Source organism: Pseudomonas sp. S3_E10 (assembly GCF_054667615.1).
Genome location: NZ_CP162743.1, coordinates 6,005,906 through 6,049,464, shown reverse-complemented (window position 1 = coordinate 6,049,464; position 43,559 = coordinate 6,005,906). Strand labels below are relative to the sequence as shown.

Below are 43,559 nucleotides of genomic sequence, written 5' to 3'. Positions count from 1 at the left end.
ATGATCACCCCGGTAATGGCCGACAGCAGCGTCATCGGCACGATCAGGATCACCGCCAGCGGCAGGCTCCAGCTTTCGTATTGGGCGGCCAGTACCAGGAACGCCAGCAATACGCAGAGCGGGAACACGAACAGCGCGGTGTTGCCCGAGAGGATTTGCTGATAGGTCAGGTCGGTCCACTCGTAGGTCATGCCGTTGGGCAGTTCATCCTTCAACAGTTTTTCGATCGCGGCCTGGGCCTGGCCCGAGCTGTAGCCCGGTGCGGCGTTGCCGTTGATTTCGGCGGTGATAAAACCGTTGTAGTGCATCACGCGGTCCGGCCCCGAGGTGTCGCTGACCTTGATAAAGGTCGCCAGCGGGATCATCTCGCCCTTGTTGTTGCGCACTTTCAATTGGCCGATCTGGTCTTCGTCCAGGCGGAACTGCTGCTCAGCCTGCACGTTGACCTGGTAGGTGCGGCCAAAGCGGTTGAAGTCGTTGGCATACAGCGAGCCCAGGTAGATCTGCAGGGTGTCGAAGATGTCGCTGATCGCCACGCCGTGGGTCTTGGCCTTTTCGCGGTCGATGGCGGCATCGACCTGGGGCACGTTGACCGTGTAGCTGGTGAACAGGCCGAACAACTCCGGCACGTTATGGCTCTTGGCGATGATGTTCTGGGTTTCTTTGTACAGCTCGTCGTAACCCAGGTTGCCACGGTCTTCGATCTGCAGGCGGAACCCGCCGATGGTGCCCAGGCCCTGTACCGGCGGCGGTGGGAAGATCGCCATGTAGGCTTCCTGGATATTGCTGTACTGGCCGTTCAAGGCGCCGGCAATCGCACCGGCCGACATGCTCGGGTCTTTACGCTCGTCGAACGGCTTGAGGGTCACGAACACGATGCCGCTGTTCGGGCTGTTGGTAAAACCGTTGATCGACAGGCCGGGGAACGCCACCGCGCTGTCCACGCCCGGTTGTTTCAAGGCGATCTCGGACATGCGCTTGATCACGTCTTCGGTGCGGTCCAGGCTCGCGGCGTCCGGCAGTTGAGCGAAGGCCACCAGGTATTGCTTGTCCTGGGCCGGTACGAAACCGGTCGGGGTGTGGGCAAAGCCGAACCAGGTCAGCACCATCAGGCCCGCGTACAGGAACAGGGCGATGCCGCTGCCGCGAATCACTCGGCGTACGGTGCCGACATAACCGTGGCTGGCTTTCTCGAAGAAGCGGTTGAACGGACGGAACAACCAGCCGCCGAAAATCTTGTCGAGCACCTTGGAGAAGCGGTCCTTTGGCGCGTCGTGGCTGCGCAGCAACACGGCGGCCAGGGCAGGGGACAAGGTCAGCGAGTTGAAGGCCGAGATCACCGTGGAAATTGCGATGGTCAAGGCGAACTGTTTGTAGAACTGCCCGGTCAGGCCGCTGATGAAGGCCGCTGGGATGAACACCGCACACAGCACCAACGCGGTGGCGATGATCGGGCCGGTCACCTCGCTCATGGCTTTTTCAGTGGCCGGGAACGGTTCCAGGCCCAGCTCGATGTTACGTTCGACGTTCTCCACCACCACGATGGCGTCGTCCACCACGATACCGATGGCCAATACCAGGCCGAACAATGACAGGGCGTTGAGCGAAAAGCCGAACAGGTGCATGACCGCAAACGTACCGATCAACGATACCGGCACCGCCACCAACGGAATGATCGAGGCGCGCCAGGTTTGCAGGAACAGAATCACCACCAGCACCACCAGGATCAGTGCTTCAAACAGGGTGTGCACCACCGCTTCGATGGAACCCCGGACGAAGATGGTCGGGTCGTAGACGATGCTGAAGTCCATGCCTTGCGGGAAGCTCTTTTTCAGCTCTTCCATCTTGCCGCGCACTTCGTTGGAGATCTCGATAGCGTTGGAACCCGGCCGCTGGAAGATCGGGATCGCCACGGCCGGCTGATTGTTGAGCAACGAACGCAGGGCGTATTGGCTGGAGCCCAGCTCCACCCGTGCGATGTCCTTGAGGCGGGTGATTTCACCGTTATCGCCGGCGCGAATAACGATGTTCTCGAACTCTTCCTCAGTGACCAGGCGGCCTTGGGTATTCACCGACAACTGGAACGCGGTGGCATTCGGTGCGGGCGGCGCGCCCAGGGCACCGGCAGCCACCTGGCGGTTTTGTTCGCGAATGGCCGTTACCACATCGGTGGCGGTCAGGTTGCGCGAAGCGGTCTTGTTCGGGTCCAGCCATACACGCAGCGAGTAGTCGCCCATGCCGAACAGCTGCACATCACCCACGCCCCCCAGGCGCGCCAACTCATCCTTGATATTGAGCAAGGCGTAGTTGGACAGGTAGAGCATGTCGTAACGCTGATCCGGGGAGGTCAAGTGCACCACCATGGTCAGGTCGGGGGAGGCCTTGTCCACGGTAATACCGATGCGGGTCACTTCCTCGGGCAGTTTTGGCTGCGTACGGGTGACGCGGTTTTGTACCTGCACCTGTGCGTTGTCCAGGTCGGTACCCAGGGCGAAGGTGATGGTCAGGGTCAGCTTGCCATCGGCGGTCGACTGCGAGGACATGTACAGCATGTTCTCGACGCCGGTGATGGCCTGCTCAAGCGGGGCCGCCACGGTTTCACCGATGACCTTGGGGTTGGCGCCCGGGAAGTTGGCGCGTACCACGACGGTCGGCGGCACCACTTCCGGGTATTCGCTGATCGGCAATTGGAACAGCGAGATCGCGCCGGCGATCAGGATCAACAGCGAAAGTACCGCTGCGAAGATCGGCCGCGAAATGAAGAACTTGGAAAAATTCATCTTGAGTCGTATCCCTTAACCGCGTGGAGTCGCGACGCTGGCCAGCTTGGGCGCGGGTTTTTCCGGCGCCACTTGTTCCAGGTTGCTGGCTTCAAGCGCTTGTCGTTGTTGGGCCAAGGCGGCGAGGGTTTCCTTGCTGGCCATCGGGATGGTTTCCGGGGCGACCGGCGAGCCTGGGCGCACACGCTGCAGGCCCTTGACGATAATGGTGTCGTCCTTGTTCAGGCCGCTGCGCACGATGCGCAAACCTTCGATCTTCGGCCCCAGCTCTACCGAGCGATACGCCGGCTTGTCGCCGTCCATCACCAGCACGAACTTCTTGCCCAGGTCGGTGCCCACGGCTTCGTCGTTGATCAGCACGGCGGAGTAGGTGCCGCTGCCCACCAACTTGAGGCGCGCATACAGGCCGGGGGTGTATTCGCCCTTGCTGTTATCGAACACCGCGCGCCCACGGATGGTGCCGGTGGCCGGGTTGACCTGGTTGTCGACGAAGTTCATCTGGCCCAGGTGCGGGTTGCCGGTTTCGTTGGACAGGCCCAGGTACACCGGGGTGGTGGCCCCACGACGGCCCTGGCGGGCCAACTCGGTGTACTTGAGGAACACGCGCTCATCGGCGTCGAAGTAGGCGTAGACCTTGTCGGTGGAGACCACGCTGGTCAGCGCGGTGGTATCGGCGGTCACCAGGTTGCCGGCGGTGATTTCGGCACGGCTGACGCGGCCGCTGATCGGCGCGGTCACGCGGGTGAAGCTCAGGTTCAGCTTGGCCAGGTCCAACTGCGCCTGGATCCCGGCGACGGCGGCGCGGGCCTCCTGGGCGGCGGTGGTGCGCGAGTCGGCCAGTTCGGCGGAGATCGCATTGCTCTGGCGCAGGCGTTCGCCACGCTGGGCTTCGTTGTCGCTGCGGGTGGCAGCGGCTTTGGTCTGGGCAAGCTGGGCTTCAAGGCGGCGCACTTCAGCCTGGAACGGACGCGGGTCAATCTGGAACAGCAGGTCGCCTTTCTTGACCAAAGCGCCTTCAGTGAAAGCGACTTGGTCAATCTGGCCGGAAACCCGTGGGCGGATCTGTACGGTTTCCGGTGCTTCCAGGCGCCCGGTGAACTCGTCCCACTCATTGACCGGTTGCTCCAGCACCTTGGCCACGCTGACTTTGGCCGCCGGCATGGCGGCCGCTTGTTCCGGGGTCTTGCCGCACGCGCTCATCACCACCACGGCCAAAATCGCCAGGGGGAAGCGCAAATGTTTGAGTGACTGTTCCATGAGGTGCATCCGCCAATGTATTTGAGATGGGCGGATCATGCGCGGGGACGCGGTATGTCACGAATCGAATGAAGCAAAGGTAACTATCATTCGGAATGATATAAGCACGGGATGAGCCCTCTAGCCTGGGGCTTTCGTTAGGGTGCTATCGATGGCCGTGATAGCAATACCGACGAAGCAGTGGGGCCTGGCGGCCGAGCTTACTCCTGTGACGCCCTGATAGCCGACACATATCTGGCTCACGGGTAGAGATCCAAATGTAGGAGGGGGCTTGCTCCCGATGGCAGTGGGTCAGGAACGGATGCATTCACTGACACGCCCTCATCGGGAGCAAGCTGCCTGCGCCACGGGCGGTTTACTTATGCAAAATCGCCTGGTGAATATCCTGCAACGCCATGATGCGCTGGGCGGCATTGAGTTTGATGGCTTCCTTGGGCATGCCGAACACCACGCAACTGGCTTCGTCCTGCGCCACCGTGGCGGCGCCGGCGTCGAGCATTTCCTTGAGGCCACGGGCGCCGTCGTCGCCCATGCCGGTCATGATGATGCCGGTGGCGTTCTTGCCGGCAAACTTGGCCACCGAGCGAAACAGCACATCGACGGAGGGGCGGTGCCGGTTGACCAGCGGCCCGTCGATGACCTGGGCGTGATAGAAGGCGCCGCTGCGGGTGACCATCAGGTGCTTGCCGCCAGGGGCGATCAGCGCAAGGCCGGGGAGTATGCGGTCGTTGTTGCGGGCTTCGCGCACCTCGATCTGGCACACGCTGTTGAGGCGCTCGGCGAATGACGCGGTGAATTTCTCCGGCATGTGCTGCACGATCACCATGCCCGGGCACACCCTCGGCAGCGCCGTGAGTACCGCTTCCAGCGCTTGGGTGCCGCCGGTGGAGGTGCCGATGGCGACGATACGTTCGGTGGTCTGGGCCATGGCCTGGCCGCTGGCGGCGGACAGGATCGCGTCGGCACTGAGTTTGCCCGCCGGTGCGGGGGCGGGTGTCGGCCGTGCGCTGCGCTTGCCCAGGTTCTTGACGTTGGAATGGGCGGCCGCGCGGATCGCGGCGACCAATTCCGGCGCCGACTCGATCAGGAAATTTTTCAAGCCAGTGGTGGGTTTGGTGATGACTTCCACCGCGCCGGCCGACAGTGCCTGCAGGGAGGTCTCCGCGCCTTTTTGGGTCAGTGAGGAGCAGATCACCACCGGCGTCGGCCGCTCGCTCATGATTTTGCGCAGAAAAGTGATGCCGTCCATGCGCGGCATTTCCACGTCCAGCACGATCACATCCGGCCATTCCCGGGCGAGTTTGTCCATGGCGAAGATCGGGTCGGAGGCCGCGCCCATGACGTGGATGTCCGGCGTGTCGTTGAAGATCGCCAGCAGCACCTGGCGTACCACGGCCGAGTCATCGACCAGCAATACACTGATTTTTTTGGAAGGCATGGTTTTAACGTTTTCCCATTGGTTGATGCCGGACCCAGACGTTGCCGTTCCACAGGTCGAACACAATAGTGCGATAGCCGGTACTGCCCATGTCCTGGGCCGTGAGGTGCAAATCATGGCGCTCGGCGAGGGCCAGCGCCGCGAGGACGTTCAGGCTGGCCACATTGCGCGCCGGCACGTACACCTGCGTGGGGAACATCTCGCCGCCGCCGAACACCTTTATCTGATAATCCTGTGGCCGCGTGCCGTGGGCGCGCGCGTGTTGAAGCAGCAGCTCCAGCGCTTCGTCACCGTATTTGCCATCCAGTGGCTGATCAACCCGCATGCGCGCCGGCAACATGAAATGGCACATGCCGCCGATCAACCGTTGCGGGTGCCAGAAGGTGAACGCCACGCAGGATCCCAACAGCGTGCGCAGGCGTGTCGGCCGCGTCACAAAGCTGACCTGGCCTGGCGCCAGGACCACCTCGGCGGCATCGACCGGCTTTTTCATGGCTTGCGGTAAATCGACGGCGCCACCAGCTTCAAGGTGTCGTTCACACCGTTGAGGCTTTCGGAGTGACTGATGATGAAATGGCCGCCGGGTTTAAGCTGCGGCAACAAGCGCGCAACCACTTGGCGCTTGGTCTGCTGGTCGAAGTAGATCATCACGTTGCGCAGGAAAATCACATCGAACTCACCAAGGCCGGGCAACGGTTCGTTCAGGTTGACCTGCACGAAGCTCACGCGGTTGCGCAGGCTCTTGTCGATCAGGAAGGTGCCTTCCTGGCGGCCGATACCTTTGAGGCAGTACTTGGTCAGCAGCGGCTGGGGCAGGGTGCCGGCGCGCTCCATCGAATAATGCCCGGTGCGCGCCTTGGCCAGTACCTGGGTGCTGATGTCCGAGCCGATCACTTCCCAGGGCGTGGTGCCCAGCGCCTCGGCCAGGGTCATCGCCAGGCTGTAGGGTTCTTCGCCCGATGAGCTGGCCGCGCTCCATACGCGAAACACTTTGCCTGGCGCGGCCCTGGGCAATACCTGCTGGCGCAGAAAGTCAAAGTGCTTGGGTTCGCGAAAAAAGTAGGTCTCATTGGTGGTCAGCAGGTCCAGCGCGACTTGCAGCTCGCCCTGGCGCTGGTCACTCATGATCAGTTGGAAATAATCCCCATAGCTCTGCAGCTCATAGTGCTTTAGGCGCTTGGACAGGCGCCCGGCCACCAGGGCTTTCTTGGCCGACGACAGGTTGATGCCTGCCGCACGGTACAGCCAGGATTGGAACTGACCGAATTCACGGTCGTTGAGCGAGGCGGTGTCTGCCATGATCGAGCCTCAACGCGCGTCGAGGTCGAGCGCCGGCGCCTGGGCGCTTTCGGCCAGGCTGGACATCTCATCGATAGACAGCACTTTGTTCACCTCCAGCACAATCACGAACTTGCCATCGACCTTGGCCATGCCACCGATAAAGTCGGCGCGAATCCGCGCGCCGAAGCTGGGCGGCGGCTCGATCTGCGCCGCCGGGATCTCCTGCACGGCAGAGACCGTGTCCACCAGCAGCCCAATGTCCTGGTGCGGGCCATCGTCAGTGCTGGCTTCGATGATGATGACGCAGGAGCGCCGGGTAATCGACGAGTTAGCCCGGCCAAAACGCGCCGACAGGTCAACCACCGGCACCACGGCGCCGCGCAGGTTGATCACGCCGCGCACGAACGCGGGCATCATCGGCACCACGGTCAGGCTGCCGTATTCGATGATTTCCTTGATGCCCAGAATGCCGATGGCGAACATCTCGCCGCCAAGCATGAAGGTCAGGTATTGCGCATCCTCATCGGCCGCAACCACGGCCTGCCGGGTAGTCATTACTGCACCCATGTCATTCTCCCTGTGAGCCCGCATTGAGGGTTGCCATCAGAAACGGGTGAATTCCGATTCGTCCGGGGCGCTGGCCATGTTGTAGGCGAAGGCTTTGCGCGGGGCCTGCGGGGCCGGGCGCGGTGGCTGACGGCTGGGCTTGCTGCCCGGGCTGTCGGGGTTGCTGTTTTGCACCACGGCCTTCGGGGCGGAGTCGAGCACGAAAAAGCTCATCGCTTGTTGCAGTTGCTCGGCCTGGCTGCTCATTTCTTCGGCGGTGGCGGCCAGTTCCTCGCTGCTGGAGGCGTTCTGCTGGGTCACTTGGTTGAGCTGGGTCATGGCCGTGTTGATCTGCGCGACACCGGCGGCCTGTTCCTCGGAGGCGGCACTGATTTCCTGCACCAGGTCGGAGGTCTTGTTGATCGAGGGCACCATTTCGTCGAGCAACTTGCCGGCTTTTTCGGCCATGTCCACGCTGCTGGACGACAACTCGCCGATTTCCTGGGCGGCCACCTGGCTGCGCTCCGCCAGTTTGCGCACTTCGGCGGCCACCACGGCAAAGCCTTTGCCGTGCTCGCCGGCCCGCGCGGCCTCGATGGCGGCGTTGAGCGCCAGCAGGTTGGTCTGGTAGGCAATGTCATCGATGATGCTGATGCGCTGGGCGATTTTCTTCATCGCCACCACGGTTTGCTGCACCGACTCGCCGCCGTCGGTGGCTTCTTTGGCGGCCTTGCTGGCCATGCCATCGGTGACCTTGGCGTTTTCGGTGTTCTGGTTGATGCTCGCGCTCATCTGCTCCACCGACGCGCTGGTTTCCTCGACGCTGGCGGCCTGTTCGCTGGTGGCCTGGCTCATCGACTGCGCGGTGGCGCTGACTTGCTCCGAGGCGCTGGCCAGGTTGTCGGCGGCGTTGCGCACTTCGCCGATGATATGCGCGAGCTTGCCGACCATATCGCGCATGGCGTTGAGCACCATGCCGGTTTCATCCTTCGAGCCGGGCGCGATGGGCGCAGTGAGATTGCCTTCGGCCAATTGTTCGGCGGCGGTCGCGGCCAGTCGCAGCGGGCGCGAAATAATCCGCGCGATGAACAGGGCCAGGCCCAGGCCGATCAGCAGCGCCGCGCCCAGTACCACGATGATCAACAGGCGTGATTCTTCATACAGCACCGAGCCCCGGTCACCGGCTACCGTGGCGCCGGCATCGTTGAGTTCGACCATTTTCTGCAGGCGGTTGGTCAACTCATCGAAGTGCGTCTTGGATTCGCCGCGCAGCAGGGCGCGCGCCTGGGCTTCCTGGTTCTGCCGGGACAGCTCCAGCAATTGCTGGCTGGCCGCGAGGTAAGCGTTCCAGGCGCTTTTCACTCCGGCCAGCAACTGACGGTCTTCGTCGTTCGACAGCAGTTGTTCGTAGGTGTCCAGCCGGGTTTCGAACTGCTGGCGCGCTTCCACTGCTTCGCGCTCGGCCTGGGCTTTCTCCTCGGCCACTTCGGTACTGATATTGCGGTTTTCCTTCAGCCGGTAGTTGGCGGCAAAAAAGCGCATGCCGGCCGCCGCGCGCATCGACGGCATCCAGTTGCCCCGGATCTCCTGCGCCGCATGGTTGACGGCGCCCAGTTGGAGGATGGCGAACGCGCCCATCCCCGCCGTGAGCGCCAGGACCACCAGGAATGAGCTGATCAACTTGGTGGAAATTTTAAGATCGTAGAACCATTTCATCGGGGAACCTCCATGGAAATTGCAAATGCTTCAGCGCACGACGACCGAGGCCTGGGGGGGCACCTGAGGCGTGCGCGTTTCTTGTTGTACGATTTGATTGAGCAGTGCCGGCACATCCAGGATCAGGGCCACCGCGCCGCTGCCCAGGATGGTCGAGCCGCTGATGCCGCGCAGCGCGCCGAACAGCTTGCCCAAGGGTTTGATCACGGTCTGGAACTCGCCGAGCAGGTCATCCACCACCAGCCCGGCCTTGTGCTCGGCATAGCGCACCACCACCACGTTCTGGCGGCGCGCCGCCGGGCCTTCGTGGCTGAAATGCTCGCGCAGGTCGACCAGCGGCAACACCTCGCCACGCAGGTCCAGGTAGCCCTGGTCGCGGCTGGATTGGCGCTGGCGGTCGTCCAGTTCGATGCATTCCTGAACCATGTCCAGCGGAATCACGTAAGTGGATTGGTCGATGCCCACCAGGAAGCCATTGATGATCGCCAGGGTCAGCGGCAGGCGAATGCGCACCACGGTGCCCTGGCCAGGGCGGCTGTCGAGGTCGACGGTGCCGCGCAACAGGGTGATATTGCGCTTGACCACATCCATGCCGACGCCGCGTCCGGAGAGGTTAGTCACCGCCTCGGCCGTGGAAAAGCCGGCTTCGAAAATCAGGTTGTAGATCTCCTGGTCGCTGAGCTGCGCGCCGCTGGCGACCAGCCCGCGCTCCTGGGCTTTTTCCAGGATCCGTTCGCGGTTGAGCCCGGCACCGTCGTCGGCGATCTCGATCACGATGCTGCCCGAATCGTGATATGCGTTCAGGCTCAGGTGGCCCTTGGCTGACTTGCCTGCCGCACGCCGGGCGTCGGCATTTTCGATGCCGTGGTCCATGGCATTGCGCAACAGATGCATCAGCGGGTCGCCGATTTTCTCCACCACGGTTTTGTCCAGCTCGGTTTCCGCACCGTTGATGATCAGGTCGATGTCCTTGCCCAATTCCTGGCTGACATCGCGTACCACGCGGCGGAAGCGATTGAAGGTGTCGCCGATCGGGATCATGCGCAGGTGCAGGGCGCCATCGAGGATCTCTTCCACCAGCCCCGACACGGTGGAGGTGGCTTCCTGCAACGGGTCGTTGTTGCAGGAGCGGGCCAGCAGGCTGGCACCGGCGCTGGCGATAACCAGCTCGCCCACCAGATTGATCAATTCGTCGAGCTTGTCGGCATTGACCCGCACGTAGGCGCCATCGCGGGGCTTGGCGTCGCTGCCCGTGGCCACGCGCTGTTGCGCAGCTTGCGTGGGGCTGGCGGGCGCGGCCTGGGTGACCAGCTCGGTGCCGGTGGCGGGGCCACTGTCGCTCGGCTCATCAACGGCGCAAATCTGTACTTCACAGTCATCGCGCACGAAATCGAAGACTTCGTTGAGGGTTGTGTGGCTGGCATTCGAACGCAGGTCGATCTCGAATCCCAGGTAGCAGCTTTCCGGGTCCCAGGCGTCCACGGGTGGAATGCTGTCGGTCAGGGTAGTGACCTGTAGCACCTGGCCCAAGGTGTCGAGGTAACGCAGGAAGGACAACGGGTCCATGCCGTTGCGAAACACGTCCACGCCGAAGCGCAGGGAAATATGCCAGAGCAGCTCGGCCTGAGGCGCGTCATCCGTCACGGCGATTTCGCCGCCGGCGGGGGCGGCCTGCAGCGGCTGATAGGCGCTCAGCGCCTCGCGCAACACCTCACCGCGTTCCAGCGTGGCAGGCTGCAGCGCGCCGTCGTGATGGTCGACCGCCTCGATCAGTTCGAGCATGTGGTCGCCGCACTTGAGCAGCAGCGCGATCAGCGCCGCATCCACGGTTACACTGCCCTCGCGCAGGCGGTCGAGTACATCTTCGACGATATGCGTGAACCCGACGATGGGCGCCAGGCCAAACAACCCAGCGGAGCCCTTGATGGTATGTGCGGCGCGAAACACCGCGCCGATGGCATCCTCATCACCTGGCTCGTTTTCCAATTGCAGCAGGGATTGCTCCATGACCTGCAACAGCTCGCGTGCCTCGACGATAAAGGTCTGCTGTGCCTGATCGAGATTAATACTCACCTGGACATTCCTTTGTCGCTCATTGATCGGCTATGGCGCGCTAAAACAGCGTGCCGCCACATAAATGCAATGTTTGGGTAATCGCCTGGCTCTGCCCTACAAGGCTGACCGGCGTGCCGCCGGCGGCGGCTTCACGGCGGATCACCGCCAGTAATTGCAGGCCGGCGCCGTCGATTTCCGTGACCTCTGACAGGTCGACCTCCAGGCGCGGCGCAGTGCTGATCCGGGGCAGCAGCGCAGCGGCCAGTTCGGCCACGGTGTAGATCGTCAGCTCGCCCTCGATGCCCACGCGGGCGGCGCCGTCGAGTGTTTCATGGGTGATAGGCATGGGGCCTCCGGGCCGTCGGCGATCAGGGCAGGATCAACTTGGACACCGCCGCCAGCATCTGCGCCGGCTGGAACGGCTTGACCACCCAGGCTTTGGCGCCCGCGGCCTGGCCCTCGGCTTTTTTCGATTCCTGCGATTCGGTGGTCAGCATGATGATCGGCGTGAACTTGTAGCTGGCCAGCTTCTTGACCTCCTTGACGAAGGTGATGCCGTCCATGTTGGGCATGTTCACGTCGCTGATGATCAAGTGCACCTTCTGCCCGTTGAGCTTGCCCAGCGCGTCCTTGCCATCGCACGCCTCGATCACCTCATAGCCGGCGCTCTTCAAGGCAATGCCGACCACTTGGCGCACGCTGCTGGAGTCGTCCACCACTAATACATTCTTTGCCATGCTGTGCTCCTAGAAAAAGGTGATGTCTTGTGAAGTCTGTTGCGCAGCGGCGTCGCCATGGTGTGTGCGCCGCTGCTCGTCGGTGGCGTAAGTGGCCTCCATGCGCGCCAGCCATTGCCGCGCATCCACGTTGACCGGCTGGTCCGGCGACTGGCTGGCCTGCAGCAGGTGTTCATGCAGGGCATGCATGTTGTCGCGCACGTGACTGAGGATCTGGCTGACCCGGTCCTGGAATTGCAGGTTGACCAGCACGTCGGTCATCTCGTCGCGAATCCCGTAGCTTTCCTGCTTGAGCAGATCGGCGGAGTCGGCCAGGCGACCGGTGATGTTCTGAAAGCGTTCGAGCACCTGCTGGATACTCTGCTCGGACGCCGCGACCGAGTGGCTGTCCTGGTCGGCGCTGCTGGAGGCCGCTTGCACCAGTTGGGTGATGGCGTTATTGATGATGTCGACCTTGGCCGACATCTGCTGGCCGGTCTCGCTGGACTTGCTCGACAGGCTGCGTACCGCATCGGCCACTACCGCAAAACCACGACCGGCTTCACCGGCGCGTGCCGCTTCGATCGCCGCGTTGAGGGCCAGCAGGTTGGTTTGTGCCGCAATGGCCGCCACGTCGGCGGCCATGCTGCGCAACTCACCGGTATAGGCAGTGAGGCTGCGCACTTGGGACAGGGTCTGGTCACGGCTCGATTGCGCGGCCTTGAGGGAGTCGATCACTTGGCTCAATTCGCTGTCGCTGCGCGCCAACACCTTGAGGGCTCCGTCGGCGGCCTGCCCGTCGAGCTCGCCGGCGGCTTGCTGCGAGGCCTGCACGGTGTCTTGCAACCGCGTGGAAATACCGGTGAAACGATTCGCCAGGCTGACAATGGCGTCTTCAGTCTGCTGGCGCGAGCTTTCCACGTGTTTGGCCCAGATCGGCATGGCGCCCAGCAAGACTTCGTCGAGTTGTGCCCGTGCATCCGCGCTCTGTTGCCCGGCCTGCGCCGCGCAAGGGGCGGCCAGCGCAAGGGCGCGCTGCACGGCTTGGCGCTGCGCCCGGGCGCTCCAGGCGCACGCGCCCAGGCCAACCAACGCCAGCCCCACGCAGGCCGCCAGGTTGGCCGGGGAGGCGGACTGCACGAGTATCCAGGCGGCGGCGGGGATGACCGGGATGAAAGCGAACCAAAGAAAACGCGGATGACCAGGAAGGGCAGTACGGCTGGATTGACTCTGGGTCATGAGTTCGGTCCCTGAACAGTGTTGCGGATATAAATAACATAGGAGTTATCCGCCCCAACCGCCGTAACTTTAGACCTCCCTGTATGCCTTCCGTCTGGTTTATGACCGCTACGTTACGTTCACTCCGTTGTTTCAACCCGTGCCGGCGTGCGAATAAACGTGCGAAACACGTGGTCCCACAGCGGTGAAGAGACCCCGAAGTTTTTTTCGATGCCTTGGCGGTGATGCAGGTCGTGGTTGGCAACCAGCCCCGGAATATAGCGATACGCCCAATGCTCGGGGCGGTGCATCACGTAATGCACCGAGATGTAATAGAAGTAGCCGGTCACCGCGCCGATGAACGCCGAGGTCAGGCCGGTGTACCAGGCAAACAACAGCAGCGCGGCAAAGGTGGAGCTGGTTTTCCAGCTCGACACCCCGATATAGGCCAGTACATCAATGTGATGGGTCCAGTGCTCGCGGCGATACAGCGAATGGAACAGAAAACGGTGCGCGCAATACTCCACCAGCGTCCAGGCCAACAGGCCGGCGAGCAATTGCCACGGGGCAAGCGGCGCCAGCCAGAGCGCAACGCCGATGAACAAGGGGATGGTGAAAAAATCCAGGTAATACGCGACTGACGACATCAGCCATTTGTTCGAAGCCGCCATGTGCGGGTCGTCCTTGAGGTGCGATCGATGGGGGAACTAGACCGGAGCGTCCCCGGCGGCGTGGAGATTGCCCGTTGATTCACGCCGTTGCAACAACTCGATCTGCTGCGCCGGTATTAGCTTGCGCAGGGTTTTGTACAGCGCGCGGGTTTCCAGCAGGTTCCATACCCGCAACATGGTTTCCAGCGCGTCCAGTGGTTTGCTGATGAAGTCGCGTGCGCCCAGGGCCAGGGCGCGCAGGCGGGTGTCGCGGGTGGCGTCGGCGGTGAGCACCAGGATCGGCAGGTATTCGCCCTGGGGGATGCGTCGGTTGAGTTGTTCGAGCACGGCAAAGCCGTCGAATTCGGGCATGTGCAGGTCGAGGATCACCAGGTCCGGCTCGAAGCTGTTGAACAGTTCCAGGGTGCGCAGCGGCTGGGTACTGCTCAGTACATGGGTCAACCCTTCACGGGCGAGCAGTTGCTCCACCAGTTCAAGGTTCGGGCGTTGGTCGTCGATGATCAGAATGCGCAGGTCGGTGTTCACGCGGGCTCCGGAAAATACTGGTCGAGGTGGGCGAGAAACGCCGGGATGTTGATGGGCTTGCTCAGCACCGCCGTTGCGCCGGCGTCCTGCAAGGCCCGGCGGGTAGGGTCGCTGGCATCGGCGGTGATCATCAGTACCGGGATGTCGTGGGTGAGCGCCGAGCCGCGCAAGCGCTGCAGCACTTTCAAACCGTCGATGTCCGGCAGCGAAACATCCAGCAGAATCAGCTGCGGCCGATGCTGTGCGGCCAGGTCCAGGCCCAGTTGGCCTTGCATGCTCGACAGCAGCTTTATCCCCGGCCGGCGTTGCAGCAGGGTTTCGATCAGCGCCAGGCTGGAGAGGTTGTCTTCGATGCACAACACGTTGCCCTGCACCCGGCAAGCAGCGGGGGCAGGGCGCTTCCATTCGCTGTCGATCACCGTGGGCACCCTGAGCGGTGAGCCCGGCAGGCGCGCGAACGGCAGCTCCAGGGTAAAGCGTGAGCCGATACCGACCTGGCTTTGCACGGTCAGCCGGCCGTCCATTTGCTCCAGCAGGCTTTTGCTCAGCGCCAGGCCCAGGCCGCTGCCTTCCACATTCGGGTCGGCACCCAGGCGCTCGAACGGGGTGAACAACTGCCCCAGGTGACCCGCCGCAATGCCTGTGCCGGTATCGCACACCGCTACACCGATACGCGGCCCGTCGACCGTGACCTCGATGCTCACCTGGCCTTCGCGGCGGTTGTATTTGATCGCATTGGACAGCAGGTTCAGCAGCACCTGGGTGAGGCGTTGGCGGTCGGCAACGATGCCGATATCGGCCGCCAGCGGGGGCAGGGGCTGCAATTGGATAGCGGCGTCGGTCGCCATGGGGGACACCAGCGTCAACGCCTCTTGCAACACCTGCGCCAACGGGATCGGGGCAATGTTCAACGCCAGGCCTCCCGCTTCGATCTTGGCAATGTCCAGCACCTCGTTGATCAGCGTCAGCAGGTGCTGGCCGGCGCGCAGGATATGCCCGACCTGGGCCTTTTGTGTCTTGGCCGCGTCCATGTCCAGCAACTGCGCAAAACCCAGGATCGAATTGAGTGGCGTGCGCAGCTCATGGCTCATGCGCGACAGAAACTCGCTTTTGGCGCGGCTGGCGCGTTCGGCTTCCTCGCGGGCGGTGCGCAAGGCGATTTCGGCGGCGCGGCGGTCGGTGATGTCGCGGGTGATCTTGGAGAAGCCACGCAACGCGCCGGTGCCGTCGTACTGCGCGGTGATCACCACACTGGCCCAGAAGCGCGTGCCGTCCTTGCGGCAGCGCCAGCCCTCTTCGGTGTAATCGCCGTTGCCGGTGGCCTCGCGCAAGGCCATGTCCGGGTGCTGCGGGCACTCCTGGGGCAGGTAGAACACCGAGAAGTGCCGCCCGATGATTTCCTGCTCGGTGTAACCCTTGATGCGCTCGGCGCCGTTGTTCCAACTGGTGACATGGCCCGCGGTGTCGAGGGCAAAGATCCCGTAGTCCTTGACCCCGTCGATGATCAGCCGCAAGCGTTCCTCGTTGTCGCGCAAGGCGCGTTCGCGTTCGGCCAGCAGCAAGCCGGCTTCCACCAGGCGCGTGCCCAGTTGGCCGATTTCGTCGTGTTCCGGCGGTTGCGGCAACAGCGGGTGGCCCAGCGCCAGGCGTTGCGCATTGCGTTGTACGTTCTGTACCCGCGCGACAATCCCCTTGGACAGGAACAGCACCGCGACAATGGCGCCGAACAAGCCGCACACCGCCGCCAGCCAGGTCGACAGCAATAAGCGCTGACGGGTCTCGTACGCCGCCGCGCTGCGCTCGGCCAGCAAAGACGCTTCCAGGGTGAGCATGGTGCCGATGTGTTGGCGCAAGGCATCGAGGATGTGTTTGTTGCTGATCAAAATGGCGCTGATCGAGTGCGGTGTGGCGTGGCTGTCGTCGAGCATGTCTTGCAGCCCGTCGATCTTGCCGTCAATCAGCGGCTTTATCGCGTTGAGTTGCTCGCGCACCCGCTGATCGCGAACGTTGCGGTCGAGCCGCAGCAGCGCGGCGTCAATCTGCGGCCTGGCGTTGCGGTAACTGGGCAGGAAGTCCTCGCGCCGGGTCAGCAGGTAGCCGCGCACGCTGGCCGCCGCTTCGGCGAGCAGGGTGTGCACGGCCTGGATATCGCCTTGCACGCGCAGCACCCGGCGCACGTCTTCTTCGGCGCGCGCGGTCTGGCGTTCGGTGGTGTAGATCAGCACCAGGGACAGTAACAGCACCACCAACGGCAACGAAATAACCACCAGCGCCTTACCCCGCAGGGGCAGGTCGGCCCAACGGCGCTTCATGGTTGTGCCACCAGGCCCAGGGCGATACCACGCACGGCCGCCTGGGTGCGGTCGGCCGCGCCGAGCTTGCCGATCACCCGTTCCACATGGGCCTTGGCCGTGCCGGTGGTGATGCCCAGGTGTTCACCGATGGCGCGGTTGCTCATGCCGTTGGCCACCAGCCCCAGGACCTGGCGCTCCCGTGGGGTGAGGTGTTCGCTGGGCGCCACGCCGCTGGCCTGGCGTTCGGCCATGCGCCGTAACAGGCGTGCGCTGACAGCCGCGTTGAGCGCTTCGCCGCCGGCGGCCACTTGCTGCAAGGCTTGGATCACCTCGGCACGGCTGGCGTCCTTGAGCAGGTAGCCCAGCGCGCCGGCATTCATCGCCGCTTCCAGGTGGTCGGGGCTGTCGTCCATGGTGAATATCACCACTTTCACCGTCGGCAGGCGTTGTTGCAGCACGCGCGCGGCGCCCAGGCCGTTGAGCACCGGCATGCGGATATCGAGAATGACGATATCCGGCAGCAGTTGTTCGCACAGCTCCACGGCATGTTGGCCGTCACACGCCTGGCCGACCACTTCGAACTGCGGGTGGCCGGCCAGCAGCGCGACAAAACCGGTGCGCGTGACTTCATGGTCGTCCGCCAGGACCAGGCGTAACACCTTGCTCATGGTGCAACTCCGTTGAGGCCGGCCGGCACGCTGGCCTGCAGGCGGGTGCCGCCATCGATCACGCTGGCGCAGGTGAAGCGCCCGCCCAGCAGGCTGGCGCGCTCGTGCATGGTGGCCAGGCCCAGATGCCGGGCCTCATCCCGGGGGTGGTCGTGTGCGAAGCCTTTGCCGTTGTCGTCCACCTGTAAAACGGCCATCTCGTCGCGCAGCTCCAGGGCCAGTTGCACCTGGCTGGCACGCGCATGCTTGAGGACGTTATTGATGGCTTCCTGGCCGATCCTGAACACAGCAATTTCCACCTGGCTGGGCAGCCGCTGCGCACAGTGCGAGCGCCACACCACGTTGATGCCGGCGTCACGCAGGCGGTCGGCTTCTTTGTCGAGGGCTTTGAACAGGCCGAAATCGTCCAGCACCGTGGGGCGCAGGCCCGCAATCAGTTGGCGGCCTTCGCCGACGGAGTGCTGGGCCAGGCTGAGAATCGCCTGCAAGTCCGCGGCCAAGGCGTGTGGCAGGGGCGGGCAGCGGCCGGCGAACCCTTGCAGCCGTTGATGCAAACCGGCGAGGGTTTGCGCCAGGCCGTCGTGCAGGTCGTAGGCTACGCGTTTGCGTTCGTCTTCCTGGGCGCGAAGCAAGCGGTTGACCAGGTCGGACAGCGTACGGTCGCGCGCCTTGAGGGTGGTCAACAGCCGATGGTTTTCCAGGTGAGTGGCCAGCAGCGTGGCAAGCAATTGCACGGATTCGCTGTCTTCATGCTCCGGCGCGCGCAGGCTGACGCTATTGCCCAGCACCAACACGCCAAAGGCCTGGCCGTCACTGCCGCGCAAGGGTACTTGCAGCACGCTGTGCGGCTGGTCGTGCCAGCGTGGCGCACGCAGGTCGCGGTCGGCAAGGGCGGCCAGGCTGGCCACCCGCGCGGGGCTGCCATGGCGGGCGGTGGCACTGGCGCTGCCCTCGGCATCCCATTCCTGCAGCACCCCGTGGTCCATCGCGAGGAACGCACAGGCCCTGACAAGCACCTGTTCGCGCATGGCCTCGGGGGCCAGTTGAGCCAGTTCCTGCCCGGTCTCCACCAACAGGCGCAGGCGCGCTGCGCGGCTTTGCGACTGGCGAAAATGCGCGCGCATGGCCAAGGCGCTGCCGGGATCATGAGGTGTGTCGTGCATGCTGAATGTTCCGGTCGCGAGGACGCTTATTAGACCTTGCCATGCCCTTGGGCGCTATCTGCCAAATGGCATAGGCAAATGACTCCGGTTGGCCGATGGCGGCGGCTGGGCAGGTTGGCAAAGTGGGCTCACCGATCACCACTGGAGTTTCGTCATGCAATTCAAACCCGCCGCCATCGCCCTGATGTTTGCCTTGAGCGCACCGTTTGCCCAGGCCGCCGAGACCGCCCCGTATGTTTACCGTGAGGTGGCGCAGGCCCCGACCAACCTCAAAGACCGCGAGATCGCCGGCTTGTTCGACCGCTGGAACAGCGCCTTGCAGACCGGCAACGTTGACTCGGTGGTTGCCCTGTATGCGCCGGGCGCGGTGTTGCAGCCTACGGTGTCGAACCAGGTACGCACCACGCCAGACCAGATCAAGGATTACTTCGACCACTTCCTGGCGCTCAAGCCGGTAGGCCAGATCAATTACCGCGAGATCCGCCAGTTGGGCAGCAATGTGGCCATGGACAGCGGGGTCTATACCTTCACCCTGACCGAAGCGAACGGCAAGAAGCGTGAGGTACAGGCGCGCTATACGTTCGTTTACGAACAGGTGGGCGGGCAGTGGAAGATCCTCAACCATCATTCGTCGGCGATGCCCGAAATGCAGGTCAAGCACGCCAAGCAATAAAGGCGTGTTTATTGTGGCGAGGGGCAAGCTCCCTCGCCATAGGTGCAGGGTTCGTTCTCAACTGAACTCGGCGGCCACCTGGCCTGGGATCGCCGCGATCAGCTCACGGGTGTACGCGGTGGCCGGACGGTTGAAGATCTGCTCCACCGACCCCTGTTCCACCACTCGGCCATTGCGCAGCACCAGTACCTCGTGGGCAAAGTTGGCGACCACCGACAGGTCATGGGAGACCAGCACATAGGCAATACCCATGTCCCGTTGCAGCGTTTCGAGCAGCTCCAGAATATGCGCCTGCACTGACACATCCAGCGCGCTGACCGGTTCGTCGAGCAGCAACAGGTCGGGTTTCAAGGCCAGGGCGCGGGCGATAGCGACGCGTTGGCACTGGCCCCCGGACAGCTCGCGCGGCAGGCGGTCGAGGAAGCTCACCGGCAGGTGCACGCGGCTGATCAACTCACGCGCGGCGTGTTCCAACGCCGCCCCCTTGAGCAGGCCGAACGACACCAGCGGCTCAACGATGCTGTCGAACACCGTAAAGCGCGGGTCGAGGGCGGCGAACGGGTTTTGTTGCACCAGTTGCAGGCGTTGGCGCAACGGGCGGAACTGGCGCCAGCTCAGGTCGGTGACGTCCTGTTGCTCGAAGCAGACGCGGCCCTGGCTGGGTTTCTCCAGGCCCAGGGCGATACGCAGCGCGGTGCTCTTGCCCGATCCGGACTCGCCGACGATGGCCAGGGTCTGGCCGGGGTACACCTGTAAGTTGAGGTCCTCCAGGGCCAGCAAGGTAGCGGCCTCGCCCTTGACCTTGGGCAACGCGAAGGTCTTGCCGACGTGGTGCAGGCTCAGGATCGGCTGGCGCCCCAGGTCAAGATTGATCAGCGGCGCACGGCGCTTGGCGAAGGCGGGCGCGGCGGCAATCAGGGCGCGGGTGTAGTCGTGAGCGGGCTGGGCGAGGATCTGGCGGGGCGGGCCTTGTTCGACCACTGCGCCGTGTTGCATCACCAGGATGCGGTCCGCGCGGTCGGTGGCCACGCCCAGGTCGTGGGTGATGATCAGCAGTGAAATCCCGCGTTCACTGACCAAGCGTTGCAGGTGGTCGAGGATTTTGCGCTGCACGGTGACGTCGAGGGCGCTGGTGGGCTCGTCGGCGATGATCAGGCGCGGGTTGCCGGCCAGGGCAATGGCGATCAGTACGCGCTGGCGCATGCCGCCGGAGAGTTCATGGGGATACTGGCGCGCGCGCAGTACCGGCTTATCGATGCCCACCTGTTGCAGCAACGCGACAACGTCCGCGTCGATGCCGGGGTAGCGCTTGCCCTTGGCCGATATCAACGCTTCGCCGATCTGCTGGCCAACGCGCAGGGTGGGGTTGAGGCTGACCATCGGGTCCTGGGGCACCAGACCGATGGTACGGCCGCGCAGGTTGCGTTTCTGGCGCTCGCCGGCGTGGCTCAGGTCGCTGCCATCGACCCACAGCTCACCGGCGCTGATCCGCGCATTATCCGGCAGCAACCCGAGGATGGCGTTGGCCAGGGTGGTTTTGCCCGAGCCGGACTCGCCGACAATCGCCACGGTTTCGCCCTGGGCGATGCTAAATGACAGCCCGCGCACCGCCGGGTTGAGCTGGCCGCCGGCGCGGTAATCGACCGCGAGCTGGCGTACATCGACCAGAAACGCGCTCATCGCTGGGCCTCCTCGAACGTACGGGCGATATGGTTGAGGCTGAACACCACCGCGACCAGGAACAGGCCTGGCAGCAACGACACCCAGGGCGCGGTGATCAGAAAGTGCCGGCCATTGGCGATCAACGTGCCCCATTCCGCCGCCGGTGGCGCGGCGCCGAAACCGAGGAAACTGAGGCCGGCGGTGGCGAGGATCGCCGCGCCGAAGTCCAGCGTCGCCAGCACCGCCACCGGCCCCCAGGCGTTCGGCAGGATGTGCCGCAGCAACGTGCGGCTCCAGCTGGCGCCGCCCAGGCGCGCGGCTTCGACGTAGGGCAGGGTTTTCACGCGCAAGACTTCAGCGCGGGTGGTGCGCGCAAACCCCGGGATAATGCCGATCCCCACGGCAACGGCCACCGGCACCGTGCCGAAGCCGATGGCCGTGACAATCGCCAGGGCCAGCAACAGGCCGGGCAGGGCCAGCAACACATCGACAAACCGCATGATCACCGCGTCGACACGCCCGCCGGTAAACCCGGACAGAATGCCCAGGCCCAGCCCACCCACCAGCGCGATGCCCACCGCCAGCGACGCGGCCAGCACCGACAGGCTGGCGCCATGCACCACTCGGGTAAACAGGTCGCGGCCCAGCTCATCGGTGCCGAACCAGTGCGTCAGGTTCGGCGCGCTGAGCTTGTCCGCCGGCGCGGTGGCGTAGGGGTCGAAGCTGCTCAGCAGTTGCGGCGCCACGGCGGCAACCAACGAAAACAGCACCACCAGCACGGCCAGGCTGAACCCCGGCCGACGCAGCAAGGGCCGCAAGGTGGCGGCAACCCGTTGCAGGGGGCTGCGGCGGCGCCAGAGCGGCGCCGAAAGCGCCAGGTTTCGATTAAGTGTGGTCATGGTTCAGGACACCTTTGGCGTGTGTGAAATACGCGGGTCGAGCCAGGGGTAAAGCAGGTCCACCAACAGGTTCACCAGCACAAACGCGGCCGCCGACACCGCGACAATCGCCAGCACCACCGGGATGTCCTGGCGCAGCACCGCTTCCTGGGCCAGGCGGCCGATGCCGGAGCGGGCGAAAATGGTCTCCACCAGCACCGCGCCGGACACGGTATTGCCGACCTGCAAACCGATCAGCGTGAGGATCGGCAGCGCGGCGTTCTTGAACCCATGGCGGGCCTGCACCTGGCCCCGGCTCAGGCCCTTGGCGTAGGCGGTGACGATGTAGGCTTCTTTCCACACCCCCTGGAAGCTGCGTTGCAGCACCTGGGCGTACACCGCCGCGCTCGGAATCGCCAGGGTGACCGCCGGCAGTACCAGGCTTTCAATGCCCCGGCTGCCGGTGGCGGGAAACCACCCCAGGCCAAACGCAAACACTTGAATCAACAGCAGGCCCATCCAGAACACCGGCACCGAAAAGCCCAGGGACGGCAGGCGCGCCAGCGCTTTCTTCAGCGGTTGCCAGCGGATATACGCGGTGAGGTAAGCCAGGCCGATGCCGCCCAGCAGTGACAGCACAATGGCCAGGCCGGCCAGGGATAACGTCTGCGGCAAACGTTCGACCAACAGCTCGGCCACCGGGCGGTTAAGCGATAACGATTGGCCGAAATTCCCGCGCAGTGCCCCCAGCAGCAAGTCGACGTACTGTTCGAACACGCCTTTGTCCAGCCCGTAATAAGCCCGCGCCTTGGCCAGGTCTTCCACCGACAGACCATCGGCCTCCATGCCCGACGCGCTGAGCATGATCGACAGCGTGTCACCCGGCAGCAGATACAGAATGAAGTAAGTGATGCTATACGCGCCCCAGAGCACCAGTAGCGCCTGGCCGACACGGCCGATCAGGTAGCGGCTCATGGCGTGCTCACGTCGATATCACCCAGTAACGCAAAGCCCTCGGCGGTCCAGCGAAAGTTCTTCACCCTGGGCGATGTCGCCGCCTGCCACACGCGCTCGTACACCGGGAACGCCGAGCCTTGTTCCACCAACAGGTCCTGCAGGTCGCCGTAAGCGGTGGCGCGTTGTTGCTGTTGGGTGGCGGTGATGCCTGCATCGAACAGGCTCTTGGCTTTGTCCAGCGCGGCCGGTTCGTAAAGGTTGGTGGCCAGGGTCGAGCTGTTGGCGGTGCGCGGGTCGAGGATGGTTTGCAGGATGATCGGATCGGCGCGAGTCATGTAGGTGCTGGTCAGGTCATAGTTGCCGGCGCTGTTGTTGGCGACCCATTCGGCACGGGTGACCACGTTGAGCTTGAGCTCGATGCCGACTTTGCGCAGTTGGTCCTGGATCAACACATCGCCGGCGGTCTCGGCCGGTGTGATGTTGTAGCTCAGGCTCAGGCGCTTGCCGTTCTTGCTGCGATAACCGTCCGCGCCCTTGGCCCAGCCCGCCTGGTCCAACAGGTGCGCGGCAGCGGCCGGGTCATACGCCAACTTGCTGCCTTGGCTCTTGAAGTAAGGCGTGGTCACGTCATAGATGCCGTCCACCACCGGGAAGTCGGCGTTGTACACGGTGCTGGCATAGCTCTTGCGATCGATGGCTTTTTGCAGGGCCTGGCGTACCTGTTGGTCGGCCAGTACCCGCTCGCCACGGGTGTTGGGGTACAGGTTCAGCGCCGGGCCCGGCAACGAGCGGCTCTGGAGGGTGGCGCCCTTGGCCTGGAACAGCTTCAGGTCCACCTCGGAGAACGGGTTGCGCGGCCACAGGATGTCGGCTTTGCCTTGCAGGAACAGGCCGTTGCGCACGCTCTCTTCGGGGATATAGCTGACGTCGACGGCATCCAGGTGCGCTTCGCCCTGGTTTTGCATGTTGGCCGAGGCCCAGGCGTAGCCCTTGCGTTTGGTCAGGTGCGCGCCGACTTCCGGCGTGTAGCTGGCCAGCACGAACGGCCCGGTGCCGATGATCTTGCCGAGCGAGCGCTCCTTGGCGCTGAGCGCGTAGGAGGCTGGCGCCAGGATCGCCAGGTTGGTGGTGGACGTCGCTTGCAGGAAACCGGCGTTGGGCTTGGCCAGCACCAGCTTGACGGTCAGGTCGTCCACCACTTCGGCGTGGTCGAACCCGGCCAGGTAAGTGGCGCCGAAAGTGGCCGGCAACTCGCGGGCCAAGGCCTTGTTACTGTCGAACGCGGTTTTCACCGCCTGGGCATTGAAGCGCTCGCCATTGCTGAAGGTCACATGGTCGCGCAGGTGGAAGGTGAAGGTGAGCGCGTCGTCGCTGACTTCCCAGCGTGTGGCCAGCCACGGGATGATCTTGCCGGTCTGTGGGTCCTGGTCGGTGAGGGATTCGGCCACATTGCGCAGCAGCACACGGTGTTCGAGCCAATACACCTGGAACGGGTCGACACTGACCAAGGTGGTGTTGTCGCCAAAAAAGGCGATGTTCAGGGTTTTGCCCGCCGGGGTGTCGCTGCCCGGTGAACAGGCGACCAGGCTCAAGGCCAGGGCGCCGGCGGCCAGCAGACGGCTTGGCAGATGCGATTTATTCAATGGAGTGCCCTCGTGTTCGGTTTGGCTTAAAAGTCGTAGGCCAGCTTGGTGTACCAGTAGCCACCGCCCGGGTAGAACGGCGGGTTGCCGTACGCCGCCAGGCCGAGGTTGCTGTACACCGCGTGTTGGTCGGGGCGTACGTCGAAGATGTGGGTGCCGTCGACGCTGACAGTCAGGTGATCGGGGGCGGCAAGGTCTGGCATGAGGGGAGGGGTCCATGTCTGCTGGGGGTGTGTACGTCCTCCGCCGGGCATGGGGTCGGTCTGTGAAGCGAAGATAAGCCTATAAAAAACCGGAGTGAAAGTCTTTTTAGGAATAAGCTAATTATCAGATATTGTTATCTTGCGTAATCATAAAATGATTTGTTTTTATGTTGAGGTCCTTGCATGCCGCTTCCGATGTGGCCTTCACGTGTTGACAGGACGGCGTTCGGGGCGTGGTGCAGTGGGCAGAGCATTGGTCTTCCCGCATCCGCGCGAGGGCATGTGCGGCGGCCTGCTGTTTCCAAGGGGCACCGGCTCGTGCGGAGGGGCATAAAGAAGGGGACGTCATATTGAAGTGGATGCAACTTAAATTGCACTTCCCAGCGGTGGGTATTTATCAGCGCGGGCAAATATCTACAGCGATGAAGTTGTGTCAGGAGAAGAAGGCTTAATAGGTACAGTTAGGCATGGGTAGGCAGGGTTAGTTGTCCACGGCAACCTAGAGCGTGCGGGTCAAATGACTAACTTCTTTGCCCAGTAAGAAAGGGGCAGCCAAGGCCGCCCCCTTTTCGCTCACTTACGATTTGCGGCCGCCACCATGGCTGTGTTGGCCGCCTTTGCGCCCGGCCTCGGAGGCTTTTTCCCGATCGTTGGCAAAGTTGCCACCCGATGCTTGACCGCCTTTTTTACCGGCCTCGGACGCTTTTTCGCGATCGTTGGCGAAGTTGCCTGGGTTCTTATTACTAGTCGTCATGGTCTTTCTCCAATTGAATAGCAGGTAGCGGGTTGTCGCTTCGCTAGTTGCCCGTGAATGTCACAGGTACTTATTCCGATAACGCCGCTTGCGAAAACGTTTTGTGAATGTATAAAAACGGCGATGAACGGTCGGTCGTGTGAAAGAACTTATACAAGGTGCATAAAATACCGCCGCTTCGTCTAACTTTTATCAAGGCCTGGGAGAGTGCATGGATAGCGTTCGTGCCGCTTCGCTGAGTGGATACGTTTATCTGTGAACAGCGAAAAAGAATGAACCCCGGCCGTCCTGGTTAAACCAAACCTGTATCAACGGGAGGTGCATCATGCCATTCACTTATTTCTGGATTTTCCTGGCCGTCATCCTGCTGTTGCTCGACCTTTGGGTCATCAACAGCGTCTGGCGAAGCGACAATTCAACCGGCAACAAGGCGGGCTGGACGGCTATGGTCGTGCTGCTGCCGTTTTTAGGGCTGGCGATCTGGAGTATCGCGGGGCCGCGCGGTGTGACCAAAGGCCCATCTTCGCCCGAACATAGCAAAGGCTGAGCCGAAGGTGCCCTATGAAGCCCCCTGCGCATAACGACTTGCACAGCCGGAGCTATCCGGTGAATGAAGACATGACCCTGCAGCGCAAGGTCTGGCGCTTCGAGCGGTGGGGTTGGTATGGGTTGGTGGTGTTGATGGCGCTGACCTTGGCCGGGCTGTTCTCCAAGGGGCCGCTCAGCACCGCCGACGTGCGCAGCGCCGATGGGCAACTGCGCGTCGAGCATCAACGGTTTCTGCGCAACGGGTCGTCCGATGTGCTGGTCATCCATCTGCGGGGCAAGGCGCGCGAGCCCCTGGAGGTAGCCCTCAGTGGCGAGTTGTTGCGTGGCTTCAATGTTGAAATGCTGCAGCCGCAACCCCTCAAGGCCAGCACCGCCGGCGAAGGCGTGAAACTGTGGCTGCTCACCGATGATGACGGGCATGCGGTGTTGTACCTGACGTTGCGCAGCGACGGCGTGGGTAGCTTCGACACCCAGGTGGCGCTCGCCAACGGCGCGTCCGTGCGTTTTTCACAATTCATCTATCCGTAGGGGGCGCCATGGACTCGGTATTGCGCGCAGCCGCGATTTACCTGGTGTTGATGATTCTGTTCAAGATCGCCGGCAGGCGCTCCCTGGCGGAACTCACCACCTTCGACCTGGTGCTATTGATGGTGATCAGCGAGGCGACTCAGCAGGCGTTGCTGGGCGAAGATTTTTCGTTGACCAACGCCGTGCTGGTGATTGTCACGTTGATCGCCATCGATATCGGTTTGTCCTTGGTCAAACAGCGTTCGCGCTGGTTTTCCAGGGTGTTGGATGGCGGGCCGACGATTGTGGTCGAAGACGGCAAGGTGCTCGCTGAACGTCTCAAGCACGCGCGCCTGGATGAGAGCGATATTCTCGAAGCGGCCCGCTCCGCCCAAGGCATTCTGGCGATTGATCAGATCAAATTCGCGATCCTTGAGCGCAACGGCAAAATTTCGATTATCCCCTTTGAATAAGCCCCACCTACCGCTGTGAGCGGCAGAGTTTTTCGATCAGGCTGATCAACGAGTCATGGGCCACGGGTTTGCTGACATGGGTGTTGAAGCCCGATTCGGCGTGCTTTTTCTGGTCCGTGCTGGCACCGTAACCGGTCAGGGCAATGGCGGGAACCTTGTGCAGATGGTCGATCGTGCGCAGTTTGCGCATCAGCTCATGACCGTTCATTTTCGGCATGCCGATGTCGGAAATAATCACGTCGTATTGAGCCTCGCGGGCGTTTTCAAGGGCGTTCTGCGGATCACTGAACGCACTGACCTCGGCGCCTTCCATTTCCAGCAATAAATTCAGTACTTCAAGCACCTCCGCCGAATCGTCCACCAACAGCACCTTGACGCCATTCAAACGCTCGTCCTCGGCCTGAGTGTCGCTGGCGTCCGGCAGGTGGTGTTGTTGCGGGCTCAGTGGCAACAGAATGGAGAAGGTGCAACCAAAGCCCAGGCCTTTGGAGTGAACACTCACCGTGCCATCGTGCGCTTCGACCAATTGGCGTACCAGCGACAAGCCGATCCCCAGGCCCTCGCGCTGATGGGTCTGGTGCTGGTTTTCGGCTTGCCCGAACAGGTCGAAGATTTTTTCCAGGCTGTCGTCGGCGAGCCCGGCGCCGCTGTCGATCACGTCCAACTGGGCGTGCCCGTCCTTGCGGCTGACCACCAACTGCACCTGGCCATTCTCCGGCGTGAACTTAAGCGCATTGTTGATCAGGTTCCAGATCACTTGCTCGATGCGCGTCGGGTCTGCGTCGACGATCAGCGCTCCACCTTCGGATGGCGTTTGCAGGGTCACCTGGCGACGATGCCCGTCTGCGAGCACCACGCTATGGATATCCTGGAGTGTGCGAATCAGGTCGACCGGTTGTTTTTTCAGCTTGAGCTTACCGGTACGCACCCGAGCGACGTCCAACAGGTCGTCGATGATCCGCGCCTGGTTGGACACGGCCTCGCAGATGGTATCCACCGCCCTGATCGCAGGGCCCGCCGACTTGGTGGCGGGCAGGCGCCGCAGCAATTCGGCGTTCAGCTGGATCAGGTTCAATGGGTGCTTGAGTTCGTGCGACATCACCGCGAAGAACTCATCCTTGAGATGGCTGTTGGTCTGGGTTTCCATCAACCGCTGACTCTGTTCGTCCTGGGTGCGTTTATGCCCGGTGAGGTCACGGGCAATCTTCACGTAGCCCTGCAAGCTTGCGCTCTTGAGCAGGGTGACTTCGCCGCTGCAATAGAACCGGCTGCCGTCCTTGCGCACATGCCAGCGTTCATCTTCGCCACGCCCATGTTCGCGGGCCGCGCGCAGTTCGCTCTCCGGCACGCCGGCGGAGCGGTCCTCGGGCGAAAAAATCAGGTCGTAATAAGCGCCCAGCACTTCGTTCTTGGTGTAGCCGAAGATCAGTTCGGCGCCGGTGTTCCAGTCGGTAATGGCGCCGTGGTCATTGAGGATGATGATGGCGAAATCATGGGTGCTTTCGGCCACCAGGCGCATGCGTTCTTCGCCCAGGCGCAGTTCCTCTTCGGCCTGGCGCCGCTTGGTGATATCGATAAAGGTCAGCACGGTGCCGTCGATGTGGTCTTCGCTGGAGCGGTAGGGCAGCAACCGCGCGATGTACCAGCGCGCATCCTTACTGCTGATCTCGCGTTCGATCATGCTCAGCGACTCAAACACGTTCGTCGCGTCATCGCTCATTTGCGGGTAGTCGAGGCGGCGCGTGATGTCCATCAGCGAGCGCCCGGTGTCCACCGGCAGCATGCTGAAAATATCGGTGGCACGCGGGGTGAACCAGCGGATGCGCATGTTGCGGTCGACGAACACGGTGGCGATGTCGGTGGAGGCGATCAGGTTGGTCAGGTAGTCGTTGACCTTGTCCGTCTCTTCAACCTTGGTCTTGAGCTCGTAATTGACCGTCAACAGTTCCTCATTGATCGATTGCAGCTCTTCCTTGCTGGTTTCCAGTTCCTCGGTGGCCGAGCGCAACTCTTCGTTGATCGCCTGCATTTCCTCGTTGGAGGCCTTGAGTTCCTCGCTGGAGACTTCCGCCTGCTCAATGGTGTCCTGCAGGTGCAGCTTGGTGCGTTGCAGCTCGCGCTCCAGGTTGCTCATGATCTGGTTTTCCGCATGGCTGACGGTGTCGGCCTCGGACTGTTGCGGGTCGATTTCGGCTTCCTGGAACATCACCAGCACATAGTCGTTTTCGGTGGCCTCGTCGCGGTAGGGGCGGGCGCTGATGTCCACCAGGTAAGTGCCCTGTTCGCGTTGGATGCGAACCTTGCGCGAAGTCACGCAGGTGTTCGATTGCTGGACCTGGAACAGGGTGGTGCGGATATCCAGGCGCAGGTCGGGGTGGACCAGCGCCAGCAGGTTGTGGGTGATTTCCCCGGCGACATAACGCAGGAAGCGTCCCGCGCCTTCGCTCATGTGCAGGATATCGGCGTGGATATCGACAATCACGCTGGGCGGTGCGGCCTTGGCCAGGGCGCGCAGGTGGATATCGGCGAACGAAACCTTGTTGGGCGCCGGCGCCGCGGCGGCAACGGCGGTGGTGTTCGGGCGCAGGTAACCGCCACGCGGCATGGTGGGCGCGCGACGCACCGCGGAGGAGCCGGCGCGCACCCGGAAGATACGGTTGCGCTTGTCCACCGGCACAAACAGGTCGAGGCAACCGTCGGCCGACTCCGATGAACCCAGGAACAGGTAGCCACCGGGGCGCAGCGCAAAGTGGAACAGTTGCAGGATGTCGCGCTGCACGTCGCGGTCCAGGTAGATCAGCAGGTTGCGGCACACGATCAGGTCTATCTGCGAGAACGGTGGGTCAGCCAGCAGACTGTGCTTGGCGAACAGCACCTTTTCGCGAATCTCCTTGCGCACGCGGTAGTGCTGGTTTTTCTCCTTGGCGAAGTACTGGCGCAAGCGTGACGGCGGCACGTCGGTGATGATCGCTTCGGGATACACACCGTTGCGGCCGTGGGTAATCGCACGCTCATCGATATCGGTGGCAAACACTTGCATCTTGGCGTTGCTGGCATCCAGCGCCAGTTGCTCGGTCACCAGCATCGCGAGGCTGTAGGCCTCCTCACCGGTGGAGCAGCCGGCCGACCAGATACGCACTTCCTCGCGGTGCGGCGCGCTGTCTTCCAGGGACTTGACCAGGTTGGGGATCACATCCCGCTCAAGGGCTTCGAAGGCCTCGCGGTCGCGGAAGAAGTTGGTCACGCCGATCAGCATATCGCCCAGCAATGCCTTGGTTTCTTCCGGGTGTGATTGCAAAAAGTTGTAATAGGTCGCCAGGTCCGGTTGCGCCGTCACTTGCAGGCGACGCTCGATACGGCGCAGCACGGTGGCGCGCTTGTAGTGCTTGAAGTCATGGCCGGTACTGGCGCGCAGTTGGATCAGGATGTCCAGCAACAACTGCTCCGCCACGGCCGCATCGCGCTCGTTGGCCGGCGGGATGGTGCGGATCTCGGGGTCATTGGCGGTGGGCAGGATGATCGCTTGGGCATTGCGCCACAGCTCCAGCAACTTCTGTGGCATCTCCACCACGGGCAGTACCAGGTCGACCATTTGCGTTTCCAGCGCGGCCAGGGGCATGCCGTCGAACTCGGCATCTTCCGGCGTTTGTACCAGCGTGATGCCGCCTTGCTCCTTGATCCGTGAAAGCCCTACCGCGCCATCCGAGCCGGTACCGGACAGCACCAGGCAAACGCGCGTTCTTTATGGGTGTCGGCCAGGTCGCGAAAAAACAGGTCGATGGCAATGTGCGAGCCGCCTTCGCGTACCGACGGCGATAAGGCCAGATAGCCATCATTCATCGTCAACAACTGCGCGGGCGAAATGACATACACCTGGTTTTTTCGATCGCCATGGTGCTGTTGACCTGGGTGACCGGCATGCCGGTCGACTCCTGGATGATCTTGTCCGCCACGCTCTGATGGTCGGGGGACAGGTGCAGGATCACCACGAACGCCATGCCGCAGTCTTTGGGCATGTGTTCAAAAAAACTCTTCACCGCTTGCAGCCCGCCTGCCGACGCGCCAATTCCCACCACCGGGAAATCCAGATTGCTGGGGGTCAATTCCTTGCGTTGCGGAACGTTCGGAGACCGCAGGGGGGCAGACTTCATAAATACCAACCTTTTTAACTGCGCACGTGAAGAGTGTGTAGAGGGTACGAGTTCAAGCGTGGGGGAGGGCGCAACGGAAATGAAATATAGCTGAAAACCTACCTGTAACAGAACGCCTGCGACCTTTACCTCACGGTTGAGACGAAAAAACCTGGAAAGGTTTATCCAGACTGACGAGCGGCGCGCATGCACCTGACGGTTATCCGATTTTCTGCAAATTTGTCTGAACTAACCCTTCCGGCCCGGCCTCGCAAGAATATTCACAACCCGGAGGAACCCGCGATGAGCAACTATCCAAAACCGCCGTTCAGCCCACAGCAACAACCCGTTCCCGGTGATCAGCGCAAGATGGACCCGATGCCCGACTGCGGCGAGCAAACCTATAAAGGCTCGGGTCGGCTGGCCAACAAGATTGCCTTGGTGACCGGTGCCGACAGCGGCATCGGACGCGCCGTGGCCATTGCCTTTGCGCGCGAAGGCGCGGATGTGGCGGTGTCCTATCTGGACGAGCATGAAGACGCCAAGGAAACCGCGCGCTGGGTCGAGGCGGCAGGGCGCCAATGCCTGTTGCTGCCCGGCGATCTGGACGACGCGGCGCACTGCGCGGCGATCGTCAACGACACCGTGGAGAAGTTCGGGCGCATCGATGTGCTGGTCAACAACGCGGCCTACCAAATGACCTACGAGACGCTCGAAGACATCCCCGACGAGGATTGGCTGAAGACCTTCAATGTCAACGTCACGGCGATGTTCCGGATCTGCAAGGCCGCGCTGCCGCACATGGCCGAGGGCAGCTCGATCATCAACACCAGCTCGGTCAATTCCGATGCACCCAACCCTACCTTGTTGCCGTACGCGGCGACCAAAGGCGCGATTGCCAACTTCACCGCGGGCCTGGCGCAAATGCTTGGCAAGCGTGGGATCCGCGTCAACAGCGTAGCGCCCGGGCCGATCTGGACACCGCTGATCGTATCGACGATGACCGAAGACTCGATCAAACACTTCGGTGGCAGTACGCCCTTGGGACGCCCCGGCCAACCGGTCGAGGTGGCGCCTATCTATGTGCTGCTGGCGTCGGATGAAGGCAGCTACATCTCCGGCGAACGCTACGGCGTAACGGGTGGCAAACCGATTCTCTGATATCAGCGAGGCATCCGATGACGATGACAGTAGGCGACTTTCTGGTCGAGCGGCTCAGCCAGTGGGGCGTGACTCGTATCTTTGGCTATCCGGGTGACGGCATCAACGGCGTGTTCGGCGCCTTGCGCCGGGCCCAGGGCAAGATCGAATTCATCCAGGCCCGTCACGAAGAAATGGCCGCGTTCATGGCTTCAGCCCACGCCAAGTTCACGGGCGAGTTGGGGGTGTGCATCGCCACCTCCGGGCCGGGTGCCTCGCACCTGATCACTGGGCTGTATGACGCGCGCCTGGACCACATGCCGGTGTTGGCCATTGTCGGGCAGCAGGCGCGGGCGGCCTTGGGTGGCCATTACCAGCAGGAGCTGGACCTGGTTTCGATGTTCAAGGATGTGGCCGGGGCATTCGTGCAACAGGCCACGGTGCCCGCGCAGGTGCGCCACTTGGTGGACCGGGCCGTACGCACGGCGGTCGGCGAGCGCCGGGTGACGGCGATCATCCTGCCCAACGATGTGCAGGAGGCGGCCTATGAGCCGCCCGCCAGGGCCCACGGCACCCTGCATTCCGGCGTGGGTTATACCAAGCCGCGCATCGTGCCTTACGAGGCCGATCTGCAGCGCGCCGCCGAGGTGTTGAACGCCGGGGAGAAGGTCGCCATCCTGGTCGGCGCCGGTGCGCTGGCCGCCACCGATGAAGTGCTTGCCGTCGCCGATGCCTTGGGCGCCGGTGCGGCCAAGGCGTTGCTCGGCAAGGCCGTGTTGCCGGATGACTGGCCCTGGGTGACCGGTAGCATCGGCCTGCTGGGCACCGAGCCCAGCTACAAACTGATGACCCAGTGCGACACCTTGCTGATGATCGGTTCGGGCTTTCCCTATGCCGAGTTCCTACCCAGGGAAGGCCAGGCGCGTGGCGTGCAGATTGATCTGCAACCCGACATGCTGAGCCTGCGTTATCCCATGGAGGTGAACCTGCTCGGCGATGCCGCCGAAACCCTTTCGGCGTTATTGCCCTTGCTCAAGCGCAAGACCTCGCGCAAATGGCGCAAGCAGGTCGAGGGCTGGCGTGCCACGTGGGATAAAACCCTGGAGAAACGTGCCCTGGCCAAGGCCACGCCGATCAACCCGCAACGGGTGGTGCACGAGCTGTCGCCGCGCTTGCCCGACCACGCCATCATCACCAGCGACTCGGGCTCATGCGCCAACTGGTTTGCCCGCGACCTGAAGATTCGTCGTGGCATGCAATGTTCGCTGTCCGGCGGCCTGGCCTCCATGGGCGCGGCCGTGCCTTATGCCATCGCGGCCAAGTTCGCTCATCCGCACAGCACCGTGATTGCCCTGGTGGGCGACGGCGCAATGCAGATGAACAACATGGCCGAGCTGATCACGGTGGCCAAATATTGGCGGCAATGGCAAAGCCCGCAATGGATCTGTGCGGTGTTCAACAATGAAGACCTGAACCAGGTCACGTGGGAGCAGCGCGTGATGGAAGGCGACCCCAAGTTCGAAGCTTCGCAGGCTATCCCGGATGTGCCCTACCACTTGTTTGCGATTTCGCTTGGGCTCAAGGGCATTTTTGTCGAGCGCGAGGAGCAGGTGGCCGCCGCCTGGGAGCAGGCCCTGGCCGCGCAAGTGCCGGTGTTGATCGAGTTCAAGACCGACCCCAACGTGCCGCCGTTGCCGCCGCATATCAAACTGGAGCAGGCGAAGAAATTCGCCACCACGTTGCTCAAAGGCGATCCGGATGAAGCGGGCGTCATTGTACAAACCGCCAAGCAAGTGCTGGCCGGCGTACTGCCGGGAGGCGGGCGGAAATAAAAGGCAGGTGCCAGGATGAATCAGCGAACACGCCGCAACCAGGCGCAACCCGAGCAAAAGGTGCGTCCCGAAACGGCTAAACGAAACGGTACACCGCAAGACGAAGCGGCCGACCGCCCAGCTGACGCGCATGTCGACCAGGACGGTGTGGCCCCTGGTGGTCCTTCGAAAGATCCCGAGTCGGGGGCCTGACTCTCAGCCCTGCCTTGCGCAGGGCTGACGCTCACTTGTTGCGCATCGCGCGTCGGACGCGCATCCAGTCTCGATACGCTGCGGTGCGTTGCGCATCGGCAATTTTCTTGGCTTCGAGAAAGCGCGCCCAGGTCGCCGCATCGCCGCTGTAGGACTCGATGATCTGGTACGCCTGTGCGTCCAGTCGGTCGGCCTCGAAAAACATCTTGGCGTTGTGCGCCATCTCCTCGTCCCACATTTGTCTGGTCGTGTAATCAAGAGTCTGGCTGTTCATTGTGTGAGGCCCTCCGCCCACTGGATCTCTTCGGAGCCGCTCCAGCGCACATCCGTGATGCCATATTTTTCCGCCATCGGTTTGGACACACGCTTGAGGGTGTGTTGACCAAACCTGGGTATGACTGCCACACCGGCATCGCAACTGGCCCAATGCCATGCTTGGGCATTGTTCATCTGCGCCGCACGCACGATGAAGGACTTGGGCTCACCATGGAGCTGATACCGGATAGTGAATAAGTTGTGTTTCACGAGACCTCCTTATGCTCATGAACTACAGATGTTTGGCGCCCACGAAGATTCAAAAAAGTTGTTCGACAAACCGATGGCCGAGCCGGCGGGCTTATCCAGGGCCGGGAATGTCTCAGTCATCCACCGTGAAGGTTACCCAGCCCGGGCCTTCAGCCGGCCGTTGCAGGTCGACGATGACACCGCTGACGGACGTGCCATCCGGCAGGTTGACGGTGACCACGTTAGGGGTGCCCGGCCACTGAAGGGGCGCAGCGAACTTCAGGGTGGCAATGGTCGGTTTCTCTGAGCGGCTCAGGTGGATACCCACGTCGGCATTCAGACATTCATCCGATGGCGTTCCCAGATGGCGTGACGCGGTGATAACACTGGCAGAACCTTGGTAATCGTAAGACATGCGGGTACCTCCAATAACAAAGGAGGGGGCGGTTGCCCCCTGATTTATGGGCGACGCTTATGGTTCGCTTGATAGTTGCGCGCCACCGCAAAGCCGCCGACCAGCAACGCGGCGCCTGCGGCCACGAGCCAATAGGGTGGATGGCCGGCTTGTCGCCAGCCCCCTTCGACGCGACGTTCGCCGGTGGCAGGAGCGAATAGATTGCCCGACGACGTCGCGCAGCGGGGGCTGCGATTGAGGCCGAAGCGGGTAAGCCAACCGGACAGTTGCGGGAAGGCCGGGAGCACCAAGTTGGCGATTCGAGCAACGGTGGCGGCAGCGCCCACGGTGGTGCTTTTGCGCGGTTGCAGCGCACAGGCCACCATCGCTTGCGCCACACGATGGGGGTCGTACACCGGTGGCGGCGGCTTCAAGGCGTGGCCGGTAAAGTTGCCGCCGTCCCGAAAGCCCGGAGTGTCCATCACCGCTGGGTAAATGTCGCAGACGTGAATGTCCGGGAAACCCACCAGTTCGCCGCGCAGCGCTTGCGTCAAGCCCCGCAAGCCGTACTTGCTCGCTGAATAGGCGGCGGCGTAGGGCTGGGCGACCCAGCTTCCCAGCGACAGTGTATTGATCAGGATCCCGCTGTTCTGCGCCTTGAAATAAGGCCATGCCGCGTAGGCGCCTCGCAGGTAACCCAGCAGGTCCGTTTGCAGCACCTGCTCGTGAGCTTCCAGCGGGGTGTTTTCGAAGTTGCCCACCGCGCCGACACCGGCATTGTTGATCCAGATATCGATGCGGCCATTGCCAAAGGCAGCGGCCTGTTCGGCCAAGGCCAGCATCTGATCGTTGCGGGTTACATCGGTTTTAACCGCAATCGCCTCGGCACCGCGCACCGCACATTCCTCGACCACCTCGTCCAGGGCCGCCTGGTCGCGGGCGGCCAGGACCAGGCGGGTGTTTTGCTCGGCAAATGCATGGGCGGCGGCGCGTCCGATGCCACTGGAGGCACCGGTGATCACCACCGTTTTGCCGTGCAGTCGGCCGTGGTGTTTTTGCATGACGGGCGCTGGGGCCGGTGGATCCTGCGGCGCGTGCACCGGCACCGGGCGCAGCTTCAGCCGAGCACCATCGTGCAACACCAGGGTCAGGTCTTCGACCGTGCCGGCAACGCGGTCGGGGAACACCGGCTCGCCTGTGGCATCGAGTTCGTCGTAGATAAACCTCTGGCCTTCCAGCCAGCCGACCGCCGTCATCAGTTCGGGGCCCAGGTAATATTTTCCATCCAGGAAAAAACCACCAAAGTTCTTCGTTCGTTCCTGGTTCTCTACTGCGTAGCGTTCGCCAGGTCTCATTCCGGTTGCTGAGTCAATCATGAAGGCATCCTCCGTTCGCGGGTCCTGCGATAGAGGCGGGCCTGCAAATGATCGTTCAATTCAAATGACCGAAGGAGGCTGGCATTCAATGTTGCTGATCGTGGCTGGCCACCCGCGCTGCGGCGTCGTCCTGCGCCTTGGGCAGGTTCTCGCCAGCGGGGTCGTTCTGGCCCAGCGCGCTGTACTGCTCGCGCAGTTTCTTGAGCTCTTGCGCGCCCAGCTTATCCAGGGACAAGACCGTGTTGTGCGCTTCCTTGGTGGCACGGATCAACTCATCGAGCTTCAAATGCAGAATGTCGTTGTCGCGGTTTTGCGTGTTCTGGATCAAAAAAACCATCAAGAACGTGATGATCGTGGTCGAGGTATTGATGATCAGTTGCCAGGTATCGTCGTAGTGGAAGTACGGCCCCGTGAGCGCCCAGACGGCGATCAGCGTTACAGCCACGACGAAGGTTTTTGGGCTGCCGGCCCGGTTGGAAAGTGCTTGGCAAAATTTGGTGAAGCTCATGATGGAATCCCTCTGTTGTGGTCTTTTGTAGACCGCAGCAAAATCTCGAAATTCTTTTTTACAAACCCGCCGGGCTTTACCAGAATCAATCAGGAAAACGCCCTTCGCGCAGGAGTCATGAGCATGTCGGTAGCCACGTCCACCATCGATTACCTTAAACATAATCAATTGGTTATCACCACGGCCGAGTCATGCACGGCCGGCAGAGTCATCGCGTTGCTGTCGCAGGTCGAGGGCGCGGGTTCATGCATCGAAAGCGGCTACGTGGTCTATTCGCCGCAAGCCAAACAACGCTTATTGAACGTACGCGCGTACACCCTGGAAACCTTCAACCTGACCAGTTGCGAGGTGGCTCAAGAGATGGCTTGCGGCGCTCTGCGCGATAGCCCAGCGGATGTTGCCATCGCGACGACGGGGCTACTGGGCCCGGACGCGGTTGACGGCATCCCGCCCGGCACCGTGTGTTTTGCGTGGGCCTTTCGCACCGGACGCGGGCTGAGTGTGTTCAGTCGAAAAGAGCGCTTCATGGGCGGGCGTGAGCACGTTCAACAGGCCGCATCGGAGCATGCCTTGAAATGGCTGGCGCATTTTCATCAACGCGCCCTGGCAGGTGAACAGGCTTAGCGCTTCGACGAGCGGGGCCCGGCCTTGAAACCATTACCCCGCAGATGACCGTCGGGACGACTGCCTGGACATGACCATTTCTTCGAGTATTTCCCGGGTGAGCCGGTTGATTCCCGATGGGCCGTGATAGTGCGCGCGTTGGATATTGGCGATGGTGAACTGCTCGGCATCATGCGCCAACACCGTAACCGACAGGCTGCTGTCCGGGTTGATCGCGCATTTGACCGCGCAGTTGGGCAGGCGCGCCGACAGCGCCGCTTCAATTTCTGCTTTCGTTAACGTGTCCATTAATTCACCGGGGCAAGAAGTCGGAACACGACAAGGCTAGCTGAGAAAACCGCTGCGTAAATACTGGCGAGATAGTGGCTGTTCTGGTCGACGCGCCGCGTTTGAGCGCACAAGTAACCTGAGCTGGCTGATCGGTTGGCCGGGGGGGGGGTGGAACGCGACCCCGGCCAGTGGGCAAAAACGCCTGAAGCCCATCGTTTATTGAACTACCACAGGGCAATGTCATAGGTCAGGTAGAGGCGGTTGCTGTCGCGGCCCCGTGAGAACTCGGAGCGGTAGACATAGTTGCGCATGCGCACACCCAGTCCCTTGAACGTGCCGGCCTGCACAACGTAGGCCAGCTCGGCGTCACGCTCCCATTCCTTGACTGTTGTGGTGGACTTGCCGTCATTGCCGCTCAGGTAGCATGCGGAGAAGGTCAGGCCCGGCACGCCGACGGCGGCGAAGTTGTAGCCGTAGTTGAGCATCCAGGTCTTCTCGTCTTCCTCGATGAACTTGCCGATACCGGCGTTGCTGAACGAGTACACGGTGGCACCGCTGATGTAGGGCAAACCGGCATCGCCGCGCAGGGTCTGGTAGCCGCCGCCGAGCGTATGCCCAGCGATTGCGTAGGACAATTGACCGCTGAGCAGGTCATTGTCGATTTTGCCTGCGTACGCCGAGCCGCTATCAACGCTGTTGAAGTAGCGCAGGTCGGCGGTCAGCACGCCACCGACCAACGGCAGGTCGTGCTGGATACCGGCGAAGTTCTGTCGGTAGAAATTTTCGAGTTCGCCGTAGAAATAGCTCAGGCGGGTGCTCTTGCCCCATTTGTATTCGGCGCCGGCGTAGTTGAAGTCCCCTGACTTTTCGCCGCTGTAGCCATCCGGCACGATCGGCACGCTGTCGGTGGAGTCGCGCAACTTGAAGCGGTCCAGGTGCCCGCCAGTGACGGTCAGGTTCTCGATGTCGGTGCTAGTGACCTGGGTACCCTGGTAGGTCTGTGGCAATAAGCGTGCGTCGTTGTAAATCAGCACCGGGGTCTTGGGCAGCAGGGTGCCGTACTTGACGGTGGTTTTGGCGAACCGGGCTTTGACGGTGGCGCCGGCGCTGGCAAATTCACCGGCCGCGCGGCCGTCATCATGCACCGGCATCAGCCCCGTGCCGCTGCGACCGCGCCCTGAATCGAGCTTGACGCCATAGAGCCCCAGGGCATCCACGCCCACACCGAGGGTGCCTGCGGTGAACCCGGACTGATAGTCCAGCAGGAAACCCTGTGCCCATTCGGTGCGCTCGCTTTTTGCCGTCCTCGCGGCCCGTGCGCTCATGCCGTGTTCGTCGCGAAAGTGCTCGTTGAAATACACATTGCGCAGTTGCAGCTTGAGCTTGCTGTCATCAATAAAGCCTTCGGCATTGGCACCGGCGAGGGGGGCCAGGCCGAACGCGCAAAAAAGGGCCCGACGGGTATACATAGGGTTCATGGCAAACGTCTCGTTGTTGTTATTCGGCGTACAGGGCAACACGCGCCTCGTAAGCGAGGCGCGCTGGAAGGCTGCAGGGAGATGAATCAGGTAAACAGGCTGATGGCCCCGGTGAGCAAGGCCAGCGCGGTCACCACCAGGGAGGTCAGCACCGCCCATTTGACGGTGGCTTTCTGGAAGTCGCCGATATCACGGTCGACCATGCCCACCAGCAACAGGGTCGAGGCGACCAGCGGGCTCATCAGGTGCACCGGTTGCCCGAGGATCGAGGCCCGGGCAATTTCCACCGGGGCGATGCCGTATGCCGCCGCGGCATTGGCCAGGATCGGTACCACGCCAAAATAGTAGGCGTCATTGGACAGCACGAAGGTCAGCGGCATGCTGGTGATCGCGACCACCAGCGGAAACAGGTGGCCCCAGGACGGCGGAATCCAGTCGACCAGGGTCTGCGCCAGGGCGTCGACCATCTTGGTGCCGGAAAAAATCCCGGCAAAGATCCCGGCGGCAAATACCAGCAGCACCACCGTCATCGCGTTGCCCGAGTGCGCCAGGATGCGTTCTTTCTGAATGTCCAATTGCGGGTAGTTAATCATCAGCGCGAGCACGAAGCCGATCAGGAACAGGATCGCCGAGTGCATGAGGCCCATCACCAGCGCGACCATCACTGCAACCACCAGCGCCAGGTTGACGTAGGCGAGTTTCGGACGCTTGTGAGGGGTGTTTTCAAGAATGGCGTTGATGTAGCAATCGCCGCCACCGCTTTGCAGTTGCACGTTGCCGATACGCTTGCGCTCGGCCCGCCCCAGTATGAAGGCGGTGAACACCACCCACATGGCGCCGCCGATCATCGTTGGCAGCAACGGCACGAAGTATTCGCCGGCATCCAGGCCCAACGCGGCGATGGCCCGGGTCGCGGGGCCGCCCCAAGGCGTCATGCCGCTCATGATGCTCAACGACAGCATGGAGATGGTCGCCAGGATCATCGGGTTCATGCCGATGCGCTTATACAGCGGCAGCATCGCCGCGCAGGTAATCATGTAGGTAGTGGTGCCGTCGCCGTCCAGAGCCACCAGCAATGACAGCAGCGCCGTGCCCACCGCGATTTTCATCGGGTCGCCGTTGACGCGCTTGAGGATTTTGCGGATCAGCGGGTCGAACAACCCCGCGTCGATCATCAGGCCAAAGAACAGGATGGCAAACAGCAGCAAGGCGGCGGACGGCGCGACCATTTTCAGGCCGTCGAGCATCATCTTGCCGGTGGTGCCGCCGAAACCGCCAATCACCGCGAAGACGATGGGCACCACGGTGAGCGCGACGATCGGCGACAAACGCTTCGTCATGATGAGGACGGTGAATACGACCACCATGGCCAGGCCAAGGAAAGCGAGCATAGGACGAGTCTCTTGTTGTTATCGTAAGAATGGCTGACGCCGAGGCGCACGGGCCCTTGCCCGCCAGGCGGCACAATGGCGCCTGGCGGGGAGGGGGGCTCGGTCAAGTCAGGGGTAGGTGTTTGCGGTTGGCGCTAGACGCGTTTGGCGACCTTCAGGTCTTCCCAGGCTTCTGCCTGGGCCGCATCGGGCTTTGCGTCGAGCATTCGCGCCAGCGTTTCGCGGTTGCAGGCATTTTCAGACATCGACATCACCACCGTCGCGACCGCGTTGCTGGCCAGGCTGGTCAGGGCCCGCGCTTCAGACATGAAGCGGTCAACGCCGATCAGCAACGCCAGGCCGGCCAAGGGGATGTCGTGAATGACCGTCAGGGTCGACGCGAGTGCCACGAACCCGCTGCCGGTCACGCCGGCCGCGCCCTTGGAGGACAGCAGCATGATCGCCAGCATGGTAATGACCTGCGTCAGGCTCAGGTCAATGTTGCAGGCCTGGGCAATGAAAATCGCCGCCAGCGACAGGTAGATAGCCGTGCCGTCCAGGTTGAACGAGTAGCCGGTGGGCAGCACCAGGCCCACCACGCCTTTCTTGCACCCCAGCGCTTCGAGTTTCTCCAGCATGCGCGGCATGACGGGTTCCGTGGACGACGTGCCGAGTACCACCAGGAACTCTTCGCGAAAGTAACGCAGCAGTTTCCACAGGCTGAAACCGTTGGCGCGGCAAACGCTGCCCAGTACGACGAATACGAAGAAGCCGCAGGCGATGTACAAGGTCATGATCAGCTTGGCCAGCGAGCCCAGCGAGGTGATGCCGTACTGGCCGACGGTGAACGCCAAGGCGCCGAAAGCACCAACCGGCGCAAAACGCATCAGGTAGGCGAAGATCTTGAACACCATGTGCGAGGCGGATTCGAGTACGTCGAGCACCGGCTTGCCACGTTCACCCAGCGACGACAACGCAAAACCGGACAACACCGCGATAAACAGCACCGGCAGCACTTCCCCTTTACTGAAGGCACCGATAAAGGTGTCGGGGATGATGTGCATGAAAAACTCCACCACCCCAAGCTTCGCGGCCGACTCGGTGTACTGGGCCAGGCCCTTGGTACTCAGTTGGCTGGGGTCGATGTTCATGCCGGCACCCGGCTGGAACACGTACACCGCCACCAGCCCGATCACCAGGCTGATCACCGTGAGCCCGAAGAACAGCAGCATGGTTTTGCTGAGCAGGCGGCCGAGCGAGCGTTTGTCGCTCATCCCGGCGATGCCGGTGACGATGGTGCAGAACACCACGGGGGCAATCATCATCTTGATCAGCTTGATGAACGCATCACCCAGCGGTTTGAGGGCAATAGCCTGCTGGGCCCAGAAGTGTCCGACCACGATGCCCAACACCACGGCGCAGAGAATCTGGAAGTAGAGCGATTTAACAACTTTCATGGCATCACCCATTTTTAGAATTGTGCGGATGCAAAAATGCCAACGGCCGCCGAGATTATCCGGCGAGGCGCTGCGAGTCCGTGGCATAGACGTAGCCGGAAAAAAGCCTGCGCGCGGTCCGTACGACGGAAGCCTGGATGGTCTCACCCTTGACGCCGGTGTAGGACAATACAACATCAATCCCGCCGCTGGGGTGCTCGATACGCACCGCCTCCAGGCGCGGCGTACTGACCCCGCCGAGCATCTGCGCGACGATGCTGCCGTCTGCCACGCAGGCGGTGGCCAAACCAATCGAGCCGGTAATGGCCAGGGCGCGGTGGCAGTTATGCGGCATGAAGTAGCGGACCTGGATCGTACCGCCGGCTTTGGCCGGCGAAACCAGTACCGGCTTGGGAATCACTTTGTCGCTGACATCGCCCAGGCCCATGGCCAGGCCGGCCTTGAGCCGCAATGATTCAAGGCGGCGCAGGAAGTCTTTATCGGCGTCCAGTTCAGCCGGGCTTTCATCGCCACGCTTGCCCAGTTGGCTGGCTTGGATCAGCACCATCGGCATTGCCATGTCGATGCAGGTCACCGCGATGCCTTCGATCACGTCTTGCGTGTTGCCGGTGGGGAAGAGTTTGCCGGTCTTGCTGCCGGCTGCGTCGAGGAACGTCAATTGCACCGGTGCTGCGGTGCCGGGCACGCCGTCGATGGCGGTGTCGCCTTCATAACTGACTTTACCTTCCGGTGTGTACACCTCGGAATGGATAAAGGTGCCCGTGTTGACGTTGCGAATGCGTACCCGGGTGCGCCCCGGCGTGCCTTTGACCAGGCCCTGTTCGATGGCGAACGGGCCGACGGCGCACAGCATATTGCCGCAGTTGGGCGCGCTGTCGACCCGGCGTTGCGACACCATCACTTGAACGAACAGGTAATCCACGTCTGCGTCCGGGTGCAGCGACGGGCTGACAATCGCCACCTTGCTGGTTTGCGGGCTGCCACCACCGATGCCGTCGATCTCCAGCTCGTGGCCGGAGCCCATCAGGTTAAGCAGCAGTTCGTCACGGGCCTCAATGGCCGCCGGCAAATCCCAGTCGAGAAAAACCGGGCCTTTGGAGGTGCCACCGCGCATCAGCACACAGGGAATTCTTTGCATGGGACTGACTCTTGTTGATCAATCGAGGTAATTGATGCTCTGGAGGCAAGAGTCTCAAGCTTTCAAAAATGTTTCCAATGCAAAGATTGACGGGATTATTGCGTTTGACGAATGAAAAATGTGCGCTAAATTACCTCCCGTCGCCCTCTGCCGATGAGAAAAGCCATGGACTATGAGCTCAACGATATTCGATCTTTCGTGAAGATCGCCGAACTGGGCAGCTTCCACGAAGCCGCCGATGCATTGCACCTGTCGCAACCCGCGCTCAGCCGCCGCATTAAAAAACTCGAGGAAGGGTTGGGCACCGCATTGCTTGATCGCACCACGCGCAAGGTCAGCCTCACGAGCGTCGGCCGCGACTTTCTGCCCAAGGCGCGCCGCCTGCTGGATGACTTCGACGAGTCGATTCTCAACATCCGCGAACTCGCCGAGCGCCAGATCGGCCGGGTCACCCTGGCGTGTATCCCGACGGCCGCGTTCTATTTCCTGCCGTCGGTGATTCGCCTGTACAACGAGCGC

At 62.3% G+C, this 43,559-nt stretch carries 41 protein-coding genes and 1 pseudogene (1 of these 42 cut by a window edge); 9 read left to right on the top strand and 33 right to left on the bottom strand.

Translation table 11 applies throughout. The features are described from left to right. From AB4N98_RS27830 to AB4N98_RS27755, 16 genes are all read right to left on the bottom strand, one after another. Positions 1–2,780 (bottom strand): multidrug efflux RND transporter permease subunit (locus AB4N98_RS27830; RefSeq protein WP_460149139.1); only part of this gene is annotated, 2,780 nt, incomplete at its 3' end. A 15-nt stretch (positions 2,781–2,795) separates the two neighbouring features. Beyond that, the gene (mexE, locus tag AB4N98_RS27825; RefSeq protein ID WP_065876897.1) at positions 2,796–4,037 is read right to left on the bottom strand and encodes a multidrug efflux RND transporter periplasmic adaptor subunit MexE; all 1,242 of its coding nucleotides are present in this window, start codon (positions 4,035–4,037) and stop codon (positions 2,796–2,798) included. Positions 4,038–4,392: 355 nt separating this feature from the next. Further along, complete coding sequence (locus AB4N98_RS27820) at positions 4,393–5,475, bottom strand: protein-glutamate methylesterase/protein-glutamine glutaminase (protein WP_065876891.1); 1,083 nt, start codon at positions 5,473–5,475, stop codon at positions 4,393–4,395. A gap of 4 nt (positions 5,476–5,479) precedes the next feature. Further along, positions 5,480–5,968: a chemoreceptor glutamine deamidase CheD gene (cheD, locus tag AB4N98_RS27815; RefSeq protein ID WP_065876892.1), complete on the bottom strand. Its 489-nt coding sequence runs from the start codon at positions 5,966–5,968 to the stop codon at positions 5,480–5,482. Then, entirely contained in the window at positions 5,965–6,774 is an 810-nt protein-coding gene (locus tag AB4N98_RS27810; protein WP_017529021.1) for a CheR family methyltransferase, read from the bottom strand. The genes cheD and AB4N98_RS27810 overlap by 4 nt, the downstream gene beginning before the upstream one ends. A gap of 9 nt (positions 6,775–6,783) precedes the next feature. Then, positions 6,784–7,323: a chemotaxis protein CheW gene (locus AB4N98_RS27805; protein ID WP_065876893.1), complete on the bottom strand. Its 540-nt coding sequence runs from the start codon at positions 7,321–7,323 to the stop codon at positions 6,784–6,786. 36 nt (positions 7,324–7,359) lie between these two features. Next, entirely contained in the window at positions 7,360–9,018 is a 1,659-nt protein-coding gene (locus tag AB4N98_RS27800; RefSeq protein ID WP_068931602.1) for a methyl-accepting chemotaxis protein, read from the bottom strand. Positions 9,019–9,048: 30 nt separating this feature from the next. Beyond that, positions 9,049–11,091, bottom strand: a complete 2,043-nt coding sequence (locus tag AB4N98_RS27795) for a chemotaxis protein CheA (RefSeq protein ID WP_460149136.1) — start codon at positions 11,089–11,091, stop codon at positions 9,049–9,051. A gap of 40 nt (positions 11,092–11,131) precedes the next feature. After that, entirely contained in the window at positions 11,132–11,419 is a 288-nt protein-coding gene (locus tag AB4N98_RS27790; RefSeq protein ID WP_068931601.1) for an STAS domain-containing protein, read from the bottom strand. 22 nt (positions 11,420–11,441) lie between these two features. Continuing rightward, positions 11,442–11,810: a response regulator gene (locus AB4N98_RS27785; protein ID WP_017529026.1), complete on the bottom strand. Its 369-nt coding sequence runs from the start codon at positions 11,808–11,810 to the stop codon at positions 11,442–11,444. A 9-nt stretch (positions 11,811–11,819) separates the two neighbouring features. Next, positions 11,820–12,731, bottom strand: a complete 912-nt coding sequence (locus AB4N98_RS27780; RefSeq protein WP_440447072.1) for a methyl-accepting chemotaxis protein — start codon at positions 12,729–12,731, stop codon at positions 11,820–11,822. A 416-nt stretch (positions 12,732–13,147) separates the two neighbouring features. Further along, the gene (locus AB4N98_RS27775) at positions 13,148–13,678 is read right to left on the bottom strand and encodes a sterol desaturase family protein (protein WP_460149134.1); all 531 of its coding nucleotides are present in this window, start codon (positions 13,676–13,678) and stop codon (positions 13,148–13,150) included. Between the two features lie 36 nt (positions 13,679–13,714). Continuing rightward, positions 13,715–14,203, bottom strand: coding sequence for a response regulator (locus AB4N98_RS27770; protein ID WP_017529029.1), 489 nt, complete (start codon positions 14,201–14,203; stop codon positions 13,715–13,717). Next, positions 14,200–16,515, bottom strand: a complete 2,316-nt coding sequence (locus tag AB4N98_RS27765; protein WP_460149133.1) for an ATP-binding protein — start codon at positions 16,513–16,515, stop codon at positions 14,200–14,202. Before AB4N98_RS27765 ends, AB4N98_RS27770 begins: the two co-directional genes overlap by 4 nt. Further along, positions 16,512–17,165, bottom strand: coding sequence for a response regulator (locus AB4N98_RS27760; RefSeq protein ID WP_017529031.1), 654 nt, complete (start codon positions 17,163–17,165; stop codon positions 16,512–16,514). The genes AB4N98_RS27765 and AB4N98_RS27760 overlap by 4 nt, the downstream gene beginning before the upstream one ends. After that, positions 17,162–18,328 carry a sensor histidine kinase gene (locus AB4N98_RS27755; RefSeq protein WP_017529032.1) on the bottom strand — a complete coding sequence of 389 codons (1,167 nt, stop codon included), beginning with the start codon at positions 18,326–18,328 and terminating at the stop codon, positions 17,162–17,164. Before AB4N98_RS27755 ends, AB4N98_RS27760 begins: the two co-directional genes overlap by 4 nt. A gap of 154 nt (positions 18,329–18,482) precedes the next feature. Here AB4N98_RS27755 and AB4N98_RS27750 point away from each other — a divergent pair, with 154 nt between their 5' ends. Further along, positions 18,483–19,001 carry an SgcJ/EcaC family oxidoreductase gene (locus tag AB4N98_RS27750; RefSeq protein WP_017529033.1) on the top strand — a complete coding sequence of 173 codons (519 nt, stop codon included), beginning with the start codon at positions 18,483–18,485 and terminating at the stop codon, positions 18,999–19,001. A 57-nt stretch (positions 19,002–19,058) separates the two neighbouring features. Here the strand turns inward: AB4N98_RS27750 and AB4N98_RS27745 are convergent, their stop codons facing one another. The 6 genes from AB4N98_RS27745 to AB4N98_RS27720 form a co-directional block, all read right to left on the bottom strand. Next, positions 19,059–20,681 (bottom strand): dipeptide ABC transporter ATP-binding protein, encoded by a 1,623-nt coding sequence (locus tag AB4N98_RS27745; protein ID WP_065879137.1) that lies wholly within the window; start codon positions 20,679–20,681, stop codon positions 19,059–19,061. Further along, positions 20,678–21,562, bottom strand: coding sequence for an ABC transporter permease (locus tag AB4N98_RS27740; RefSeq protein ID WP_065879136.1), 885 nt, complete (start codon positions 21,560–21,562; stop codon positions 20,678–20,680). The genes AB4N98_RS27745 and AB4N98_RS27740 overlap by 4 nt, the downstream gene beginning before the upstream one ends. A 3-nt stretch (positions 21,563–21,565) precedes the next feature. Beyond that, positions 21,566–22,516, bottom strand: a complete 951-nt coding sequence (locus tag AB4N98_RS27735) for an ABC transporter permease (protein ID WP_460149132.1) — start codon at positions 22,514–22,516, stop codon at positions 21,566–21,568. Then, the gene (locus tag AB4N98_RS27730; RefSeq protein WP_175404217.1) at positions 22,513–24,141 is read right to left on the bottom strand and encodes an ABC transporter substrate-binding protein; all 1,629 of its coding nucleotides are present in this window, start codon (positions 24,139–24,141) and stop codon (positions 22,513–22,515) included. The genes AB4N98_RS27735 and AB4N98_RS27730 overlap by 4 nt, the downstream gene beginning before the upstream one ends. Before the next feature lie 26 nt (positions 24,142–24,167). After that, positions 24,168–24,344 carry a hypothetical protein gene (locus tag AB4N98_RS27725; protein WP_175404213.1) on the bottom strand — a complete coding sequence of 59 codons (177 nt, stop codon included), beginning with the start codon at positions 24,342–24,344 and terminating at the stop codon, positions 24,168–24,170. 577 nt (positions 24,345–24,921) lie between these two features. Continuing rightward, positions 24,922–25,098 (bottom strand): con-10 family general stress protein, encoded by a 177-nt coding sequence (locus AB4N98_RS27720; RefSeq protein WP_017529039.1) that lies wholly within the window; start codon positions 25,096–25,098, stop codon positions 24,922–24,924. A gap of 325 nt (positions 25,099–25,423) precedes the next feature. Between AB4N98_RS27720 and AB4N98_RS27715 the strand changes: the two genes are divergently transcribed. The 3 genes from AB4N98_RS27715 to AB4N98_RS27705 are packed head-to-tail and all read left to right on the top strand — an operon-like array spanning position 25,424 to position 26,627. Continuing rightward, positions 25,424–25,645 carry a hypothetical protein gene (locus AB4N98_RS27715; protein ID WP_065879135.1) on the top strand — a complete coding sequence of 74 codons (222 nt, stop codon included), beginning with the start codon at positions 25,424–25,426 and terminating at the stop codon, positions 25,643–25,645. A 14-nt stretch (positions 25,646–25,659) separates the two neighbouring features. After that, positions 25,660–26,175 carry a hypothetical protein gene (locus AB4N98_RS27710; protein WP_065879134.1) on the top strand — a complete coding sequence of 172 codons (516 nt, stop codon included), beginning with the start codon at positions 25,660–25,662 and terminating at the stop codon, positions 26,173–26,175. Between the two features lie 8 nt (positions 26,176–26,183). Continuing rightward, entirely contained in the window at positions 26,184–26,627 is a 444-nt protein-coding gene (locus tag AB4N98_RS27705; RefSeq protein WP_017529042.1) for a DUF421 domain-containing protein, read from the top strand. 7 nt (positions 26,628–26,634) lie between these two features. Here the strand turns inward: AB4N98_RS27705 and AB4N98_RS27700 are convergent. Further along, positions 26,635–30,778, bottom strand: a pseudogene (locus tag AB4N98_RS27700) (CheR family methyltransferase). Positions 30,779–31,060: 282 nt separating this feature from the next. On the opposite strand from AB4N98_RS27700, the gene AB4N98_RS27695 reads away from it, so the two are divergent. Genes AB4N98_RS27695 through AB4N98_RS27685 form a run of 3 tightly spaced genes read left to right on the top strand, consistent with a single transcriptional unit; the run spans position 31,061 to position 33,921 of the window. Continuing rightward, complete coding sequence (locus AB4N98_RS27695) at positions 31,061–31,918, top strand: SDR family oxidoreductase (protein ID WP_017529044.1); 858 nt, start codon at positions 31,061–31,063, stop codon at positions 31,916–31,918. A 17-nt stretch (positions 31,919–31,935) separates the two neighbouring features. Further along, positions 31,936–33,729 carry a thiamine pyrophosphate-requiring protein gene (locus AB4N98_RS27690; RefSeq protein WP_065879132.1) on the top strand — a complete coding sequence of 598 codons (1,794 nt, stop codon included), beginning with the start codon at positions 31,936–31,938 and terminating at the stop codon, positions 33,727–33,729. Positions 33,730–33,744: 15 nt separating this feature from the next. Further along, positions 33,745–33,921: a hypothetical protein gene (locus tag AB4N98_RS27685; protein ID WP_460149131.1), complete on the top strand. Its 177-nt coding sequence runs from the start codon at positions 33,745–33,747 to the stop codon at positions 33,919–33,921. Between the two features lie 31 nt (positions 33,922–33,952). Here the strand turns inward: AB4N98_RS27685 and AB4N98_RS27680 are convergent, their stop codons facing one another. From AB4N98_RS27680 to AB4N98_RS27660, 5 genes are all read right to left on the bottom strand, one after another. Further along, on the bottom strand, positions 33,953–34,195 hold the full coding sequence (locus tag AB4N98_RS27680; protein ID WP_065879131.1) for a hypothetical protein: 243 nt from the start codon (positions 34,193–34,195) through the stop codon (positions 33,953–33,955). Continuing rightward, positions 34,192–34,446: a DUF6555 family protein gene (locus AB4N98_RS27675; protein WP_065879130.1), complete on the bottom strand. Its 255-nt coding sequence runs from the start codon at positions 34,444–34,446 to the stop codon at positions 34,192–34,194. The genes AB4N98_RS27680 and AB4N98_RS27675 overlap by 4 nt, the downstream gene beginning before the upstream one ends. Before the next feature lie 112 nt (positions 34,447–34,558). Continuing rightward, the gene (locus AB4N98_RS27670) at positions 34,559–34,840 is read right to left on the bottom strand and encodes a hypothetical protein (RefSeq protein ID WP_368949850.1); all 282 of its coding nucleotides are present in this window, start codon (positions 34,838–34,840) and stop codon (positions 34,559–34,561) included. A gap of 44 nt (positions 34,841–34,884) precedes the next feature. After that, the gene (locus AB4N98_RS27665; RefSeq protein ID WP_368949851.1) at positions 34,885–36,195 is read right to left on the bottom strand and encodes an SDR family oxidoreductase; all 1,311 of its coding nucleotides are present in this window, start codon (positions 36,193–36,195) and stop codon (positions 34,885–34,887) included. Positions 36,196–36,280: 85 nt separating this feature from the next. Further along, positions 36,281–36,703, bottom strand: coding sequence for a low affinity iron permease family protein (locus AB4N98_RS27660; protein WP_068931815.1), 423 nt, complete (start codon positions 36,701–36,703; stop codon positions 36,281–36,283). Between the two features lie 123 nt (positions 36,704–36,826). Here AB4N98_RS27660 and AB4N98_RS27655 point away from each other — a divergent pair, with 123 nt between their 5' ends. Continuing rightward, the gene (locus tag AB4N98_RS27655) at positions 36,827–37,327 is read left to right on the top strand and encodes a CinA family protein (RefSeq protein ID WP_116078859.1); all 501 of its coding nucleotides are present in this window, start codon (positions 36,827–36,829) and stop codon (positions 37,325–37,327) included. A 33-nt stretch (positions 37,328–37,360) separates the two neighbouring features. Here the strand turns inward: AB4N98_RS27655 and AB4N98_RS27650 are convergent, their stop codons facing one another. The 5 genes from AB4N98_RS27650 to AB4N98_RS27630 all read right to left on the bottom strand — a co-directional run bounded on the left by AB4N98_RS27650 (position 37,361) and on the right by AB4N98_RS27630 (position 43,040). Beyond that, positions 37,361–37,615, bottom strand: coding sequence for a hypothetical protein (locus tag AB4N98_RS27650; RefSeq protein ID WP_017529052.1), 255 nt, complete (start codon positions 37,613–37,615; stop codon positions 37,361–37,363). Between the two features lie 206 nt (positions 37,616–37,821). Beyond that, positions 37,822–39,066, bottom strand: coding sequence for an OprD family porin (locus AB4N98_RS27645; RefSeq protein WP_460149558.1), 1,245 nt, complete (start codon positions 39,064–39,066; stop codon positions 37,822–37,824). Between the two features lie 95 nt (positions 39,067–39,161). Then, the gene (locus AB4N98_RS27640) at positions 39,162–40,466 is read right to left on the bottom strand and encodes a CitMHS family transporter (RefSeq protein ID WP_137220390.1); all 1,305 of its coding nucleotides are present in this window, start codon (positions 40,464–40,466) and stop codon (positions 39,162–39,164) included. A gap of 134 nt (positions 40,467–40,600) precedes the next feature. After that, positions 40,601–41,914 (bottom strand): dicarboxylate/amino acid:cation symporter, encoded by a 1,314-nt coding sequence (locus AB4N98_RS27635; protein WP_026067359.1) that lies wholly within the window; start codon positions 41,912–41,914, stop codon positions 40,601–40,603. A gap of 43 nt (positions 41,915–41,957) precedes the next feature. Then, positions 41,958–43,040: a 4-oxalomesaconate tautomerase gene (locus AB4N98_RS27630; protein WP_017529056.1), complete on the bottom strand. Its 1,083-nt coding sequence runs from the start codon at positions 43,038–43,040 to the stop codon at positions 41,958–41,960. A 165-nt stretch (positions 43,041–43,205) separates the two neighbouring features. Between AB4N98_RS27630 and AB4N98_RS27625 the strand changes: the two genes are divergently transcribed. After that, on the top strand, positions 43,206–43,559 hold the beginning of the coding sequence (locus AB4N98_RS27625; protein ID WP_460149130.1) for a LysR family transcriptional regulator. Its footprint extends 537 nt past the window's final position; 354 of the gene's 891 nt are visible here — the first part of the coding sequence; it begins with the start codon at positions 43,206–43,208; the stop codon falls past the right edge of the window.

Excerpts from the sequence above, each read along its gene's own strand:
- AB4N98_RS27660 (WP_068931815.1), bottom strand. The coding sequence starts at position 36,703 with ATGAGCTTCACCAAATTTTGCCAAGCACTTTCCAACCGGGCCGGCAGC.
- AB4N98_RS27810 (WP_017529021.1), bottom strand. The coding sequence starts at position 6,774 with ATGGCAGACACCGCCTCGCTCAACGACCGTGAATTCGGTCAGTTCCAA.
- AB4N98_RS27775 (WP_460149134.1), bottom strand. The coding sequence starts at position 13,678 with ATGGCGGCTTCGAACAAATGGCTGATGTCGTCAGTCGCGTATTACCTG.
- AB4N98_RS27720 (WP_017529039.1), bottom strand. The coding sequence starts at position 25,098 with ATGACGACTAGTAATAAGAACCCAGGCAACTTCGCCAACGATCGCGAA.
- AB4N98_RS27645 (WP_460149558.1), bottom strand. The coding sequence starts at position 39,066 with ATGTATACCCGTCGGGCCCTTTTTTGCGCGTTCGGCCTGGCCCCCCTC.
- AB4N98_RS27755 (WP_017529032.1), bottom strand. The coding sequence starts at position 18,328 with ATGCACGACACACCTCATGATCCCGGCAGCGCCTTGGCCATGCGCGCG.
- AB4N98_RS27805 (WP_065876893.1), bottom strand. The coding sequence starts at position 7,323 with ATGGGTGCAGTAATGACTACCCGGCAGGCCGTGGTTGCGGCCGATGAG.
- mexE (WP_065876897.1), bottom strand. The coding sequence starts at position 4,037 with ATGGAACAGTCACTCAAACATTTGCGCTTCCCCCTGGCGATTTTGGCC.
- AB4N98_RS27760 (WP_017529031.1), bottom strand. The coding sequence starts at position 17,165 with ATGAGCAAGGTGTTACGCCTGGTCCTGGCGGACGACCATGAAGTCACG.
- cheD (WP_065876892.1), bottom strand. The coding sequence starts at position 5,968 with ATGAAAAAGCCGGTCGATGCCGCCGAGGTGGTCCTGGCGCCAGGCCAG.
- AB4N98_RS27680 (WP_065879131.1), bottom strand. The coding sequence starts at position 34,195 with ATGAACAGCCAGACTCTTGATTACACGACCAGACAAATGTGGGACGAG.
- AB4N98_RS27650 (WP_017529052.1), bottom strand. The coding sequence starts at position 37,615 with ATGGACACGTTAACGAAAGCAGAAATTGAAGCGGCGCTGTCGGCGCGC.
- AB4N98_RS27725 (WP_175404213.1), bottom strand. The coding sequence starts at position 24,344 with ATGCCAGACCTTGCCGCCCCCGATCACCTGACTGTCAGCGTCGACGGC.
- AB4N98_RS27630 (WP_017529056.1), bottom strand. The coding sequence starts at position 43,040 with ATGCAAAGAATTCCCTGTGTGCTGATGCGCGGTGGCACCTCCAAAGGC.
- AB4N98_RS27710 (WP_065879134.1), top strand. The coding sequence starts at position 25,660 with ATGAAGCCCCCTGCGCATAACGACTTGCACAGCCGGAGCTATCCGGTG.
- AB4N98_RS27695 (WP_017529044.1), top strand. The coding sequence starts at position 31,061 with ATGAGCAACTATCCAAAACCGCCGTTCAGCCCACAGCAACAACCCGTT.
- AB4N98_RS27785 (WP_017529026.1), bottom strand. The coding sequence starts at position 11,810 with ATGGCAAAGAATGTATTAGTGGTGGACGACTCCAGCAGCGTGCGCCAA.
- AB4N98_RS27750 (WP_017529033.1), top strand. The coding sequence starts at position 18,483 with ATGCAATTCAAACCCGCCGCCATCGCCCTGATGTTTGCCTTGAGCGCA.
- AB4N98_RS27715 (WP_065879135.1), top strand. The coding sequence starts at position 25,424 with ATGCCATTCACTTATTTCTGGATTTTCCTGGCCGTCATCCTGCTGTTG.
- AB4N98_RS27665 (WP_368949851.1), bottom strand. The coding sequence starts at position 36,195 with ATGATTGACTCAGCAACCGGAATGAGACCTGGCGAACGCTACGCAGTA.
- AB4N98_RS27800 (WP_068931602.1), bottom strand. The coding sequence starts at position 9,018 with ATGAAATGGTTCTACGATCTTAAAATTTCCACCAAGTTGATCAGCTCA.
- AB4N98_RS27735 (WP_460149132.1), bottom strand. The coding sequence starts at position 22,516 with ATGAGCCGCTACCTGATCGGCCGTGTCGGCCAGGCGCTACTGGTGCTC.
- AB4N98_RS27690 (WP_065879132.1), top strand. The coding sequence starts at position 31,936 with ATGACGATGACAGTAGGCGACTTTCTGGTCGAGCGGCTCAGCCAGTGG.
- AB4N98_RS27765 (WP_460149133.1), bottom strand. The coding sequence starts at position 16,515 with ATGAAGCGCCGTTGGGCCGACCTGCCCCTGCGGGGTAAGGCGCTGGTG.
- AB4N98_RS27820 (WP_065876891.1), bottom strand. The coding sequence starts at position 5,475 with ATGCCTTCCAAAAAAATCAGTGTATTGCTGGTCGATGACTCGGCCGTG.
- AB4N98_RS27685 (WP_460149131.1), top strand. The coding sequence starts at position 33,745 with ATGAATCAGCGAACACGCCGCAACCAGGCGCAACCCGAGCAAAAGGTG.
- AB4N98_RS27740 (WP_065879136.1), bottom strand. The coding sequence starts at position 21,562 with ATGACCACACTTAATCGAAACCTGGCGCTTTCGGCGCCGCTCTGGCGC.
- AB4N98_RS27640 (WP_137220390.1), bottom strand. The coding sequence starts at position 40,466 with ATGCTCGCTTTCCTTGGCCTGGCCATGGTGGTCGTATTCACCGTCCTC.
- AB4N98_RS27635 (WP_026067359.1), bottom strand. The coding sequence starts at position 41,914 with ATGGGTGATGCCATGAAAGTTGTTAAATCGCTCTACTTCCAGATTCTC.
- AB4N98_RS27705 (WP_017529042.1), top strand. The coding sequence starts at position 26,184 with ATGGACTCGGTATTGCGCGCAGCCGCGATTTACCTGGTGTTGATGATT.
- AB4N98_RS27670 (WP_368949850.1), bottom strand. The coding sequence starts at position 34,840 with ATGTCTTACGATTACCAAGGTTCTGCCAGTGTTATCACCGCGTCACGC.
- AB4N98_RS27780 (WP_440447072.1), bottom strand. The coding sequence starts at position 12,731 with ATGCCGATCTGGGCCAAACACGTGGAAAGCTCGCGCCAGCAGACTGAA.
- AB4N98_RS27655 (WP_116078859.1), top strand. The coding sequence starts at position 36,827 with ATGTCGGTAGCCACGTCCACCATCGATTACCTTAAACATAATCAATTG.
- AB4N98_RS27745 (WP_065879137.1), bottom strand. The coding sequence starts at position 20,681 with ATGAGCGCGTTTCTGGTCGATGTACGCCAGCTCGCGGTCGATTACCGC.
- AB4N98_RS27790 (WP_068931601.1), bottom strand. The coding sequence starts at position 11,419 with ATGCCTATCACCCATGAAACACTCGACGGCGCCGCCCGCGTGGGCATC.